The sequence below is a fragment of the Actinosynnema sp. NPDC049800 genome (assembly GCF_040656635.1).
GTDB lineage: Bacteria > Actinomycetota > Actinomycetes > Mycobacteriales > Pseudonocardiaceae > Actinosynnema.
The window spans coordinates 1-57,671 of the sequence record NZ_JBFAMT010000056.1 but is presented as its reverse complement, the minus strand read 5'-3'; the positions used below and the strand labels follow the sequence as shown (position 1 = coordinate 57,671).

Sequence of the window (57,671 nt, the reverse complement as noted above, 5' to 3'; positions counted from 1 at the left end):
CGTCTTCGGGCCGACGTGCACCAGCACGTGCGCCCGGCGCAGGTGCTCGTCCACCACGGGCTCGGCCGCGCCGACCTCGGCGAGCACGCGGGTCAGCTCGGGCAGGTCCGCGTGGTCGGCGACGACGATCTCCAGGCGTTCGCTGCCGACGCGGGCCTTCAGCTCGTCGGACGTGCCCCGCTCCACCACCCGACCCCGGTCGATCACCACGATCGAGTCGGCCAGGTGGTCGGCCTCCTCCAGGTACTGGGTCGTGAGCAGCACGGACGCGCCGTCGTCCACGAGCCGCCGCACCATCTCCCAGGTGTCCAGGCGCGACCGCGGGTCCAGGCCCGTGGTCGGCTCGTCCAGCACCACCACCGGTGGCCGGGCGACGAGCGCGCCCGCCAGGTCGAGCCGCCGCCGCATGCCGCCCGAGTAGGTGCGCAGCAGCCGGGACGCGGCCTGCTCCAGCCGGAACAGCGCCAGCAGCTCCCGGGCCCGCGCCCGCGCCGCGGCGGCCTTGTAGCCGTACAGCCTGCCGACCAGGTACAGGTTCTCGTACCCGGTCAGGCTCTCGTCCACGGCCGCGTACTGCCCGGACAGGCCGATGCTGCGGCGCACGTCGGCCGACTGCGAGACCACGTCGAAGCCGGCCACGCGGATGTCGCCCGCGTCCGGCCGCAGCAACGTCGTCAGCACCCGCACCATCGTGGTCTTGCCGGCGCCGTTGGGGCCCAACAACCCCAGCACCGTCCCGGTGGGCACGGTCAGGTCCACGCCGTCGAGGGCGCGGTGCGCCTTGTACGACTTGACGACGCCTCGCGCCTCGACGGCTGCGGTCACCGCTCCTCCTCCGTGTGGTCGTCCGCCCCGACCGGCGCCCTGGGCGGGAACAGCGTCACGCGCACCGGCCAGCCGACGAGCCAGATCGCGGTGACGGCGGCGAGCTGGATCTCGAAGTTCCACAGCTCGACCGTGCTCGGCCCGCCGATCAGGAACATCACCAGCGTCAACGCCGACGAGATGGCCAGCGCCGCGAGGCAGCGCAGCCACATCGCCCACTCGTGGTGCTGCCGCGCCCGGCCGTGCCGGGGCGGGCGCGCCGGTGGCGGGCCGCCGGCGAAGCGGTGCGCGAACCACGCGTCCGCCCGCCGCACCAGGTGAGGGCCGAACGCCACGCTGATGCCCAGGTAGGCCGCGGCCAGGCTGTGCGTCATGCCCGGCGTGCCGCCCGTGCGCAGGTCGACGGCGCACGCCACCACCAGCACCAGGTCGACCACCGGCACGCCCAGCAGCAGCACGCCGCCGAGGCGGGGCATCCGCAGCGCGTACCGGGCGAGCAGCCCCGAGGCCAGCACGACCCAGAAGGCGATCTCGCACGCCACGATCAGGTACAGCACGAACGGGTCCTGCCCCGCCTGTGCTCGAAGCCCTTGAGCCGGCACCGGGAACCCCATCCCCCGTGATCACGAGCCCGCCGACGGGGACGGCGCCGTGACGGGGACACCGGGCCGGTCCCCGATCACGTGCGCGCCGCCGTCGACGTGGACGATCTCGCCGGTCGTCGCGGGGAACCAGTCCGACAGCAGGGCCACGCACGCGCGGGCGACGGGCGTGAACTCCTGGTCGTCCCAGCCCAGCGGCGACTTGCCGTGCCACCGCAGGCCTTCACGGCGGGCGGCCTCGTCCCCGCCCGGCCCGATCGCGACGGCCGCGGTGGTGCGCAGCGGACCGGCGGCGACGAGGTTGACGCGGATGCCGTCGCGGCCGAGGTAGGACGCCAGGTACCGGGCGCAGGACTCCAGCGCCGCCTTCGCCACGCCCATCCAGTCGTACTCGGCGTAGGCGTGCGAGGCGTCGAAGTCCAGGCCCACCACCGAACTGCCCGGCCGCAGCATCGGCCGCACGGCACGCACGAGCGCCTGCAACGAGTAGGCGGAGACGTGGAACGCGGGCGCGACGTCGTCCCACCGCGCGGTGAGGAAGTTGCCGCCGAGCGCTTCGGCCGGCGCGTAGGCGACGGAGTGCAGCACGCCGTCGATCCGGTCCGCGTGCGCGGCGATCCGGGTCGGCAGGGACGCGAGGTGCTCGGCGTCGGTGACGTCCAGCTCCACCACCGGCGCGGGTGACGGCAGGCGTTGCGCGAGCCGTTCCACCAGCCGCACCCGGCCGTAGGCGGTGAGGACGACGTTCGCGCCTTCCTCCTGCGCCAGGCGTGCCACGTGGTAGGCGATGGAGTTCGGCGTGAGCACGCCCGTGACGAGCAGGGTCTTGCCCTTCAGCAGGTCCACGGCTCAGCTCTCCAGCACGTAGCCGTCACCGGGGCGGTGGCCCCGGGAGCGGCGGAGGTCGGCGAAGACGAACGTGCGCTGCAGCCAGCGGTCCGCGCCGTCGTAGCGCGGGGTGAACGCCGACCGGCCGTGCACGGTGACCCGGTTGTCCACGATCGCCAGGTCGCCCGCGGTCAGCCGCAGCGCGTTGAACGAGTTGTCGAACAGCTCGCCCAGCTCGGCCATCGCCGCGACCGCGCGTTCGGTGACGGGCCGGGTGGCCGCCTGGTCGATGCACAGGTCCGGGTCGTCCGCGTCGCCGTGCAGCACGGCTCGCGGCGGCACCTCGCCGGACGTCGCGCCGAACGAGGGCGGCGGCGCGGTGACGAACTCCGCCGACGACAGCGCCGAGCGGGCCTGCTCGCCCAGCTTCGGCAGCACCTGGCGCGAGCACACCAGCCGCAGCTCGGCGATCCGCTCGTGGTCCGGCCGCACGCACCCCAGCAGCACGAAGTCGGGCCGGTGCTGGTGGAAGGCGTTCTCGGTGTGGAACGTCAGGTGCGCCGACCCGACGTTGCCCTGCACCTCCTCCTTGCCCGGCACCGGCACCACGTTCTGCACCAGCGCGCCGGACTTCTCCGCCCGGAACGCGCCCGGGTCGCCGAGGCCGTGCGCCACGAGCACGAGCACGGCGGCGGACACCGTCGCCTCGCGCACCACGGAGCCCTCGGCCTTCGGCGTCGGCGGGAGGTTGTCCTCGTCCACGGGCAGGTTGCGCAGCAGCAGCGCGCCGCCCGCGCCCGAGTCGCGGCGGAACTCCTTGAGCGCGTGCCGCAGCGTCGCGGGCGCGTCCTCCCACGCCCGCCGTGCGGCGGCCACCCACTCGGGGCTGTCGAGCCGCCCGCCGGCCACGTCCAGCAGGTCGCGGGCGATCCGGTCGAGCCACTCGTGCTCGACGGCGTCCAGCGTGGCGGTGGTCAGCGTGTCTTCGTTGGCCAACAACATGTCCCTCACCCTCAGTGGGTCGTCACCGGGCGGACCCGCCCGAGCTGTGCGGAGATCGCCCCGAGCAGGGCGGTCGGGTCGTGCCGGAAGTAGAAGTGGCCGCCGTCGAACGCGCGGTGCTCGCGCAGCTCGCCGGACGCGGCGAGGTCGCGCCACGCCTCGCCGCCGTCCGCGTCGACGTCCGGGTCGGCGTCGCCGCGGTAGACCACGAGCGGCGTGGCCACGGGCGGTGGCGCGGCGGGCGCGTACCGCTCGATGAGCCGGTAGTCGGCGCGGATCATCGGCAGCAGCAGGTCGCGCAGGTCGGGGCTGCCCAGCGCGGCGGCGTCGGCGCCGGACACGCGGGTGATCTCGGCGACGAGCGCGTCGTCGTCCCGGGTGTGCAGGTCGCCGGGCGTGCGGCGGTGCGGCGCGGTGAACCCGGAGGCCACGAGCAGGGCCGGCGGGTGGCCGCGCTCCTCGCACCGCCGGGTCACCTCGTAGGCGATGGCCGCGCCCATGCTGTGCCCGAACAGCACGACGGACCGGTCGGACAGCGGCGCGAGGACGTCGGCGAGCACGTCGGCCATCACCTCCATGTCGTCGACCGGCTCGTCGACGAGGCGTTCCTCCCGGCCGGGGTACTGCACGACGCGCACCTCGACCGACGCGGGCAGCCGCCCGCCCCAGTCGCGGTAGTAGCTCGCCGATCCGCCCGCGTGCGGCAGGCACACGAGGGTCGTCGCGGCCGACGGCCGGGGTGTGCGCGTGCGCAGCCAGCGGTCGGCGGTGGTCGTGGCCGCCATGCGCGCCTCCTTGTCGTAGACGGGTCTGCTCAGGCGCCCATGGCGTCGACGAGGCTCTTGGGGCGCATGTCGGTCCAGTTCGCCTCGACGTGGTCCAGGCAGTCCTGGCGGGACGCCTCGCCGAACACCACGCGCCAGCCGTCGGGCACGGGGATGAAGTGCGGCCAGAGGGAGTGCTGGTTCTCGTCGTTGACCAGCACGAAGTAGGTGCCGTTCTCGTCCTCGAACGGGTTGGTGCTCATCGCGGGTCTCCTTCGGGTCGCGGCGTCGTCAGGGCGGCGTCGACCGCCGTGGCGACCTCGTCGAGGACGTCTCGACGAGTCATCTCTTCGTGGGGTGCGGGCACGTCGTGCACGCGGATGGCGCCGGTGACGTGCGGCGCCCACCGGTCCGGGTCGCGTTCCGGGTGGTCGGCGGCGTCGGTGGCGCGGAAGAACAGCAGGTCGCCGTCGAAGCGGCGCGGGGTGTGGGCGGACAGGGCGCGGCCGTTGGCCAGGTAGGTGGTCAGGACGGCGCGGGCGAGGTCGTCGGTGGTCTGCTCGTAGCCGCCGAGTTCGGTGCGCACCGCGGCGACGGCCCGGGCGTGGCCCTCGGGGGTGGTGAGGTCTTCGGGGCTCAGGCCGGTGCCGGCGAACGCGTCGGCGAAGACCTCTTCGGTGCTCAGCGGTGTGGCGTCGGCGCGGGGGTAGGAGTCGAGGACGGCGAGCAGGTCGACGGTCTCGCCGGCTTCCTGGAGGCGGACCGCGACCTCGTGCGCGAGGTGGCCGCCCATGGACCAGCCCAGCAGGCGGTACGGGCCGTGCGGCGCGACGGTGCGGATGTGGTCCACGAAGCGGGCCGCTTGGTCGCCGAGGGACGGAGGATCGCCGAGGGGGCGGTGGTCGCTCGGTTCGAGGGAACGAGACCGGCTGCCGAGCGAGCGGTCGTCGGGCGGGTTCTGGCGGGCCGTTGCCGGGAAGTCCGCCTGGAGGCCGTAGAGCGGCACGTCCGGGTCGAGCGCGCCGAGCAGCCCGGTGTAGCACCAGCTCAGGCCGGAGGCCGGGTGCAGGCAGAACAGCGGCGGCGCGGTGCCGCCCGGCCGCAGCGGCAGGACCGGGCCCAGGGCGTCCACACCGGTCGCGGCCGGGTCGCCGTCGAGGCGGCGGGCGAGCTCAGCCGGGCTGGGCGCCTCGAACAGCGTCCGCACGGTCACGTCGGCGTCGAACCGCGACCGCACCCGGTCGGCCAGCGTCACGGCCAGCAGCGAGTGGCCGCCCGCCGCGAAGAACCCGCGATCCGGGTCGAAGGCGTTCACCCGCAGCACCTCGGCGAACATGCGGCACAGCAGGTCCTCGGTGAGGTTGCGCGGCGCACGGCCGGCGGTCGCGACCGCCGTGGGCACGGGCAGGGCGCGGCGGTCCAGCTTGCCGTTGGCGTTGAGCGGCAACGACTCCAGCGCGGTGAACGTGCCGGGCACCAGGTGCGCGGGCAGCTCGGCGGCCACGTGGTCGCGCACCGCGTCCGGGTCCGGCGAAGCACCGGGCTCGGGCACGAAGTACGCCGCCAGCCGCTGGTCACCGGGCACGTCCTCGCGCACCGCGACGGCCGCGTGCGCCACCCCGGCGCACCGCGCCACGGCGGCCTCCACCTCGCCCAGCTCCACCCGGACGCCCCGGATCTTCACCTGGTCGTCGACACGGCCCAGGTACACGAGCACGCCGTCGTCGTCCCACCGCGCCAGGTCGCCGGTGCGGTACAGGCGCGAGCCGGGCGGGCCGAACGGGTCGGCGACGAACCGCGTCGCGGTCACGCCCGGGCGGCCGAGGTAGCCGCGGGCCAGCTGCACGCCCGCCAGGTACAGCTCGCCCGGCGCGCCGGGCGGCACGGGTGCGAGCCGGGCGTCCAGCACGTACGCGCGGGTGTTCCACACCGGCCTGCCGATGGGCACGCGCGGGTCGTCCGCGTCGCACTGCCACGACGTGACGTCGACCGACGCCTCGGTGGGGCCGTACAGGTTGTGCAGTTCGGCGGAGTACGCCGCCAGGAACCGGTCCCGGGTCGCGGGCAGGAGCGCTTCGCCGCTGCACACCACCCGGCGCAGGGTCGGGCAGGGCGCGGGCTCCACCAGGAACGAGTCCAACATGGACGGCACGAAGTGGACGGTCGTCACCCCGTGGTCGTTGATCGCCCGCGCGAGGTACGCGGGATCGCGCTGGCCGTCCGGCTTGGCGACCACGATCGCCGCACCGGTGATCAACGGCCAGAAGAACTCCCACACCGACACGTCGAACGTGTACGGCGTCTTGAGCAGCACCCGGTCGTCGGCGTCGAGGCCGTAGCGGTCCTGCATCCACCGCAGGCGGTTCACGATGCCCCGGTGCGGCACGCCGACGCCCTTGGGCGTGCCCGTGGAGCCGGAGGTGTGGATGACGTACGCCAGGTCGTCCGGCCGCGCCCGGCTCACCGCCACCTCCCGCACGTCCGCGCCGCGCACCTCCACCACCGGCAGGCCGTCGAACGCCGCCGGGTCGTCGGTCACCACGCACACCGGCCGGGCCTCGGCCAGCAGCACGGCGCGCCGCCGGGACGGCAGGTCGGTGTCCAGCGGCAGGTAGGCCGCACCGGACTTCAGCACGGCCAGCAGCGCCACGACCAGGTCGGCCGAGCGCGGCAGCGACACGGCCACCAGCGCGTCCGGCCCGGCGCCCGCGGCGGCGAGGCGGCGGGCCAGGCGGTCGGCGGACGCGTGCAGCCCGGCGTAGTCCAGCACCCGGTCGTGGTCGATGACGGCCGTGGCGTGCGGCGAGGACGCCCCTTGCCGGTCCAGCAGGTCGGTGAGCGTGACGTCCTCGACGGGCGACGCGGTGGCGTTCCACTCGTGCAGCACGCGGTCGCGGTCGGCGTCGTCCAGCGGCGTGATCGCGCTCAGCGGCCGGTCCGGGTGCTCGACCAGGTCTGCCAGGACGCGCAGCAGCCAGTCCAGCAGGCGGCGGGCGACGGCCGCGTCCACCAGGTCGGGCCGGTGGTCCAGCCGGAACGCCAGGTCCTCCCCCGGCACGCCGATCAGCGTCACGGGGTAGTGCGTGGCGTCGCGGGCCTCCACGTCGATCAGGAACGCGCCGCCGGCCAGCTCGGTGTTGTCCTCGTCGCCGGCCGGGTAGTTCTCGAACACCAAAGTCGTGTCGAACAGCGGCCCGCGCCCCACCCGGCCCTGCAGGTCGGCGAGGTTGACGTGCTGGTGCTCCAGCAGGCCGGTCTGCTGCGACTGGAGCGCGTCGAGCAGGTCCGCGGCGGTGTCGTCGGGCGACCAGCTCACCCGCACCGGCAAGGTGTTGATGAACAGGCCGATCATGCGCTCCACGCCCGGCAGCTCGGGCGGGCGGCCGGACACCGTGCCGCCGAACACCACGTCGGTGCGACCGGTGTGCACGCCGAGCGTGAGGCCCCACGCGGCCTGCACGACGGTGTTGACCGTCCAGCCGCGCTCACGGGCCAGCTCGCCGAGCCGCCCGGTCAGCTCCACGCCCAGCTTCGCCTTCAGCCGCGCGGGCGGCGCCTGCTCCCCCGGCCGTCCCGCCCCGCCGACCAGCGTCGGCTCGGAGACCCCGTGCAGCACCTCGTCCCACGCCTTGCGGGACACCTCGTGGTCGCGGGCGTCGAGCCACGCCAGGTAGTCGCGGTAGGGCGCGACGGGCGCCATGCCCTTCTCGTCGCCGTGCCGGTCGTACAGCTCGAACAGCTCGTCCAGCAGCACGGGCATCGACCAGCCGTCGACCGCGATGTGGTGCAGGGTGAGGGCGAGCCGGAAGTCCTTGAACGGCATCCGGAACAGCACGCACCGCAGCGGCACGTCCTCGTGCAGCGCGAAGCGGCGCAGCCGTTCGGCGTCGTAGCGCTCCTCGAACCGCGCTTCCGCCTCGGCGACGGACAGCTTCGAGCAGTCCACCACCTCCCACGGCACGTCGACGTGGTCGAGCACGACCTGCACGGGCTGGTCGAGCCCTTCGTGCACGAACACCGACCGCAGCCCGGCGTGCCGCCGCACCAACGCCCGCACGGCGTCGTGCAGCGCGTCCACGCCGAGTTCGCCGTAGAGGTCCACGGCCACCTGGACGGTGTAGAAGTCGAGGCCGTCGGTGTCGTGCAGGGCGTGGAACAGCAGGCCCTGCTGCAACGGGGCCAGCGGGAGGATGTCCTCGATGCGCGGTGCGGCGCTCATGCTCGGCCCGCCTTCCTCATCATGGCCTCCAAGTGGTCGATGTTCTTCTGCGACAAGGGCACCAGCGCCACGTCGGAGGGCGTGAGGCCGCCGGCGCGCGGGTCGCGGGCGTGGGCGGCGAGCGCGGCCAGGGCGTCGCGCCACAGCCCGCCGAGCGCGACCACGTCCGGTTCGTCGAGCAGGGCGGCGGGCCACGACAGGGCGGCGACGAGACGCGGCCCGCCCGCGCCGTCCTCGGTGAAGGCGTTGACCTCCAGCACGTGGGCGAACGGCAGCCCGTCGTCGCCCACCGCGCCACCCGCGTCGGACGACGGCGTCCAGTCGCGGCCGGTCGCGCCGACGCTCGTGCGGCCCAGGTAGTTGAACCCGATCTGCGGCGCCGGGCAGGCGGCGAGCTTGCCCGCGGTGTCCGGGTTGAGGTGGCGCAGCAGGCCGTAGCCGAGGCCGTGGTCGGGCACCGCGCGCAGCCCTTCCTTGACCTGCTTGAGCGCCGCGCCCACGGGCTCGCCGGCGGCGAGCACGTCGTCCCACCTCAGCGGCGGCACGTCCACCCGCACCGGGTAGAGGTTGGTGAACCAGCCGACCGTGCGGGACAGGTCCAACCCCGGCGCCACGGCGTCCTCGTGCCTGCCGTGGCCCTCGCGGTCCACCAGCAGCGCGTCGGGCAGCCGTTCGCCGCGCCGGGCCAGCCACTCGCGCACGGCCAGGCCGAAGCCGGTGAGCAGCACGTCGTCCACGCTGACGCGGAACGCGGCGGGCACGGTCGTCAGCAAGGCCGTGGTGACGTCCGGGTCGACCTCGACCACCGCGGTCCGCGCCGTGGCGAGGGTGTCGCGGCGCGGGTCGAGCGGGCGTGCGGCGAGGGCGGGTTGGGCGGTGTCGGCGGTGGCGAGCCAGTGCGGCAGCTGCTCCGCCCACCGCGGTTGCGTCGCCGCCTCGGCGAGGCGGGTGGCCCAGCGCCGCCACGACGTCCGCACCGGCGGCAGCTCGGGCGGGACGCCCAGGCGGGCGGCGGTCGCGGCGGAGGCGAGGTCGGGCAGCAGGACCCGCCACGACACGCCGTCCACGACCAGGTGGTGCGCCAGGACGAGCAGCCGGCCGGGCGCGTCGGGCCCGGCGTCGAACCAGACCAGGCGCAGCATCACCGCGTCGTCGGGTCGCAGGGCGCGGCGGGCGGTCTCGGTGTGCTCGGCGACCACCGCCGCCAGGTCGCCCTCGGCGAGTCCGGCGACGTCGACGCGGGCGACGTGCTCCTCGGCCCTCACCGCGCCGTGCGGCAGGACTTCCAGCGCCCAGCCGTCGTCGTCGCGGTGCAGCCGGGTGCGCAGCGCGTCGTGGTGGTCGAGCACGACGGCCAGGGCGTCCACCAGGTGCCCGGTGGTGGTCCCGGCGGGTGTGGCGACCACGTGCGACTGGTTGAACCCGTCGATCGGGCCGCCGCCGGCGCGCAGCCACTCCACGATCGGCAGCAGCGGCACCTCGCCCACGCCGTCGCGGTCGGCCACGTCGTCCTGCTCGGTCAGCGGCACGGCGACGTCGGCGAGGCGTCGGACGGTCTTCAGCTCGAACACGTCGCGCGGGGTGAACACCCAGCCGGCCGTGCGGGCGCGGCTGACCAGCTGGATCGACATGATGCTGTCGCCGCCCAGATCGAAGAACCCGTCGTCCACGCCGACCCGCTCCACCCCGAGCACGTCGGCGAAGACCATGGCCAGGGCCTCTTCCACGGCCGTCCGGGGCACGGTCACCGGCGCGGCTTCCCGGTGCGGGGCGGGCAGCGCGCGGCGGTCGACCTTGCCGTTGACGGTCAGCGGCAGCTCGGGCAGCACCACGAACGCCGACGGCACCGAGTAGTCCGGCAGGGCGGCGACGGCCGCGGCACGCGCTCGCGCCACGTCCACGTCGTCGCCGACGAGGTAGGCGACGAGCCGGCGTTCACCGGGCCGGTCCTCGCGGAGCACGACCGCCGCGCCCGTGACGCCCGCCCGGCCGGTCAGCGCGGCCTCGACCTCGCCCGGCTCGATCCGGAAGCCGCGCAGCTTCACCTGGCCGTCGGTGCGGCCGACGAACTCCAGCCTGCCGTCGCGCGACCAGCGGGCCAGGTCGCCCGTGCGGTACATGCGGTCGCCGGGCGCGCCGTGCGGGTCGGGCAGGAACCGCTCGGCGGTGAGCCCCGGTCGGGCCAGGTAGCCGCGGGCCAGCTTGCCGCCGGCCACGTACAGCTCGCCCGTCACGCCCGGCGGCACGGGCTGGAGGCGGCCGTCCAGCACGCGCAGCGCGGTCCCGGCCATCGGGGCGCCGATGGGCAACGGGCTCGCGGCCACGTCGCCGGGCAGCACGGCGTGGCGCGAGGCGAACGTGGTGGTCTCGGTGGGGCCGTAGCCGTTGACCAGCACCAGGTCCGGGCACGCCCGGCGCACGGTGGCCACGGCGTGCTCGGACACCACGTCACCGCCGGTCCACACCTCGCGCAGGCCCGCCAACGTCTCCGGCGCCTCCTCCGCGACCACCCGGAACAGGCCCGAGGTGAGCCACAGCGCGGTCACGCCGTGCCGGCGGATCGCGGCGGCCAGACCGGCGATGTCCACGTCGTCCGGCGAGTCCACGACGGCGGCGCCGCCGTTGAGCAGCGGCACCCACATCTCGTACGTGCTCGCGTCGAACGCGTAGGAGGAGTGGACGAGGACGCGGTGGTGCGCGCCCGTGGTGAAGATCGAGTCGGTGGCCAGCTCCACCACGTTGGCGTGGGTGACGGCCGCGCCCTTCGGCACGCCCGTGGAGCCGGACGTGTGGATGACGTACGCCAACTGGTCCGGGTGCGGTGTCGGCAGCCCGGTGTCGGGTGCGGGCGGCAGCCCGGCCGTGAAGTCCACGACGTGCGCCGGCACGGCCAGGCCCGCGGGCAGGTCGGCGCGGTCGGTGAGCAGGACCGCCGCGGCGGTGTCGGCGAGGATCAGGTTGTGCCGCTCGACGGGGTTGCCGTCGTGCAGCGGCACGTAGGCGCCGCCCGCGTAGAGCGTGGCGAGGGTGGCGACGGTCCGCTCGGCGGTGCGGCGGGCGAGCACGGCCACCCGCGTCTCGGCCCGCACCCCGATCCCGACCAGGTGGTGGGCGAGCGCGCGGGCGCGGGCGTCCACCTCGGCGTAGGTCAGCTCGCGGTCGCCGTCGACCAGGGCCACCGCGTCCGGGGCCTTCGCGACCTGGGCGCGGAAGCGGCCGACGACCGTGTTGCGGGCCCGGTGGGAGGGGTTGCGGCCCCACACGTCCAGCACGATGCCGCGTTCACCCTCGCCCAGGACCGGCAGTGCGCTCACCGGGGTGGCGGCGTCGGCGGCGACGGTCCTCAGCACGCGCGTCAGGCGTGCGCCGAGGGCTTCGGCGGTGGGGCGGTCGAACAGGTCGGCGGCGAACTGGATGGTGCCCTCCAGGCCCGCCGGCGCGCCGTCGCGGTGGGTCTCGCCCAGGTCGAACGACAGGTCGAACTTCGCCGGGCCCTCGCCGAGGTCCACCAGGTCCAGGCTCAGGCCGGGCAGCTCCAGGTCCGGCTCGGGCGCGTTCTGGAGCACGAGCATCACCTGGAACAGCGGGTGCCGCGCGACGGACCGCTCGGGGTTGAGCGCGTCCACGAGCCGGTCGAACGGCAGGTCCTGGTGCGCGAACGCGGCCAGGTCGGTCTGCCGGACCCGGCCGAGCAGCTCCTCGAACGCGGGGTCGCCGGACGTGTCGGTCCGCAGCACGAGCGTGTTGACGAAGAATCCGACCAGGTCTTCCAGCGCGGCGTCCGTGCGGCCCGCGACGGCCGTGCCGAGGACCACGTCCTCACCGGCGCCCAGCCGGGTCAGCAGCGCCGAGATCGCCGCCTGGAGCACCATGAACAGGCTCGTGCCGGTTCGGCGGGCCAGGGTCAGCAGGTCGGCGTGCAGGTCGGCGTCCACGTGCCACCGGACGAGTCCGCCGCGGTGGGAGGCGACGGCGGGCCGCCTCCGGTCGGTCGGCAGCTCCAGCGCGTCGGGGATGCCGTCGAGCTGCCGCCGCCAGAACTCCAGCTGCGCCGTGCCCGTCGAGTCCGGGTCGCCGTCCGCGCCCAGCACGTCGGCCTGCCACAGCGCGTAGTCCGCGTACTGGACCGGCGGTTCCGGCAGGTCGGGGGCGCGTCCGGCGAGGCGGGCGCGGTAGGCGTGGCCGAGGTCGCGGGTCAGCGGCGTGAACGACCAGCCGTCGCCCGCGATGTGGTGCAGCACCAGCAGCAGCACGTGCTCGGAGGGCGACAGCTCGAACAGCCACGCCTTGAGCGGCAGTTCGCGGGCCAGGTCGAACGTGCACGCCGCCGCCTCGTCCAGGCGTTCGCGCAGCACGCTCGCGTCGGTGGTGCGCACGCTGAACGCCCGGGTCAGCGCCTCGTCGGCCTCGGCGGCGGGCACCACGAGCTGGCGCGGCGTGCCGTCGGAGTCGGGGAAGACGGTGCGCAGCGACTCGTGGCGGGCCAGCACGTCGCCGAGCGCGGCGCGCAGCGCGGTCACGTCCAGGTCGCCGGAGAGCCGCAGCGCGATCGGGATGTTGTACATCCCGTTGGCGTCCTCCAACCGGTCGAGGAACCACAGGCGGCGCTGGGCGAACGACAGCGGCACCACGTCGGGCCGCTCGGCGCGGGTGACGCCCTCGCGGGCGGCGCCGGCGGCGGTGGCGCGGGCGGCCAGCAGCGCGGGCGTCGGGGCTTCGAACACCGCGCGCAGCGGCAGTTCCACGCCCATCGCCGCACGCACCTGGCTCACCAGGCGCGTGGCGAGCAGCGAGTGGCCGCCGAGGTCGAAGAACCCGTCGTCCACGCCGACCCGGTCCAGGCCGAGCACGTCCGCGAACACCGCGCACAGCACCTCTTCGGCGGGTGTGCGCGGCGCGGCGTCGCCGATCGCGGCGGCGTCCGGCGCGGGCAGGGCCCGGCGGTCGAGCTTGCCGTTGGCGTTCAAGGGGAACGCGTCGAGCACGACGAGCGCGGCGGGCACCATGTAGGCGGGCAGGGTCGCGCGCACGGTGTCGAGCACGGCGGCCGGGTCGAGGGCGCGGGCGGGCACGACGTACCCGACGAGCCGCTTGTCCCCCGGCCGGTCCTCGCGGACCACGACGGCGGCGCGGTCCACGTCGGCGTGCCGGGCGAGCGCGGACTCGACCTCGCCGAGCTCGATCCGGAAGCCGCGCAGCTTCACCTGGTCGTCGGAGCGGCCGAGGTACTCCAACTGGCCGGCCGCGCCCCAGCGCACGAGGTCGCCGGTGCGGTAGAGCCGCCCGCCGCGGCCGAACGGGTCGGCCACGAACCGCTCCGCGGTGAGCGCGGCGCGCCCGACGTAGCCCCGGGCCAGGCTCTCGCCCGCCAGGTACAGCTCACCGGGGGTGCCGGGCGGCACGGGCCGCATGGCCGCGTCCAGCACGTAGGCGCGGGTGTTCCACAGTGGACGGCCGGTGGGCGCGGGGCCGTCGAGCGGGTCGGGCGCCGTGGAACCCCACTGGAGGGTGTAGACGGTGGCCTCGGTGGGTCCGTAGATGTTGTCGATCCGGGCGGCCGGGAGGGCGGCGCGCACGTCGTTGTAGACGCTCGCGGGCAGGCCTTCGCCGGCCAGCACGACGGCCCGCGCGTCCAGCTCCACCCCGGCCGCGAGGACCTGGGCGAACACCGAGGGCACGCCGCTGACGAGGCCGCCCGTCCAGCCGCCGCGCTCCACGAGGGTGGTCAGGTTCTCCACGACCTCGACCCGACCGCCCACCGTGAGCGGGGTGAACAGCTCGAAGACGGACACGTCGAAGTTCAACGAGGTGGACAGCAGCACCGAGGACAGCTCGTCGGCGGTGAAGTGGTCGGCGGCCCAGCCGACGAGGTTCGCCATGCCGTGCCGCGTCACGGCGACGCCCTTGGGACGGCCGGTGGAGCCGGAGGTGTGGATCACGTAGGCGAGCGACCCGCCGTGCACGGCCGGGGTCGGTGGCGCGACGGGCCGGGTGAGGCGTTCGGCGACGGCCGGGTCGTCGAGCAGGACGAGCCGGTCGGCGGCGGCGGTGGTGAGGCGGGGAGCCGTGGTGCGGTCGGCGACCACGCACACCGGTCGGGTGTCGTCCAGCACGAACGCCACCCGCTCGGCCGGGTGGCCGGGGTCCAGCGGCACGTACGCGCCGCCCGCCTTCAGCACCGCAAGCAGCGAGACCACCGCTTCGGACGTGCGGGGCAACGAGACCGCGACCACGGTCTCCGGCCGCACGCCGCGGGCCACGAGCAGGGCGGCGAGCCGGTCGGCGCGGGCGTCCAGCTCGGCGTACGTGAGCACGCGGTCGGGGCCGACGACGGCGATCGCGTCCGGCGTGCGGCCCGCCTGCCGGGCGACGAGCCGCTCCACGAACACCTCGGGCACGGGCCGCGCGGTGTCGTTCCACGTGTGCAGCACGCGTTCGCGTTCGGCGGGATCCAGGACGTCCACCTCGCCGAGCCGGATCGCCGGGTCGGCGACGACGGTCTCCAGCAGCCGCACGAGCCGCCGCACGAGCACCCGGGCGGTCGACGCGTCGAACAGGTCGAGGGCGTGTTCGAGGTCGCCTTCCACACCGGCCGGCCGCCCCGCGTGGTCGTGGGTCTCGCGCAGGTCGAGCAGCAGGTCGAACTTCGCCGCGCCGCCGGGCACGTCTTCGAGGTCGATGGCGAGGTCCGGCAGGTCCAGGTCGGCCTCGGGGGTGTTCTGCAGCACGAGCATCACCTGGAACAGCGGGTGGCGCGCCAGCGACCGGCGGGGGTTGAGCACCTCCACCAACCGCTCGAACGGCACGTCCTGGTGCGCCAACGCGGCCAGGTCGGTCTGCCGCACCCGTTCCAGCAGTTCCTTGAACGTCGGGTCGCCGGAGGTGTCGGTGCGCAGCACCAGCGTGTTGACGAAGAACCCGACCAGGTCGTCCAACGCCTCGTCGGAACGCCCGGCCACCGCCGTGCCCAACGGGATGTCGGTGCCCGCGCCCAACCGGGTCAACAACGCCGCCACGGCCGCCTGGAGCACCATGAACACCGTCGTGCGGGTCTGCCGCGCCAGCGCCACGAGCCTGGTGTGCGTGTCGGCGTCCAGCCGCAACGGCACCCGCCCGCCCCGGTAGGACGCCACCGCCGGGCGCGGCCGGTCCGCCGGCAGCTCCAGCACCTCGGGCAGCCCGGCCAGCTGGGCGCGCCAGAACTCGACCTGCGCGGCGAGCGCGCTGCCCTCCTCCTCGTCGGACCCGAGAACGCGCCGCTGCCACAGCGTGTAGTCCGCGTACTGCAACGGCAGCGGCGGCAGGTCCGGCGCCGTGCCGGCCAGCCGCGCGCGGTAGGCCGTGCCGAGGTCGCGCAGCAGGGGCGTCAACGACCAGCCGTCGCCCGCGATGTGGTGCACCAGGAACAGCACCACGTGCTCGTCGGGCGCGAGCTCGAACAGCCACACCCGGCACGGCGGCTCGGCGGCCAGGTCGAACCGGTGGCCCAGGGCGTCGGCGATGGCGGCGGGCAGGTCGTCCTCGTCCACCTCGACGTGCGCCACCGGCAGGTCGGGCGCGTCGAGCACGTGCTGGCGCGGTTCGCCGTCGACCTCGGGGAACGTGGTGCGCAACGACTCGTGCTGGGCCACGACGTCGCGGAACGCCGCCGTGAGCGCGTCCCGGTCCAGCCGCCCGGTCAGGCGCAGCGGCAGCGGCACGTTGTACATGCCCGCCGCCTCCTCCAGGCGGTCGAGGAACCACAGGCGCCGCTGGGCGTACGACAGGGGCAGCACGTCCGGGCGGGGCAACACCTCCACGTCGTGGCGGGTGCCGCGGGCGCGTTCGGCCAGCGCCGCCAGCGCGGCGGGCGTGGGCGCTTCGAACACCGAGCGGATGGACAGCTCGACGTCCAGCACCGACCGGACCCGGCTGACCAGGCGGGTGGCGAGCAGGGAGTGACCGCCGAGGTCGAAGAAGCTGTCCTCCACGCCGACCGACGGCAGGTTGAGGACCGTGGCGAACACGCCGACCAGCACTTCCTCGGTGAAGTTGCGCGGGGCACGGCCGGTCGCGGCGGTGCCGCCGACCACGTCCGGCGCGGGCAGGCCGCGGCGGTCCAGCTTGCCGTTGGTGGTCAGCGGCAGCGCGTCGAGCCGGACGAACGCCGACGGCACCATGTAGTCCGGCACGGCGGCGGTGACGTGCGCGTGCAGCGCGACCGGGTCGAAGTCGTGGCCCTCGGCGGGCACGACGTAGGCGACGAGCCGCTGGTCGCCGGGCTGGTCCTCGCGCACGACCACGCCGACCGGCCCGGTCGAGGGGTGCCGGGACAGCACGGACTCGATCTCGCCCAGCTCGACGCGGTAGCCGCGGATCTTCACCTGGTCGTCGGCGCGGCCGGCGAACAGCAGGTCGCCGTGCTCGCCCCACCGGGCCAGGTCGCCGGTGCGGTACATGCGCGAGCCGGCCGGGCCGTACGGGTTGGCGACGAACCGGCCGGAGGTGAGACCGGGCCGGGCCACGTAGCCGCGGGCCAGGTTCTCGCCCGCGATGTAGAGCTCGCCGACGACGCCGGGCGGCACCGGGCGCAACGCGTCGTCCAGCACGTACGCCTGCGTGTTCCACAGTGGACGGCCGAGCGACAGCACCTCGGCCGGGATCTCGTCGCCCGGCTCGACCACGAGCGACGTGCAGCCGACCGTGGTCTCGGTGGGGCCGTACTCGTTGACCACGCGGGCGCCGGGGTGGCGCTTGCGCCACACGTCGAGCTGCGCGCCGGGCAGCGGCTCGCCGCCCAGGACGAGTTCGGCGGTCGGCGAGTAGGCGTCCGGCAGCACGTCGAGCACGGACAGGTGGCTGGGCGTGCCCTTGAGGTACGCGAAACCGGCCGCGGTGGGGCTCGCCGGGTCGATGCCCCCGTCGGCCAGGTCGCCCAGGTGCACGGCGCCGCCGGAGATCAGCGGCGCGTACAGGCCGGTGACGGTGAGGTCGAACGTGACGGGCGAGTGCAGGAACGCGCCGGACCGCACGGACGGGTAGGCGTCGACCGACCACTGGAGGTAGTTCACCGCGGCGCGGTGCTCGACCAACGTCCCCTTGGGACGCCCGGTGGAGCCGGAGGTGTAGATGACGTACGCGGCGTGCTCCAGCCGCAGCGGCGCGCGTCGGTCGGCGTCGGTCAGCGGTTCGGCGGAGCGGGTGGCGTGGTCCAGCTCGTCGAGGACCGACGTCGGCACGTCGAGCGCGGCGAGGCGGGGCGCGAGGGTCGCGTCGGTGACCAGCCGCACGGGCCGGGTCTCGCCGAGCATGTCGGCGAGCCGTTCGGCGGGCTGGTCGGGGTCGAGCGGCAGGTAGCCCGCGCCGGTCTTGAGCACCGCGAGCAGCGTCGTGACCAGGCGCGTGCCGCGCGGGAGCGCCACCGCCACCAGGGTTTCCGGCCCGGCGCCCTGCTCGACCAGCAGGCGGGCGAGGCGGTTGGCGTCGGCGTGCAGCTCGGCGTAGGTGCGCTGCTCGGTCCCGTGCACCACGGCGGTCTCGTCCGGGGTCTCGGCGGCCTGCCGGTCGAGCAGCGCGGTCAGGTGCAGCGGCTCCACGGGGTGGTCGGTGTCGTTCCAGTCGACCAGGATGCGGTCCCGCTCGTCCGCGTCGAGCAGGTCGACGGCGTTCACCGCCCGGTCGGGGTCGGCGGCGATGGCGCGCAGCACCAGCCGCAGCCACTCGCCCATCCGCGCCACGGTCGCCCGGCCGAGCACGTCGGGCCGGTAGTCCAGGCGGAACGCCAGCCGCTCGCCGGGCAGGCCGACGAGGCTGATCGGGTAGTGCGTGGCGTCGCGGGCCTGGAAGTCGGTGATCCGCACGCCGCCGCCCAGCACGGGCGCGGTGTCGACGTCGACCGGGTAGTTCTCGAACACCATCGTGGTGTCGAACAGCTCGCCGTGGCCGGTGCGGCGCTGCACGTCGGCCAGGCCCACGTGCTGGTGCGCGATCAGCCCGGCCTGCCGGTCCTGCACGGCCGTCAGCAGGTCGCCCAGCGACTGGCCGGCGGTCCACGACACCCGCACCGGCAGCGTGTTGATGAACAGGCCGAGCATCGTCTCCACGCCCGGCAGCTCGGCGGGCCGGCCGGACACCGTGCCGCCGAACACGACGTCGCGGCGGCCGAGGTAGCGGCCGAGCACCACGCCCCACGCGCCCTGGGCGAGGGTGTTCATCGTCCAGCCGCGGGCGCGGGAGGTGCGGGTGAGGGCGTCGGTCAGCTCGTCGTCCAGCTCGACCAGCACGCCGTCGGGCACCACGGAGGCGTTGTCCGCGGCCGACCCGACGAGCGTCGGCCCGTCGAGGCCCGCCAGCACCTCGTCGTAGGCGGACAGCGCGCCGTCCACGTCCTGGCGCTTGAGCCAGCCCAGGTAGTCGCGGTAGGGGGTGACGCGGGGCATCGCGGAGTCGTCGCCCGCGTGCTCGTAGAGGGTGAACAGCTCGTCCAGGAACACTGGGGTGGACCAGCCGTCCATCAGGATGTGGTGCATGGTCAGCAGCAGCCGGTGCACCCGGCCGGGCAGCACGACCAGCACGAACCGCAGCAGCGGCGCGCGGGCCATGTCGAAGCGGCGGGCGCGTTCCTCGTCGACCAGGTCGGTGTAGTCCGCCTCCGGGTCGGCGGCGGCGGTCAGGTCGACCTCGCGCCACGGCGCGCGCACCTCGCGGCGCACCACCTGCACGGGCCGGTCCAGGCCCTTGTGCCGGAACCCGACGCGCAGGTTCGCGTGCCGGCGCAGCAACGCGTCGGCGGCGGCGCGGAGCGCGGGCACGTCCACCGGGCCGGTCAGCTCGGTGGCCATCTGCACGGTGTAGACGTCCAGGCCGTCGCGGTCGTACAGGGCGTGGAAGAGGAACCCCTCCTGCAACGACGACAGCGGCAGGACGTCCTCGACTGCGGACTTCTTGCTCATCGGTCCAAGTCCTCGCTCTCGTCGTCTTCGTCGTCTTCCAGCAGGTCCAGCTCGTCCTGGCTGAGCGGGACCAGGTCGACGTCGGACGGGGTGAGCCCGCCCGCCGCCGTGCCCCGGACGTGCTCGACCAGCCCGCGCAGCGCCTCCCGCCACGCCGTGCCGAGGTCGGCGGCCTCGGTGTCGGCGAGCAGGTCGGCGGGCCAGGCGAGGGTGGCGGCCAGGCGTGGGCCGTCCGGTGTGTCCTCGGTGACGGCCGTGACCTCGATCGCGTGCACGAACGGCAGGTCGTCGTGGCCGACGGGCGCGGTGAAACCGGGCGCGGGCAGCCACAGCCGGTCGCCGCCGGGCGCGGCGGTGTCGACGCGGCCCAGGTAGTTGAACGCGATCTGCGGCGCGCCCAGGCCCGCGAGCTTGCCCGCCGTGTCGTCGTTGAGGTGGCGCAGCAGGCCGTAGCCGACGCCCTTCTCCGGCAGCTCGCGCAGCTGTTCCTTGACCCGCTTCAGCGCGGTGCCCGCGGCGGGTCCGCCGGCGAGCAGCTCGGGCCAGCCGACCCGGCCGGGGTCCAGCCGCACCGGGTGCACGCTGGTGAACCAGCCGACCGTGCGGGACAGCTCCACGTCCGGCACGACGTCCTCGCGGCCGTGGCCCTCGACCTGGAGCAGCACGGAGGTCTCCGCGCCGCGGCCGCGCCGTTCCCGCCACCGGCCGACGGCCAGCGCGAGCGCGGTGAGCAGCACGTCGTCCACGCCCGCGTGGAACGCGGCGGGCACCTCCGTGAGCAGCGGCGCGGTGTCCGCCACGGTGAGGACGACTTCGCTGGTGCGCGCGGTGCCGACGGTGTCGCGCGCCGGGTCGAGGGGGCGTGCGCCGAGCAGCGGGTCCGGGCCGTCGAGGACGGCGGTCCAGTACGGGAGCTGGTCGGCGCGGGCCGGGTCGTGCGCGGCGTCGTGCAGCAGGTGCGACCAGCGCCGCCACGACGTCCACACGGGTTCGAGCACGGGGTCGCGGCCGGCGGCGAGGGCGTGCCACGCCTGGGCGAGGTCGGGCAGCAGGATGCGCCACGACACGCCGTCCACCGCGAGGTGGTGCACGACCAGCAGCAGGTCGCCGGGGTGCGCCGGGCCCGCGTCGAACCACACCGCCTGCACGAGCACGCCCCGTGCCGGGTCGAGGCGCCGCCACGCGGTGTCGGCCTCGGTGCGGACGGCCGCGGCACGCGCGGTGTCGTCCAGCCCGGTCACGTCCACGCGGCGGGTGAGGTCGGCGGCGCGGACCGTGCCGCGGTCGGCGATCTCGTAGACCCACTCGCCCTCCGCGTCGCGGTCGAGGCGGGCGCGCAGGGCGTCGTGGTGGTCCAGCAGCGCGTCGAGCGCGCCCAGCAGCCGGTCCCGGCCCAGTTCCGCCGGCACGGCGACGAGCTGGGCCTGGTTGAAGCCGTCGAGCGTGCCGCCGCTGTCGAGGAACCAGCGCACGACCGGCGTGAGCACGGCCGGGCCGCTGCCGGTCGGGTCGGCCACGAGGCGGGCGTCGGCGGGCTCGACGGCCACCCGGGCGAGTTCGGCCGCGGTCTTGCGCTCGAACACGTCGCGCGGGGTGAACACCAGGCCCGCCCGGCGGGCGCGGCTGACGAGCTGGATGGAGCCGATGCTGTCGCCGCCGAGGTCGAAGAAGCTGTCGTCCACGCCGACGTCGGGCAGGCCGAGCACGTCGGCGAACACCGCGCACAGCGCCTCTTCACGTGCGGTGCGCGTGCCCTCCGGTCGGGGTGTCGGATCGGGGGCGGCGGGCGCGGGCAGCTCGGCGTGGTCGAGCTTGCCGTTGCGGCTCAACGGGAGTTCGTCCAGCACCACCACCGCGGACGGCACCATGTAGTCGGGCAGTTCGGCGCGCAGGGCGGACCTCAGGGCCGCCGGGTCCAGCCGCGTGCCCGGTGTCGCGGTGACGTAGGCGACGAGCCGGGGCGTGCCGCCGTGGTCCGGGCGCAGCAGGACGGCGCACGTGTCGACGCCGTCGTGGCGGCGCAGCGCGGCTTCCACCTCGCCGGGTTCGACCCGGAAGCCGCGCACCTTCACCTGGCCGTCGACGCGGCCGAGGAACTCCACGTGCCCGTCGGGCAGGCGGCGGGCGAGGTCGCCGGTGCGGTACATGCGCGTGCCGGCGCCGGTGAAGGGGTCCGCGACGAACCGGTGGGCGGTGAGGGCGGGTCGGTCGAGGTAGCCGCGGGCGACGTTCGGGCCGGACAGGTACAGCTCGCCGGGCACGCCCACGGGCACGGGCCGCAGCCAGGCGTCGAGGACGTGCGCCCGGGTGTTGAGCACCGGCGTGCCGATGACGGGGGCGGGGTGGTCGGCCAGGTCGGCGATCATCGAGTCCACTGTGGACTCGGTGGGGCCGTAGAGGTTGAGCGCCACCAGTCCGGGCGTGGCGCGCAGCGTCTGCCAGAGGTGGGAGGGCACCGCCTCGCCGCCGAGCAGCACGACGGAGGGGTGTCGCTCTTCGCCGTCCAGCAGGCCGTGGGCGATGAGGTGGTCTGCATAGGACGGTGTGGTCTCGATGACGTCGATGCGCTCGTGGCGGAGGTGGGCCACGAGGGCGTCCGGGTCGCGGCGGGCGTCGTCGCCGATGACGTGCAGCTCGTGGCCGGCGAGCATCCACAGCACCGGGTCCCATGACGCGTCGAACGCCACCGGCGCCGTCAACGCCGCCCGCAACCGATCACGGCCGAGGCGGTTCGCGATGGGGGCGAAGACGTGCTCTTGGTGGTGGCGCAGGAGGTTTGCGAGCGACCCGTGCTCGACCACAACCCCCTTGGGCCGACCGGTCGACCCGGAGGTGTAGATGACGTACGCGGCATCACGCGCCGTCAACGGCCGGGTCCGGTCGGCATCGGTGGGCGCCGCGTCAGTGCGGTCCGTGTCACCGGAGGCGATGTCGATACGGGCCGCGTCGCCAAGAATCGCATCCCTGCCAATCCCATCGCCACCAACCAGATCAGCGCGCACGGCATCCATGCGAACCGCATCGGCGCGGACCGACTCGACACCGGCCACGTCGGCGCCGACCGCCTCGGCGCGGACCGACTCGGCGCGGGCCGCGGCGGTGTGGGCCGCGGCGGTGGAAATTGCAGGTTTGCGGATTGAACCGACATCAGGCGCGTCGGCGCGGGCCGATGCAGTGATGACCGCCTCGGTGCGGGCCCTGTCGTGGTGGGAAATGGCGGTGGGAATTGCAGGGTTGCGGTTTGAACCGGGGTGGGGCGTATCGGTGTGCGGGGATGCGGTGCCGACTGTGGTGGTGGGTGGGGTGTCCAGGATGATCCTGGCCGGTTCGGGCGGCAGGGTGGCGGCCGTCACCGTGTCCGTGATGATCAGGACCGGGCGGGCGTCGGAGAGGGTGGTGCGCCGCCGTTCCTCCGGGTGGTCCGGGTCGAGCGGCAGGTACACGGCGCCCGCCTTCAGCACGGCCAGCAGCGCAACGACCGTGTCGACCGAGCGCGGCAGCACCACGGCCACCAAGTCGCCGACCGCCGTCCCCCGGCGGAGCAGGGTGTGTGCGAGCCGGTTGGCCCGGAGTTCCACCTCGGCCGCCGTCAGCCGAACCTCACCGGCCACCAACGCCTGCCGATCACCGTGCACCGCGGCGAACCGCTCGAACACGGCGAGCACCGTCTGATCAGGCACCGAACCGACCGGTCCGGCGGCACCCCGGGCCAGGTGGTCCGCCTCCCCGGGCGCGAGCAGGTCCAGCTCACCGACCCGCCGCGACGGCTCGGCCGTGGCCTGGTCCAGGACGCGGGCGAACCAGCCCGCCACCCGGATCGCCGTGTCCTCGTCGAACAGGTCCCGGCTGTACTCCAGCTCCCCGCTCAACCCCGCGGGCTCACCGTCGGACTGCCGCTCGGCCAACGTGAACGACAGGTCGAACTTGGCGGGCCCGGCCGGCAGGTCCACCACCTCCGGCGTGACGCCCGGCAGGTCCAGGTCCGGGTCGGCGTTGTTCTGCAGCACGAGCAACACCTGGAACAACGGGTGCCGAGCCAGCGACCGCCGCGGCGCCAGCTCCTCGACCAACCGGTCGAACGGCACGTCCTGGTTGGCGAACGCGGCCAGGTCGACGTCGCGCACCCGCTCGACCAGCTCGGCGAACGACGGCTCACCCGACGTGTCCACCCGCAGCACGAGCGTGTTCACGAAGAACCCGACCAGGTCGTCCAACGCCTCGTCACGCCGACCGGCCACGGGCGTGCCGACCGGGATGTCGACGCCCGCACCCAACCGGGTCAGCAACGCGGCCAGCGCGGCGTGCAGCACCATGAACGGGCTCGCGCCGTGCGCAGCGGCCAATCGCGCCACACGGGCGTGCACGCCCGCATCCAGCCGCAACGGCACGGAGCCGCCCTCGTGCTCCGGCCGACCGGCACGGGGCCGGTCCGCCGGCAGGTCCACCGTGTCGGGCAGGTCGGCCAGCCGGGCGCGCCAGTGGTCGAGCTGGGCGCGCAACGGGCTGTGCTCGTCGTCGTCGGAACCGAGCACGTCGTGCTGCCACAACGTGTAGTCCGCGTACTGCACGGGCAACGGCGTGAACTCCGGCGCGACGCCGGCGTGCCGGGCGCGGTAGGCGACGCCGAGGTCGCGCAGCAGCGGCGCGAGGGACCAGCCGTCGGCGGCCACGTGGTGCAGCAGCAGGAGCAGCACGTGGTGGTCGGCGGCGAGCCGGTACAGCCGGACGGCCACGGGCAGGTCGTCGGCCAGGGCGAACTTGTGCCGCACGGCGTCGGCCAGCTCGCCGGTCAACGCCTCCTCGGTGGTCTCGACCCGCCTGGTCGCGGCGCTGAGCAGCGCGACCGCCGCCGCCGGGTCCAGCACCGCCTGCCGCGGCGCGCCGTCGACCTCGGGGAACACGGTCCGCAGCACCTCGTGCCGCACCACGACGTCGGCCACCGCCGCGAGCAGCGCCGAGTCGTCCAACGCCCCGGTCAGCCGCACGGCCAGCGGCACGGTGTACATGCCGCCCGCCTCGTCCAGCCGGTCGAGGAACCACAGGCGCTGCTGGGCGGCGGACAACGGCACCACGTCGGGCCGGGGCCGGGGCGTCACGCGGGCACGGGCGGGCGCGGCGTCGTGCAGGGCGCGGGCCAGCCCGGCGGGCGTCGGGTGCTCGAACACCGCGCGGATCGGCGCCTCCACGCCCAGCACCGCACGGACCCGGCCGATCAGCCGCATGGCGAGCAGCGAGTGGCCGCCGAGGTCGAAGAACCCGTCGTCCACGCCGACCGACTCCACCCCGAGCACGTCGGCGAACAGCCCGCACAGCGCCTTCTCCACGCCGTGCGCCGCGCGGGACGGCGACGGGGCGGCGGTGGCGGGCGCGGGCAGGGCGTGCCGGTCGACCTTGCCGTTGGCGTTGAGCGGCAACGAGTCCAGCTCCACCACCACCGACGGCACCATGTACGCGGGCAGCACGTCGCCGACGTGGGCGCGCAACGCCGCCTGGTCCACGACCACGCCCTCGCCGGGCACGACGTACGCGACGAGCCGACGTTCACCGCGGTGGTCGGCACGCACGGCGACGACCGCGTGCGCCACGTCCGGGTGCCGCGCCAGCACGGCCTCGACCTCGCCGGGCTCGATGCGGAAGCCCCGCAGCTTCACCTGGTCGTCGGCCCGCCCGTGGAACGCCAGCCGTCCGTCGGGCAGCCGCCGCACCAGGTCGCCGGTGCGGTACATGCGCTCGCCGGGCGGCCCGTACGGGTCGGGCACGAACCGCTCGGCGGTCAGCCCGGCCCGGCCCAGGTAGCCGCGCGCGAGCCCGGTGCCCGCCACGTACAGCTCGCCCACCGCGCCGGGCGGGGTGAGCCCGAGGTCGGCGTCGAGGACGTGCACGCGCGTGTTGTCCATCGGCAGACCGATGGGCATGGCCTCCGGGTCGGGTTCGCCGGGCCGCAGGGCGAAGCGGGTGGCGAACGTCGTGGTCTCGGTGGGGCCGTAGCCGTCGACGACGGTCAGGTCCGGGCAGTGCGCGCGGACGCGGGCCGCCGCGGCGGCGGGCACGACGTCACCGCCGGTCCACACCTCCCGCACGCCCGCCAGGCACGTCGGCGCCTCCTCCGCGACCAGCCGGAACAGCCCGGCGGTCAGCCACAGCGCGGTGACGCGGTGGTCGGCGACGACCCGGCCGAGCGTGACGATGTCCAGCACGCCCGGCGGCGCGACGACGACCGTGCCGCCGGACAGCAGCGGGGCCCACAGCTCATAGGTGGCGGCGTCGAAGGCGTGCGACGAGTGCAGCAGCACGCGGGCGTGCGCGGGCGTGGTGAACAGCCGGTCGGTGGCCAGTTCCACGACGTTCGCGTGCGTGACGGCGACGCCCTTGGGCACACCCGTGGAACCGGACGTGTGCATCACGTACGCGAGCTGGTCGGGGTGCGCACGCCGGTTCAGCGGTCCCGCGGCGGGCGGCTGCTCGTCGGTGCGCACGACGTGCACGGGCGCGGTCAGCCCCTCGGGCAGCGCCGGCCGGTCGGTGACCAGGACGGGCGCGTCGAGGTCCGCGAGCACGAAGTCCAGGCGCTCCACCGGGTACGACTCGTGCAGCGGCACGTAGTAGCCGCCCGCCTTGAGCACCGCGAGGATCACGACCACCAGCGCGGGCGACCGGTCCATCAGCAGCGCGACCGGCGTTTCGGCGGCGACGCCCGCGGCGGCGAGCCGGTGCGCCCACCGGTCGGCCTCCGCGTCGAGCTGCCGGTAGGTCAAGGAGCCCTCGTCGGACACCACGGCGGGCGCGTCGGGCGTGGCGGCGGCCCGCGCCTCGAACCGGGCGACCAGGGACGTGCCGTCGACGGGCCGGGCGGTGTCGTTCCAGGTGACGAGTTCGGCGTGCCGTTCGTCGGCGGTGAGCAGGTCGAGGCGTCCCAGCGGGGTGGCGGGGTCGGCGGCGACGGCCGCGAGGAGCGTGACCAGCCGGGTCACCAGGTGCCGCGCGGTGGCCTCGTCGAACAGGTCGAGCGCGTACTCCAGGGCGCCGGCGACACCGGTGACCGCGCCGCTGTCGTCACGCGTCTCGTACAGGTCGAACCACAGGTCGAACTTGGCCACGGCCGTGCGCAGGTCGGCCACGGCGACGTCCAGGCCCGGCAGCTCGACGTCCGGGTCGGGCGTGTTCTGGAGGACCAGCATCACCTGGAACAGCGGGTGCCGCGCCAACGACCGGCGCGGGTTCAGCTCCTCCACCAGCCGCTCGAACGGCACGTCCTGGTGCGCCAACGCGGCCAGGTCGGTCTGCCGCACCCGTTCCAGCAACTCGCGGAAAGTCGGGTCGCCGGACGTGTCCGTGCGCAGCACCAGCGTGTTGACGAAGAACCCGACCAGGTCGTCCAGCACCTCGTCGGAACGCCCCGCCACCGCCGTCCCCAGCGGGACGTCGGTCCCCGCGCCCAACCTCGTCAACAACGCCGCCACGGCCGCGTGCAGCACCATGAACACGCTCGTGCGCGTCTCCCGCGCGATGTCGGCCAGCCGACCGTACAGCTCGCCGTCCACGGTCAGCGGCACGCGGGCGCCCCGGTGCGACGGCACGTCCGGGCGCGGACGGTCGGCGGGCAGCTCCAGCACGTCGGGCAGGCCGGCGAGCCGGTCGCGCCAGAACCGGACCTGGCGGCTGAGCGCGCCGTCCGGGTCGTCCTCGTCGCCGAGCGCGTCCCGCTGCCACAGCGCGTAGTCCGCGTACTGCAACGGCAACGGCGTGAACTCCGGGGCGACGCCCGCGTGCCGGGCGCGGTAGGCCGTGCCGAGGTCGCGCAGCAGCGGTGCCAGCGACCAGCCGTCGGCGGCGATGTGGTGCACGACCAGCAGCAGCACGTGCTCGTCGGACCCGGGTCGATCGCCGCCGGTCTCGAACAGCCACAACCGCCACGGCAGGCCGTGCGCGAGGTCGAAGCGGTGGCCGGTGGCGGCGGTCATCTCCGCCGCCGGGTCGGCGACGGCCACCGCCTCCACGTGGTCGGGCAGCAGGCGCAGGGCGTCGGCCGCGTCGAGCACGTGCTGGACGGGCTCGCCGCCGACCTCGGGGTAACGGGTGCGCAGCGGCTCGTGGCGGGCGACGACGTCACCGAGGGCGGCCAGCAGCGCGGCCCGGTCGAGCGGTCCGGTCAGGCGCAGCGGCAGCGGCACGTTGTAGGTGCCGCCGGTCTCGTCCAGGCCGTGCAGGAACCACAGCCGGCGCTGGGCGGACGACAGCGGCACGAGGTCCGGGCGCGGCCGTGCGGCGGGACGGGAGCGGGCGACGGCGGCCCCGTCCACGACGAGCGCGAGCCCGGCCGGGGTCGGGTGGTCGAACACCGAGCGCAGGGACAGCTCCACGCCGAGCGCGGCCCGCACCTTGCTGATCAGCCGGGTGGCGAGCAGCGAGTGCCCGCCGAGGTCGAAGAACCCCTCGTCCACGCCGACCCGCTCGACGCCGAGCACGTCGGCGAACACGGCGACCAGCAGTTCTTCCAGCGGCGTGCGGGGCGCGCGGCCGGCGGCGCCCGCGTCGGGCGCGGGCAACGCGTGCCGGTCGAGCTTCCCGTTGGGCGTCAACGGCAACGCGTCCAGCCCGACGAACGCCGACGGCACCATGTACCCCGGCAACCGGGACTCCGCGGTCGCCCGAAGCGCCGTCACGTCCACGTCGGCGGGCGTCACGTACGCGACCAGCCGCTTGTCCCCGGGCCGGTCCTCGCGCACGACGACCGCGACCGCGTCGACGGCGTCGGTGAGCGCGGCCTCGACCTCGCCCAGCTCGATGCGGTGGCCCCGGACCTTCACCTGGTGGTCGCGGCGCTCCAGGAACACCAGCGACCCGTCGGCGCGGCGCACCACGTAGTCGCCGGTGCGGTACATGCGGCGGCCGGGACGCGGCGTGAACGGGTCGGGCACGAACACCACGCCCGTGCGGCCCGGGTCGCCGAGGTAGCCCCGGCCGACGCCCTCGCCGCCGACGTAGAGCTCGCCGGGCGTGCCGACCGGCACCGGCCGCAGCCGGTCGTCCAGCACGTACAGGCGGGTGTTGCGCAGCGCGCTGCCGATCGGCACGCCGTCGGCCACGTCGGCGGGCGAGGTGATGAAGGCGTGCGTGACGTCATCGGCGCACTCGGTGGGTCCGTAGGCGTTCATCAGCGGGATGCCGGGGAACGCGTCGAGCCAGCGGGCGCACAGGTCGGCGGGCAGCGCCTCGCCCGTGGCCACGAGCAGGCGCAGCGAGGCCAGCCCGGGCCGGCCGCCGTCGGCGTCCCACAGGTCCAGCGCGGCGCGCAGCAGCGACGGCACGACCTCCAGCACGGCCACGCGTTCGGCGTCGGTCCGGTCGAACAGGCCGCGCGGGTCGGCGGCGAGCTCCCGGGTGACGACCCGCGCCGTGCCGCCGGCCACGAGCGGCGCGAGCATCTGCCAGATGGAGATGTCGAACGTCAGCGGCGCGTTCTGCACCACGGTGTCCACTTCGGACAGCGCGCAGTCCTCGACCTTGGCCAGCAGGTGGTTCACCATGCCCCGGTGGGTGACCATGGCGCCCTTGGGCTTGCCGGTCGACCCTGACGTGAACAGCACGTACGCGAGGTCGTCCCCCGCGCCGACGGGCTCGGGCCAGTCGTCGGCGATCTCGTCGGTGACGAGCACCAGCTCGGCACCCAGGTCGCCGGCGAAGGAGGCGACGGCCGGCGAGGCGAGCACGAGCCGTGCGCCGCTGTCGGCGACGAGCGCGCGGCCGCGGGCGATCGGCGCGTCGGAGTCCACCGGCACGTAGGCCGCGCCCGCGCCGAGCACCGCCAGCACGGACACCACGAAGTCGCGGCCCGGGGCGGTGGGCAGCGCGACGACGTCACCGCGCCCGACCCCCGCGTCCCACAACCGGCGGGTCAGCGCCGCGGCGCGCCCGGCCAGTTCGGCGTAGGTGGTCGGCCCCTCGTCGTCCACCACGGCCACCGAGTCGGGGGTGCGGCGGGCGTGATCCCGAACCCGGCGCACCACGCCGTCCTCGTCGTCCAACGGGGCGTCGGTGCGGTTCCAGCCGTCCAGCGCCTGGTCGCGCTCGGCGGCGTCGAGCAGGTCGAACGACGCCAGCGGCGCGTCCGGGTCGGCCAGCAGCCGGTCGAGCAGCCGCAGCAGCCGGTCCAGGTGCCCGGCCACCTCGTCGGCGGTGTAGAGGAACTCGTTGCCGTCCAGGTCGATCCGCACGGGGTTGCCGTCGGACCGGTCGTAGGCGGTGATCTCGACGTCGTCGATCACGCCGTTGGACAGGTTGTGCGCGGTGACCGGGTGTCCGCCGAAGGTCACGTTGTAGTCGAACGGCATGATGTTGACCACGACGTTCGCCAGCTGGCCCGCGCCGCGCACCAGGCCGAGGTCGCGGAGCACGTCCTCCTGCCGGTACCGCTGGTGCTTGAGCGTGGTGCGGGCCTCGACGGTGGTGCGGCGCAGCACGTCGACGAACGTCACCGCCGGGTCGAGGTCCACGAACAGCGCGAGGATGTTGCTGACCATGCCGGGCGTGTCGCGCAGCAGCTTGCTCTTGCGCGCCATCACGGGGAAGCCGACGGGCGTGGTGCGGGCGCCCGTGACCAGGTGCAGGTAGACGGCGGTGGCGGCGGTCAGCGCCATCGGCCAGGTGGACGCGTTGGCCCGGGTGAGCTCCTTCATCCGGTCCATCAACGCCGGGTCGACGTGCGCGGTGGCGCGGGCGGGACGGGCGCTGGCGGGCGCGGTGCCCGAGGTGAGGCCGACCGGCGCGGGCCGGTCGGCGAGGCGGGTCCGCCAGTGCTCCTGGTCGCGGCGGTAGGCGTCCGAGGCCCGGTACGCCGCGTCGTCGTCCAGGTACTGCTGGAGGGTGGCGAACGCGCTGGGCGGCGGCTCCTCCCCCGCCACGAGCGCCGAGTAGACCGTGGCGAGGCGGTCGGTGAAGATGCGCCCGCTCACCCCGTCCGCGATCACGTGGTGGTTGCGCTGGTAGTACAGGTACCGCTCGTCCTCGACCTTGAACAGCGCGTCCACCGACAGCGGGCCCTTTTCCAGGTCCATGGGCCGGTAGAGGTCGTCGTCCATCCACGCCACCGCGTCGCCCACCGGGTCGGCGCGGTCGGTGTGGTCGAAGAAGTGCAGGTGCGGGTCCGGAGCGAGGAACTGCCACACGCCGTCGGCGTCCTCGGCGAACCGGACCTGGACGGTCTCGGCCTCCAGCACGGTGCGGCGCAGCGCCTCCTCGAACAGCGCCACGTCCACCGCGCCGTGGATCTCCAGGTACTCCGACATGACGAACACGTTGTCGGGGTTCAACCGCTGGCCGTACCAGATCCCCAGCTGCCCCGGGGAGAGCGGCCACCGCCGCCTGTCCTCGCTCATGTCCCTGGTCCTCCCTAGCCCTCGTCCCGTGGTCCCGGCCCGGGATTCCCTAGCCCTGCCACCGGCGCAGCACGACCACGGCGTTGTGCCCGCCGAAGCCGAAGGAATTGCTCATGACCACGTCCACGTCGTGCGCCTGCGCCTCGTGGGCGACGAAGTTGACCGCGCGGTCGATCGGCCGGTGGCAGTTGATCGTCGGCGGCACCAGCCCGCGGTTGATCGCCATCGCGCCGACGATCGCCTCCACCGCGCCCGCCGCGCCGATCATGTGGCCGGTCATGGACTTCGTGGAGCTGATCGGGACGCGCTCGGCGTGCTCGCCGAACACCGCGCGGATCGAGTCCAGTTCGGACTGGTCGTTGAACACGGTGCTGGTGCCGTGCGCGTTGACATAGCCGACGTCCTCGGGCGCGAGGCCCGCGTCGGCCAGCGCGCCGCGCATGGCGGCCCGCGCTCCCCGGCCCTCGGGGTGCGGCGCGGTCCAGTGGTGGGCGTCGGACGTGGCGGCGTAACCGGCCACCTCGGCGAGGATCGTCGCACCGCGCGCGAGCGCGTGCTCCTCGGACTCCAGCACGACGATCCCGGACCCGGAGGCCATCACGAACCCGTCGCGGTCCTCGTCGAACGGCCGGCACGCCTCGGTGGGCGCGTCGGTGCGGGTGGACAGCGCCTTGGCGTTGCCGCTGCCCGCCAGGTCCACGCGGGTGAGGATGTTCTCCGCGCCGCCCGCGATCACCGCGTCGACCACGCCGTAGCGCACCCAGCGGGCCGCATCGCCGATGGCGTCGGTGCCGGTCGCGCACGCGCTGCTCACCGCCCGGGTCGGGCCGGTGACGCCGAACGCCAGGCTGATCTCGCCCGCCGCGCTGTCGATGGCGCCGGTGATGGGCGCGAACGGGCTGACCGCGCGCGGCCCCTTGGCGTTGAGCGCCACCACGTGCTCGCCGAGGGACTGCATCGGCCCGTAGCCGCTGCCGATGAGCGCGCCGACGCGGTGCGCGTTGTCCTCGGTGATCTCCAGCTTGGCCGTGCCGACGGCCTCCGACGCGGCGGCGAACGCGTACCGCGCGTAGGGGTCCATGCGGCGGAGCTGCTTGTGGTTGAGGTACTTCTTCGGCTCGAAGCCCTTGACCTCGCCCGCCAGGTCGGTCGGCAGGTCGGAGGCGTCGACGACGGTCACGTTCCCGATGCCGCTGCGCCCGGCGACCAGCGCGTCCCACGTCTCGTCGGCGGTGAGGCCGACCGGGGACACCACGCCCCAGCCGGTGATGACGACCCGCCTGCCGTGTCGTTCAGCCATGTGCTGCTCCTCGCTCCAGTCAGGGGGTCAGTCGGCGACCGGGAAGGCGCCGCCGAGTTCGTGGTCGGCGAACAACGCGTCTTCCAGGCGTGCGGGGACGTTGAGGACGACGACTTCGCCCTCCCGCGAGCGCCGCCACGCGTCGGCGACGTCGGCGCGCAACGACTCCTTGGTGACGGTCACCTGGTGCACGCCGCGCAGTTGCGGCGCGCGGGCCGTGACGGCGTCCGGGTCCACGAACGCCGTGCCCGCCAGGCCCTCGTTGTGCGGGCCGAGCTGGGAGTGCAGCCAGCCGTAGCCGCCGTTGCGCAGCACCACGTACAGCAGCCCGGAGCCGAGGGCCGCGGCCGTCGGCAGGTCGGCGTCGAACAGGCCGAACGCGCCGTCCCCGACGAACGCCACCACCGGCCGGTCGCCCGCCGCGGCCTTCACGCCGATCGCCGCCGCCGCGCCGAACCCGAGGCTGGTCTGCTCGGACGGCACGACCGAGCCCGCGCCGTGCGCGCACTCGAACCGGGGGAAGCTGTAGGACCACATGTCCTGCAAGCCGTTCTCCTGCACCAGGACGCGGTCGGCGGGCAGCTCGGCGTCGAGCGCGGCCAGCACCTCCACGACGTGCGGCCCGGGTTTCGCGGCGAGGTCGGCCAGCTCGCGGCGGTGGTCGGCGCGCAGCCCGTGGTGCACCTCGTCCACGCGCTTGGACCACTCGGCGGGCGCGCCGTCCACGACCTGCTCCAGCCAGGCCGCGCACACGTCCGCGCCGTCGCCGAGCACGACCGGTCCGGCGTACTGGGTGGCCACGCCCGCCGCGTCCACGTTGACCTGCACCACGGGCACGGTCGTGCCGAGGGCGGCCGGCCAGCCGTAGGTCGCGGTCTCCTCCAGCCTGCTGCCGAGCACGACCACGCAGTCGGTGTCGTCCCACAGCGCCTTGGCGCGGTCCGGCGCGTACAGGCCGGCGAGCCCGATGAACCGCACCGACGACTCGTCCACCACGCCGCGCCCGCTGGCCGTGCACGCCAGGGCCGCGCCGACGCGTTCGGCGAACCGCTCCACCACGCCGTCCGCGTTGCGGTGCCGCATCCCGCCGCCCACCAGCACGATCGGGCGTTGCGCGTGGCGCAGCGCGTCCAGCGCCGCCGAGTCGCCGGACACCGTGACCGACGTGGGGCGCTCGACGGGCGGCGCGGGCGGCGGCACGGGCACGTCCACCCTCAGCAGGTGGTCGGGCAGCTCCACGTACACCGGACCGGGCGCGCCGGAGGTGGCGACCAGGACGGCCCGGCGCACGGCGGGCGCGAGCCGTGCGGGGTGGTCGACCCTGGTCGCGGACTTCACCAGGGGCGCGACCACGGCCTGCTGGTCCAGCTCCTGGAACGCGCCGCTGCCCCGCCGTTCGGCCGCCGTGCCGCCGGAGAGCAGCAGCACGGGCGCGCCGGACGACGCCGCCTCCAGCAGGCCCGTCACGGTGTTGGTCACCGCCGGGCCCTTGCCGACGAGCGCGACGCCGAGCGCGCCGGACCGCAAGGCGTAACCCGTGGCCATGAACACCGCGTTGCGCTGGTCCCGGCACACGACCAGCCGGACACCGGCGGCGTGCAGCGCGCCGAGGGCGTCCAGGTCGTCGTCGGGCAGACCGAACACGACCTCGACACCGGCTTCGGCGAGCAACCGGGCCACGGCGTGCCAGGCGCCCCGGACGTGGTGGCCCGCGGGGTTCTCGCCGGAGGCGTCCTCGCCCGGAACGTCCTGTGCGGACGGCGGTTCCATCTCGATCACACCCATCTGTTCGGCGGCCGTCAGGCCGTGCGGCCGGTGGCGTCGGACGCGGCCAAGCGGTCGGACCCGAGGTGGTCCGCGACCGCCTTCGAGATCAGCAGCGGCTCGGCGTGGCGCTTGCGGCCGTAGGCGGCGTAGTTGGCGCGGATGCCCGTGCCGCCGAACGGCGCGTTGCCGTCCTCGATGTCGATCACGGTCTCGTTCACGCTGACCGTGTGCCGCCGGCGCAGCAGCTCGACGGTGTCGGGCAGGTCGCCGTAGACCGTGGCGGCCATGGCCCGTTCCTGGAAGTACTGGTGGTCGAGCATCGGGTGCAGCCAGTCCGTCGAGGTGAACGGCACCACGTTGAAGATCGGCGCGAACAGCTCGGGCGGCGTGATCCTGGTGTCGGCCGGTCGGATCAGCACGGTGGGGCTGAGGTGGTCGTCCACGAAGTTGACCTCGCCGCCCGCCGCGAGGTGCTCGCGACCCGACCGCAGGTAGTCCAGCGAGGCGTCGAACGCGTCGAGGTAGAACATGTGGCTGTAGTCGGCGTTCGGGTCGTCGAACCGGCCGTAGCGCAGGTTGTCCACCCGGCGGCACAGCAGGTTGCAGAACTGGGCGCTGATCGAGGTGTGCACGAACACCACGTCCGGGCCGAAGCAGTCCTGGCCGGAGTTCAGCATCCGCACGCGCAGCAGGCCGTCGACGGCCTTGGGGATGTCGGCGTCCGCGCCCACCACGAACGGGTTCACACCCTGGCCGAAGTAGAGGAACAGCTGGTCGCGGCGCAGCCCGGCGCGGATCTTCTCGGCGTTGTTGAACGTGCCGGTGAACACGAGCACGTCCGAGCGCGCGCCCTCGCCCTCCAGGAACTCCCGCTGGTCGCTGTCGTCGAGCACGATCGGCAGGTGGTGCACCCCGGACAGCAGCTCGTGCAGCTTGAGCAGCTGGTCGGCGATGCGCCGCGACGGCCGGAACACGACGCGTTCGCTGTAGAGGCTGGGGATCGCCAGGTACAGCACGTAGCTGTAGAGCGGGATGTTCGACGGCATCAGCACGCCGATCTGGCCGATCGCGGGCGGCCGGTACCGGGCGATCTCGGCCGCGGCGCCCTCCAGGGCGGCGATCGAGGCGTCGATCTCGCCGTACGCGGTCTTGTAGCTCATCACCTGCGTGAGCAGGGACATCACCTCGGTGCGGCGTTCGCGCAGCAGCTGGGCGAGATCGGTGAGCCGGGCCAGCCGGTCGGGGAACGGGATGGCCGACGGGTCGGCGTCGCCGTGCACGCGGGGGAAGACGCCCTTGACGCCTTCGAGCGCCACCGTCGAGGCGGCGATGTCGCGCAGCGCCTGGAGGTCGACCTTGCCGTTGCCGTTGAGCGGCAGCTCCTTGAGCACGACCACGCGGTTGGGCTGCTCGTGCGCGGCGACGAACCGGGACACCGCGCGCTTCCAGTGCGCCACGGGCTGCTCGGCCGGGTCGGTGATCACGAACACGAGCTGGGTCCCGCGCTGCTCGTCCTCGACCGGGATCACGCGCACGGGCGCGCCGCACGCGCCGGCCTTCTCGGCGATGGCGTCCGGGTAGAGCGTGTGGCCGAAGCGGTGCACGGCGGACTTGCGGCCCAGCACCCGCAGCTGCCCGGCGGGCGTGAGGTAGCCGATGTCGCGGGTGTGGAACTCCTGCCGCTCCACCTCGCGGACGCGTCCGCCGGGTTCGAGCAGGCCGACCATGATGTCGGGGGTGCGGACCACGACCTCGCCGATCTCGCCCGCCGGCACCGGGTTCCCCAGCGGGTCGCGCACCTCCACCGCGACGCCGTCCAACGGCGTGCCGCAGTAGGTCGGGTCCTCGGTCGAGGACAGCGCGACGTTGCCGGCCTCGCTGCTGCCGTAGCCGTCCAGCAGCGTGGCGTCGAAGCGGGTCTCGAAGCGGGTGCGCAGCTCGTCGCGCAGCGGTTCGCCGCCGACGCACCACATGCGCACCGAACCCAGGTCGCGGGTGTCGCGGCGGGCGACGACGCGCAGCATCGTGTCGTAGGTGGCGGGCACGGCGTCCACGACCGTCACGCGCTGCCGGGCGATCACGTCCAACGCCTGGTCGACGCGCCTGCTCGGCGCGATGACGAGCGTGGCGCGGGCGTTCCACCACAGCAGCAGCATGGACAGCCCGTACTGGTGGGTGAAGGGCAGCAGCGGCAGCAGCACGTCGGACTCGACGTAGCCCATGCGCGCCTGGGTGCGCTCGACGTTGCGCAGCACGGAGGCGCCGGAGCGCACGACGCCCTTGGGTTTGCCGGAACTGCCGGAACTCCAGACCACGAGCGCGTCACGCCGGCGGCCCCACTTGGCGAAGGTCAGCTCGGGGACCTCGGCCACCGGCACGTCGCGGGCGGTCTTCACCAGGCCGCGCAGGTCGAGCAGGCCGGCCGCGATGCGGTCGAACGCGGGGTCGGCCTGGTCGGCGTCGGTGACGAACCAGCGGGCGCCGGAGTCGACCACGTGCTCGGCGGACTGCGCGGGTGGCAGGCCCGGGTCGACCAGGCCGACCGAGACGCCCAGCTCCATCAGCGCGAACAGGAGCACCACGAAGTCGTCGGAGTTGCGCGCCGACAGCACGACCCGGTCGCCGTCGCCGACCCCGCGCTCGCGCAGCACGCCGATGAGCGCGTGGCAGCGTTCGGCGACGTGGGCCAGGGGTGTTTCCCCGCCGTGTTCGTTCACAAGCATGGCTCTGCCCTCGTTCCTCGTTCATCGGACACCCACCGGGGCGTTGACGCGGAATGGACCCGGTCCGGCGGCACGCGAAAACCCCGTGCGGGACCGCATTCGTCAATACCGCCCGGACAGGCGTGGGCGGCTCACGAACCAGAACGTGAGCCGAGGCTTTCGGACACATTTCACCCGCGACCGCACGCGGGGTGCCGGAATTCGCGCGGGGGCGCTAGGAGAAGGGCCGCGCCGCACGTGGCCCACGTGTCGGGCGCGACACGTGCCACGGGCGCAACCGCTGGGCACGACTCGGCGTGACGCCCGGTGGCGCGGTGTCGACCGCGCCACCCGAGTTACCGCCGGTAGTGCCCGCCTCACGTTTGTCCGCCCCGCGCGCCGCGTTCCCGAATAACCCGGGAACGGCGGCGAACGGGCCCCTGGGACAGGAGATCGTATTCACTGCCGTTGTCCTCGATGGAAGTTCGCGCGCGGCCGGCGGACCACGCGTCACAGTACTGCGCACGCCGTTCCAGTACTGGAGGGCGTGCCGACACCTCCCTGATCTGCGCGGATCCCGGAGGTGGCTGATCGTCGGTCGGGCTCGTCAATCTCCAACAGGTATCGAGTCGTTCCCGTTCCTCAGCACCGACCACCTTGGCAACGAGGTCGGTCGATCACAATCAGCCGATCGGCGCAGCACGCTGACAAATCCGTCTCAAAACCTGAACGAGAACGCTGTTCACATTGTTCGGCGCGGCAAGCTAGCGACCCCTTGATCGGGTGTCAAATCGAGCCAAAGGACCCGGTGAACGCCCATGAACTTCCGGCACGTTCCAGTACCGCCGTAACATGGAGATATAGATGACGTATAGACGGTGGGACCGGTGGGCAGCCGGACGATCTTCACGTTAACTCGACCGACAGGTTGTCCACAGAGTGCGGTGGACCGACGCGCGCACCGATCGAGACGGCACACCGGATCCGCCCGGCCACCGACCTGCGCACCTCCGAAGCGCGGAGGCCGAAAAGGACGGCCGGCTCCGTGTCCCCGCAGCACTTCGGTTGACGCGGCGCTCCGGCGCGCGCCAGACTTGCCCGGTTTGACCGGTCAAATGAGACCCCGCCACCGTCCTCGCCGCCACGAGGTGACTGCCGATGACCGACCTGCCGCCGTCGTCCGTTGTGGACCTCCACATCGGACGCACCCCACGGTTGCTCCACCGCACCAAGCACTCGGGATCGCGTGTGTAGCGACCGGACCGTGCCCACCTCACCGGAAGAACGAGCTGCCGCCGCTTCCTGCCGCTCGACGGGGGTCCGGGCCGACCAGCCGGCTTTCCTCGGCCGCATTCGCGGTGGAACACCTGCCCGGTGGCCACGCCGACAGGGCCGGCCAGACCCGGGAATGCGGAGAGGCGGGCCCGGGAATGCAGAGAGGCGGTGGGCCGCATCGCGCACCCACCGCCTCCGCGGTCCAGGGTCGCCCCTGGGTCGAACCTCAGCCCTTGACGGGCGGCACGGTGCCGGTACCGGTGTCGCCTTCGGCGGCAGTGCCGGCGGTGCCCGAGTCGGTGCCGGCGTCGGCGCTGGTGCCGGCCTCGCGGTCGGCGGTTGTGCCGGTGCCGGCGGTCCCGGCTTCGGCCGGGACTTCGTCGGCGGCAGTGCCGGTGCCGGCGGTGTCGGTCCCGGCAGCGGCGGCGGTATCAGTGTCGGCGGTGCCGCCGGCGGTCGTGCCGGCGTCGGCGGCAGCGGTGCCAGTCTCGGTGTCGGTGGTGGCACTGGCGGTCGTGCCCGGGTCGCCGTCAGTGGGCGCGGTGGGTTCCGGGCGCTCCACGCCGACCGACCACGGGCCCGCCAGAGCCGCGAACGCCGCCACGGCCGTCACCATCGGCGCGGCCACCGCGGCCACCACGCCGGCCGTCACCGGGATGTCCAGCACCGGCTCGCCCTTGCCGTTGCGCACGACCACCCGGCGCGTGTTGCCCTCGTGCACGAGCTGCCTGATCTTGTCCGTCAACGCCTCGACACCCGGCGCCTGACGATCACCCTGCTCCGTCATGTCTACCCCCTTCGCCGACCATCCTCCCGCGTGCCGGTCGTCCAGATCCAGTCGCGTCGCTTGAACGGCCCTCACCACGGTGTCCGGGCAACCGGCGTCGTGTCCGAAGTGGACACCGCCACCCGCCGCACAGGAAGCGCCGGGCGTCGCCGGCGATGTCACCGCACGCCCGGCGCGCGGAGAGGACCGCGGCTTCGTGGAGCTAATTGCCGGTCGCCGTGGAGCTATCTTTTCGGTACCGTGGCTCCATGGGAACTCCCGGTGCACGGCGCCAGGCGCGTGGCGAGGTCGAACGGCTGCCGAGCGGGTCGTTGCGGGTGCGGGTGTACGCCGGGGTCGACCCCGGATCGGGCAAGCGGCGCTACCTGACCGAGACGGTGCCCGCCGGTCCGGCGGCCGACCGCGAGGCGGAGGCGGTCCGGACCCGGCTGCTCGACGAGGTGGACGCGATGCGGAACCCGCAGGCCAAGGAGCGGCCCCGGGCGAACGCGCGTCCGCGCGGGCGCCGGCGTGGCGAGTTGACCGTCGCGGCGGTCGCCCGACTGGCCGGCGTGTCCGCGCCGACGGTGTCGAAGGTGCTCAACGGGCGTCCGGGCGTGGCGGCGACGACCCGGCGGCGGGTGGAGGCGGCGCTGCGCGAGCACGGCTACCGTCGACCGGAGGCGGTCGTGCGGGCGCCGAACGTGGAGGTCGTCTTCTTCGGCATGCAGAGCTACCTGGCGGTCGAGGTCATGCACGGCGTGGAGCGGGTCGCGGGCGCGCACCGGCTGGCCGTGGGCTTCACCGACGCCGCGCGCCAGTCGGCGACCGGCCGGTCCTGGGCGCACGACCTGCTGTCGCGGCAGCCGTTGGGCGTGGTCGTCGTGCACCTCGGCTTCACCAGCGAGCAGCACGGCCTGCTGGCCACGAGCGGCATCCCGCTGGTGGCGCTGGACCCGACCGGCGAGCCGGAGCACTCGGTGCCGTCGGTCGGCGCGGCCAACTGGAGCGGCGGCATCGCGGCGGCCAGGCACCTGCTCTCCCTCGGCCACCGGCGCATCGCCGTCATCGCCGGCCCGCCCGAGCGGATGTGCGCGCGGGCCAGGCTCGGCGGCATCCGGGCGGCGATGGCCGAGCACGGGATGCCGCTGGACGAGCGGTTGGTGCGCATCGGGCAGTGGTTCGCCTTCGAGGAGGGGTTCATCCACGCCCGCGAGCTGCTGCGGCTGCCCGACCCGCCCACCGCCGTGCTGTGCGGCAACGACCTCCAGGCGCTCGGCGTCTACGAGGCGGCCCGGCAGGCGGGCCTGCGCGTGCCCGAGGACCTCAGCGTGGTCGGCTTCGACGACATACCGGCCGTGCGCTGGTGCGGGCCGCCGATGACCACCGTGCGGCAGCCGATGGTCGAGATGGGCGCCGCCGCCGCCGAGCTGGTGCTGACCCTGGCCGCGGGCCGGACGCCCGACCAGGCCCGGGTCGAGCTGGCCACCACCCTCATCGTCCGCGACAGCACCGCGCCGCCGAAGTGAGTCCACATGGCGAAATCGTGCTGCGCCGAACGAGTGAAGTGCCGAAGCGTTTCCACAGTTGATCGAAAGCTTTCGACCTGCGGACACGTCCGCTCGTCCGGCGTTCGCGCGCGTTCGCCCTGGTTGCCCTCCCCCGCTCCGCGTCCCTAACTTCCGCAACGGGCGGGAGCGACTCGGAGGGACGACGATGTTCCAGAGGATGTTCCAACGGCGACGGCTGCCCGCCGTCGCCGCGGCACCGGTCGTGGTGGTGGGCGCGGCGCCGGTCGCCTCGGCGGCCACCGCCGTCACGGTGAACGCCGCGACCACCTACCAGCGCATCGACGGCTTCGGCTTCTCCCAGGCGTTCGGCCAGGTGGCCGCGTTCCGCAACGCGGACGGCTCGCCTGCCGTCGTGGCGCTGAACACCACCTGCTCGGCCGTCTCCGTGCCCGTCACGGGCATGAGCACGCAGGCCGTGCCGCACCTCACCAACGGCTCGAACAACACCGCGGCGCAGACCCCGATCACCACCAGCGGCGGCGCGCTCACCTCCACCATCCCCGCTCGTTCCCCGGTCACCTACGAGGTCCGCTCATGAGCCGCTCACCAGTCGTGTCCGCGATCCTCGGCCTGGTCGTCGTCGCGGCGGTGGCGCCGGCGGTCGTGATGACCGCCCGCGCGCCGGACGCGTCGGCCGCCGCCGAAGGCGACTACGTCTCGTTCGCCCCGGTGGACGGCGGGTTCGCGCTCGCCGCGAACGGCCGGGCCGCGCCGCTGTTCGTGAGCGGTGGCGACTTCCCGGGCGTGTTGCGGGTGGTGGACGACCTGCGCACCGACGTGGAGCGCGTCACCGGCGTGCGGCCGACCGTCTCCACGGGCACGCCGACGTCCGGTGAAGCGGTGCTGGTCGGCACGCTCGGCCGCAGCGCGCTGATCGACGGGTTGGTGTCCGCCGGGAAGCTCGACGTCGCCCGGATCCGGGGCAAGTGGGAGACGTCGCTGCAACAGGTGGTCGAGAACCCCGTGGCGGGGGTGAGCCGGGCGCTGGTGATCGCGGGCAGCGACCAGCGGGGCACGATCTTCGGCGTCTACGACGTGTCGCGGCGGATCGGGGTGTCGCCGTGGCACTACTTCGACGACGTGCCGGCCCGCAAGCACAGCGCGTTGTACGTACGGCCGGGCAGCCACTCGCAGGGCACGCCGGCGGTGAAGTACCGGGGCGTGTTCATCAACGACGAGAACCCCTCCACCGGTCGGTGGGCACGGGCGACGTTCGGCCCCGGCCTCGCGCCCGGCCAGCCCGGCGGGCTGAACCGCCTGTACTACGAGAAGGTCTTCGAGGCCATGTTGCGGCTCAAGGCCAACTACCTCTGGCCGGCGGTGTGGGGCCGGGCGTTCGCCGAGGACGATCCCGCCAACCACGCCACCGCCACCCGGTACGGCGTCGTGATGGGCACCTCGCACGAAGCGCCGATGATGCGCGGCATCGAGGAGTGGAAGCGCAACCCGACCCGCTACGGCGGCAACGGCGAGTGGAGCTTCGTGCGCAACGCCACCGCCGTGCAGAACTACTGGGCCGACGGCGTCAAGCGCATGGAGCGGGAGAAGTTCGAGGGCGTCGTGACCCTGGGCATGCGCGGTGAGGGCGACACCAGCCTGCCGGACGGCGACGGCGTCGAACTCATGCGGAGCATCATCGCGAGCCAACGCCAGATCCTCGACCGCGAGAGCAGCACGCCGCTCGACCGGATCCCGCAGGTCTTCACGCTCTACAAGGAGGTCCAGCGCTACTGGGACCGCGGCCTGCGCCCGCCCGACGACGTCACGGTGGTGTTCGCGGACGACAACTGGGGCAACATGCGCAAGGTCCCGGACCCCGCGCTCGCGCCCCGAGCGGGCGGGTACGGCCTGTACTACCACTTCGACTACGTCGGCGGCGGGCGCAACTACAAGTGGGTCGACACGATCAACCTGGCCAACACCCGTGAACAGCTCGACCTGTCGTACCAGAGCGGCATCGACCGGCTGTGGGTGGTCAACGTCGGAGACCTGAAGAACGAGGAGGCGCCCACCCAGTTCTTCCTCGACTACGCCTGGAACCCCGCCGCCATCCCCGCCGACGGCATCGCCGAGTGGACCCGCCAGTACGCCGCCCAGAACTTCGGCGAGCAGGCCGCGCCCGCGATCGCCGACGTCCTGCACACCTACGGGCAGTTGCAGGCGCGCCGCAAGCCCGAAGCGACCAACCGGCGTTACACCAGGGACACGGCCGGCGCGATCACCACCGACGACGCGATGACCCCGTACAGCATCGAGAACTACGGCGAGCTGGACCGCGTCACGGCGGAGTGGCAAGCGCTGGCCGCGAAGGCCCAGGCGGTGGGCCGCACGCTGCCCGCGACCGACCAGGACGCCTACCACCAGCTCGTGCTCTACCCGGCGAAGGCCACCGCCAACCTGTACGCGCTGCGCAAGGCGCAGTTCCTCAACCGCTGGTACGCCTCACAAGGCCGGGTGGCCACCAACGACCTCGCCGCGACCGCCGAGGCGCGCCTGGCCGACGACGTGGCGATGTCCAACCACTACAACACCACCCTCGGCGGCGGGAAGTGGACCGGCTGGCAGACCCAGACCAAGTTCGGCTACGGCGACAAGGCCCGCTACGGCAACAACGCGAGCTGGCAGGAACCGCCGGAGCCCGACCAGATCTACCCGGCGGTGCAGCGCATCACCGTGCCGTCCGCGGCGTCGATGGGCGTGGCGATCGACGGTTCGCTGAGCTGGTGGCCCAACGCCACCGGGCAGCCGGTGCTGCCGGAGTTCAGCCCCTACCAGACCCAGCCCGCCCAGCACGTCGAGGTGTTCAACCGGGGCACGAGCCCGTTCACCTACCGGATCACGCCGTCCGTGCCGTGGCTGACCGCGACCCCGGCCAGTGGCACCGTCACCAAGCAGACCCGCGCCACGCTCACGGTCGACTGGTCCCGGGCGCCCGCCGGGAGGACGACGGTCCCGATCGCCGTCACCGGCGCGGGCCGCACCGTCACCGTGCAGGCGGTGGTGAACAAGCCCGACGCGCCGCCGGAGGGGTTCGTGGAGGCGAACGGCTACGTCTCCATCGAGGCCGACCACTACACCAAGGCCGTCGACGGCAACGGCGTCTCGTGGTCGCACCTGCCCGACATCGGCCGCACCGGGTCGGGCATGCGGCCGAGCCCGGTGACCGCCGCCGACCAGACACCGGGAGGCGACGGTGCACGCCTGGAGTACCAGGTCAACCTGACGACGACCGGACCGGTCACGGTGTGGGCGTACCTGTCGCCGCGCAACAACGTCCGCCCCGGCGCCGGCGTCGAGTACGCGATGTCGATCGACGACCAGGCGCCGAAGACGGTGAACACCACGACCGCCACGGGGTCGGACGACACGGCCATGAACAAGGGCTGGGAGCTGAACGCCCTGGAGGCCGTCAACCGCACGTCGACCACGTTCACCGTCGCGTCCCCCGGCGTGCACACCCTGAAGTTCTGGGCCGTCGACCCCACCGCCGTGCTCCAGAAGCTGGTGGTCGACACCGGGGGCCTGAAGTACAGCTACCTCGGCCCACCGGAGAGCCACCGGGTCACACCCGGCGATCCGACGACGACCACCACACCGACCAGCACCACCACCACCACGACCACGACCAGTCCGGCCGGGTGCACCGCGTCCGCGTCCCTGAACTCGTGGAACGGCGGCTTCACCGCCACCGTGGAGGTCACCGCCGGGTCGTCGGACATCGACGGCTGGACCGTGACGCTCACCCTCCCCCCGGGGGCAACGGTCACCAACGCCTGGAACGCCCAGCGCGACGGCGACACCGGCACCGTCCGGTGGACCAACGCGAGCTACAACGGCCGCGTGGCCGCCGGCCAGTCCACCGAGTTCGGCTTCCAGGGCACGGGCGTCGGCACCGGTGTCGCCCCGACCTGCACGACCCGCTGATCACGCCCCGCCCGGTCGGTGGGGACCCCCTGCGGTTCCCGCCGACCGGCCGCGCGAAGGAGGATCATGAGCAGGACTTCGTCGATCACCGGCCTGGCCGCCGCGGCGGCCCTCGTGGTGGCGTCGCAGGCGATCGGCGCGGAGCCGTCGTCCACCGCGACCGAACGCTGGGTGCACACGTGGGCGTCGATGCCCCAGTTGACCGAGTCGTCCAACATGCCACCCGCGCCGTTCACCCAGAACGGCGTGGTGCTGGCCAACGCCACCCTGCGCCAGACCGTGCACGTCTCCGTCGGCGGCAACCAGCTCAGGCTGCGGTTCTCCAACGCCTTCGGCGGCGCGCCACTGCCCATCACCGCCGTCACCGTCGCCGTGCCCCGCGGCGGTCTGGCCGGCGTCAACGCCGTCGAACCCGGCACGTCGCGCCCCGTCACCTTCCACGGCAAGGCGTCAACGACCATCCAGAAGGGCGCCCAGGCGGTCTCCGATCCGATCTCCTTTCCCCTCGCGGCCCAGGCGAACCTGACCGTCACGACGTACCTGGCACAGGGACAGGCCTCCACCGGCATCACCTCGCACCCCGGCTCGCGCACCACCTCGCACCTGCTGGCCGGCAACCACGTCGACGCGGACGCGATGTCCGGCTCCACGCCCACCGACCACTGGTACTTCCTCAGCGGCGTCGAGGTCCTGTCCGGTCCGAGCACGGCCTCCCTGGTCGTGCTCGGCGACTCGTTGACCGACGGCCGGGGTTCCACCACCAACGGCAACAACCGCTGGCCCGACCAGCTCCTGGCCAGGCTCCAGGCCCAGCCGGACACGGCGGACGTCGCGGTGGTCAACCAGGGTGCGGGCGGCAACAGCGTGCTGCGGGGCGGCCTGGGACCGACCGCGCTGTCCCGCCTGGACCGCGACGTGCTGGCCCAGAGCGGGATCGAGTGGCTGGTGGTCTTCGAGGGCGTCAACGACATCGGCGGCTCCCCCGCCACCGACGCAGGCCGGCGCCAGATCGCCGCCGAGCTGATCGACGCCTACGACCAGATCATCCTCCAGTCCCAGGCCCAGGGCATCCGCGTCTTCGGCGCGACGCTCCTGCCGTTCGGGGGCAACGGCTACGACGACGCCGCGGGCCACCACGAGCAGGCCAGGCAGTCGGTCAACACCTGGATCCGCACCAGCGGCCGGTTCGACGCCGTGATCGACTTCGACCAGGCGGTCCGCGACCCCGCCCAGCCGCGCAGGCTCAAGGCCGCCTACGACAGCGGCGACCACCTGCACCTCAACCCCGCCGGCTACCGGGCGTTGGCGGACGCGGTGCCGGCGCACCTGCTCATCACCGCATAGGGCCGACAGGTCTGGGTGTTCCCTGTGAGTGCGCCGCGGCGGTGGTCCGCGGCGCACGGCCGGGTCCGCCGGATTCCCAGGGTTCTCCCAGGAGCGCCCAGGGATCGGCCAGGCAGGCGCGCCAGGCTCGGCCCCATGACGATGATCGAGGTAAAGGGCCTGACCAAGCGGTACGGGCCCGACACCGTGGTGGACGACCTGTCGTTCACCGTCGAGGCCGGGCAGGTGACCGGGTTCCTCGGGCCCAACGGCGCGGGCAAGTCCACGACCATGAAGGTGATCCTGGGGTTGGCGGCGCCCACGAGCGGTTCCGCCACCGTCGCCGGGCGCCGCTACCGCGACCTGCCCGTGCCGCTGACCGAGGTCGGCGCGCTGCTCGACGCGGGCGCCGTGCACGGCGCCCGCAAGGCGTACGACCACCTGCTGGCCCTGGCCGTGAGCAACGGCCTGCCCCGGCGGCGGGTCGACGAGGTGCTCGCCCGGACCGGGCTCGAAGGCGTGGCGGGCAAGCGGGCGGGCGGGTTCTCGCTCGGCATGCGGCAACGGCTCGGCATCGCGGCGGCGCTGCTGGGCGACCCGCGCGTGCTGATCTTCGACGAGCCGGTGAACGGGCTCGACCCCGAGGGCATCCGCTGGATCCGGGACTTCATGCGGTCCCTGGCCCGCGAGGGGCGCGCGGTGCTGGTCTCCAGCCACCTCATGAGCGAGATGGCGCAGACCGCCGACCACCTGGTCGTCATCGGCCGCGGCCGGCTCATCGCCGACACGGGCGTGGCCGAGTTCCTGCGCGGCAGCGGCGAGGGCGCCGTGCTCGTCCGCACGCCCGAGCCGGCCGAGTTCGCGCTGCGGCTGACCGCGTCCGGCGCGACCGTGCGGGAAGGTCCCGAGTCGTCGCTGGTCGTGGCCGGCCTGACGAGCGAGGAGATCGGCAAGCTCGCCGCCTACCACCGCGTCGTGCTCACCGAGCTGACACCGCAACGGCCCTCGCTCGAGGACGCCTTCATGGAGCTGACCAGGGACAGCGTCGAGTACCAGGGGGCGGCGGCGTGAGCGGCCTGGTGACCCAAGTGCGGTTCGGCCACGCCCTGCACGCGGAGTGGGTGAAGCTCCGCGGCCTGCGTTCCACCTGGTACACCCTGGCCTGCCTGTTCGGGGTCGGGCTCGGCATCACGTTCCTGTCGATGGGCACGGCGGGCGCGGAGTACGCGGGCTCCTCCGCCGCGGAGCGACTGGCTTGGGACCCGACGAACCTCAGCCTGACCACCTACATCGTCGCCCAGCTGATCATCGGCGTGCTCGGCATCCTGGTCGTCACCTCCGAGTACGCGACCGGCCTGCTGCGCACGTCGCTGGCCGCCACCCCGCGCCGCCACCGGCTGCTGGCGGCCAAGGTGGCGGTGGCCACCGCCGTCGCCGCGGTGGCGGGCGAGGCGCTGATGTTCGCCGCGTTCCTGCTCGGCCAGGCGCTCCTGGCCGGGCAGGGCGTGCCGCACGCGCGGCTCGGCGACCCGGGCGTGCTGCCGGCCGTGGCGGGCGGCGGGCTCTACCTCGCGGCGATCGCGCTGCTCGCGATCGGTCTCGGGACGATCATGCGTGCCACGGCGGGCGCGCTCGCCACGCTGGTGGGGATCGTGTTCCTGGTGCCGGCGATGTCGGGGCTGTTCCCGTCGTGGCTCCAGGGCCTGTTCGACTTCTGGCCGAGCAAGGGCGCGGTCGCGGTGCTCACCACGGTGCCGGACCCCGCCTACCCGCACCCCTGGCTGAACCTGGCCGGGATGTGCCTCGGTGTCGCCGCGGTGCTGGCCGCCGCGTTCGTCGTCTTCCGGCGTCGTGACGTGTGATGGTCGCGCTGCGGGAGGTGTGCCGGGGCGTGGTGGCGGCGGTCGCGGCGCTGGCCGCCATGGCGGGAGTCGCGGCGGCCGGGCTGTTCCTGCTCGACGCCGACCGGATCGGCGCGTTCGGCGGGCTGACGGCGGCCGTGGTCTCCCTGGCCGCGGGCGGGTCGGCGGAGTTCGGCGCGGTGCCGTCGGGTGATCTGCCGTTCGCCGTGCGGGGTGGCGTCACGGTGGTGCCGCTGGGTGTCTCGCTGGTGGGCGCGGTGGTGCTGGGGTGGCTGCTGCTGCGCGGTCGGGACGGTCTGCTCGGTCGCGGTGCGGCGGCGGTCGTGGCGTTCCCGGCGGGGCTGGCGGCGGTGGCGTGGTCGGCTCGGGGAACGGTGACTCTGCCGGGCGGTGCGACGGGCGGCGGGTCCGGGGCGTCCGCCTGCGGGGTGCCGGCGGCGGGTCCGCTCGGCCGGGGCGGGTCGGTCGACGCGCTCGGTGCCGGGTTCGCGGTGCCGGTCTGGTCCGCGGCGGCGGGCGCGGCGGGCTGGGTGCTCGCGGTCGTCGCGGTGTGCTGGCTGGTCACACGGTTCCGGGTGCGCGTGCGGGGCGTGGTGTGGACGGCGGTCGCGCTCACGGTCGCGTGCCTGCTCGTCGCGTCGGTGTCCGGGGGTGCCGCGGCGACCGGTGCGGTGCTGCTCGGGCTGCCGGTGGTGGTGTTCGGCGCGGTGTCGCTCGGGCTGGGCGTGCCGTGGACCTTGACCTCGGACGGCGCGCTCTCGTGCGCCCTGGACGCGGTCGCGCCTCCCGCGCCGGGCGGGCCGCTGACGTGGGTCGCGGCGGTCGTGCTGCTGGTTCTCGGCGTCGTCGTCGCCCGGTCCGTCGGTCGCGACGGCGGGCCGCTGCGCCGTGCCGCGCGCGCCTCGACGCGGCTCGCGCCGGCGGTGGGGGCGGCGCTGGCCGGGTCGGCGCTGCTGTCACGCGTGTCGGTGGAGCTGGGCATCGGCGCGTTCGGGTTCACGCTCCCGGTCCTGGACGCGCGGTTGGCGGCGGACCCGCCGGCGGCGCTCGGGCTGGGGCTGGTGGCCGGCGCCGCGGCGGGCTTCGCGGGCAGCCTGCTCGTCGACGGTTCCCTCAGGTTGGCCTCCGTATCCTGGCCGGCGTGGAGGGACCGGGACGGGCGATGACGCTGCTGGTGGTGGACGACGAGGCCACGGTGCGCGAGCTGCTGTCCGCGACGCTGAGGTTCGCCGGCTTCCGGGTGACGTCCGCGGCGACCGGCGCCGAGGCGCTCGCCGCGGCCACCGCGGAGCCGCCCGACCTCGTGCTGCTCGACGTGATGCTGCCGGACGTGGACGGGTTCGAGGTGGTCCGGCGGCTGCGCGAGCGGCGCGCGGAGGGCCACCGCGGTCCGGTGCCCGTCCTCTTCCTCACCGCGCGGGACCGCCAGTCCGACAAGGTCACCGGGCTGTCGCTCGGCGCGGACGACTACGTGACCAAGCCGTTCGACCTGGAGGAGCTGATCGCCCGGATCCGCGCGATCCTGCGCCGCACCTCGGGCCACCAGGCCGGCGTGCTGACCGTGGGCGCGCTCGCGCTCGACGCCGAGGGCCACCAGGTGACGCGGGCGGGCCGGCCCGTCCGCGTCTCCCCCACCGAGTTCCGGCTCCTGCGCTACCTGATGGAGAACGCCGGGCGCGTGGTGTCCAAGGCGCAGATCCTCGACCGGGTGTGGCGCTACGACTTCGGCGGCGACGCGGGCATCGTCGACACCTACATCTCCTACCTGCGGCGCAAGGTCGACGTCGAGGACCCCAAGCTGATCCACACCGTGCACGGCGTCGGCTACGTGATGCGGGAGCCGACGGGGTGAGGCGCGTGCTGGGCCGGTTCTCGCTGCGGGCCAGGCTGCTGCTGCTCACCGCGGGCCTGCTGCTGGCCGGGTTGGGCCTCGTCGGCGCGGTCGTGTCCGACCAGCTGGAGCGCTACCAGCTCGCCCGGATCGACGACCAGCTGCGCTCGTTCGCCGAGATCGTCTCCGGCGTGTCGACCACCGGGCCGCCCGAGGCCGTCGACGCCACCCGCCACCCCGACCTCCTCGACCCGGCCCTCGACCTGGTCGGCACGCCATACCTGGTGTACCTGGACGCGGACGGCGAGCCCGCGGGCGGTATCCAGGCCGCCCGGCTGGCCGGCGCGACGGTGCCCTCGCCCGACGAGCTGCGCGCCGTCCCGACCGGGGGTGACGCCGTGGACCTGCTCGCCGCGGGCGACTCGGCGCGGTGGCGTGCCGTGGCCCGGCCGGTCACCGGCTGGGGCGGCACGGTGATCGCCGCTGCGCCGCTCGCCGAGGCCGACGCCACCGTCGCCCGGCTCCGCGCGACGAGCCTGGCCGGAGGCGGCGTGCTGCTCGTGCTGCTGACGGCGGTCGGCTGGTTCGCGCTCGGCCGCGGCCTGCGACCCCTGCGCCGGATCGAGCACACCGCCGCCGCCATCGCCGACGGCGACCTCACCCGGCGCGTGCCCGTCCTCGCCGCGCCGACCACGGAGGTCGGGCACCTCGCGGCCTCCCTCAACACCATGTTGGGCCAGCTCGAACAGGCCTTCGCCGACCGGGCCGCGGCGCAGGCCCGCACGCGCGCGTTCCTGTCGGACGTCAGCCACGAGCTGCGCACGCCGCTGTTCGGCATCAAGGGCTCGACGGAGCTCTACCGGATGGGCGCGCTGCCCGAGCGCGCCGACGTGGACGAGGCGATGCGCCGGATCGACCGCGAGGCCACCCGGCTCACCACCCTCACCGAGGACCTGCTGCTGCTCGCCCGGCTGGACGAGGCGCCCGAGGGCCAGCTCGACCCCGCCCCGATGGACCTGCGCACCCTCGCCAACGAAGCCCGGCACGACCTGCGCGCCCTCGACCCGTCCCGGACGGTGGAGCTGACCGGCCCCGGCGGCGCCGGACCACCCGGCCCGGCCCCGGTGCACGGCGACGAGGACCGCCTGCGCCAGGTCGTCACCAACCTGGTCGGCAACGCCGCCACCTACACCCCGCCGGGCACCACCGTCCGCATCGGCGTCGGCACGGCGGACGGCCGCGCCGTGCTGGAGGTGGCCGACGAGGGCCCCGGCCTGACCGCCGAGCAGGCGACCCGCGTCTTCGACCGCTTCTACCGCGCCGACCACTCCCGCAACCGCACGGGCGGCGCCAACGCCGGACTGGGCCTGGCCATCGCCCGCTCCCTCGCCCGCGCGCACGACGGCGACCTCGACCTCGACACGGCCCTCGGCGAAGGCGCCCGCTTCCGGCTCACCCTGCCCCTGCTCGACCACGACTGACGCGCCGGACCGCTCCGGCGCAGCAGCCTCCCGACGCGGTCGCGCGGCACGGCTTTGCGCAACGTTCCGCAACCCGGTCCGCTCGTGCGAGCGCCGCAGGCTCTCGGCGGCGGCACACCACTGCCGCGAACAGGCCAACTTCACGGTTGCGCCTGGACAGCGGCTGGTGAGCGGGGCGGTTCGGCGTCCACCCTGCTCCGACCACCATCCGCCGCCGCGTTCGCCTGGGTGAGCGCGGCCCATCCTGATCAAGGAGTGCTCGTATGTCTCGGAGCAGCGGCTTACGCAGACGCTTCACCACCTTCCTCGCCCTCACGTCCGCCGTGTTCCTCGGCGCCTCGTTGACGGCCACGCCCGCACAGGCGGCCTACGGTCCCGCGCAACCGGTGGACATCCAGCTCAGGGGTTACTCGGGCGGTTACACCACGCTGGTCGGCCGACTGGTCGGCACGGTCCGGTTCGACGACGGCAACTCCCTCTACCGGCTGGACCTGACGCTGTGCCGCCAGTCCAGCTACACGAGCACGAAGCTCACGGTCAACGTCAACGGCGCCTTCCACCAGTGGTACTCCCGCGAGGACGGCTACCGGCCGGAGGCCTGCGGCGGCGGGCACGGCCTGTCCGGCGTGGTCAACGTCGACCTGCCCTACGCCGGCGTCGTGCAGAACATCGGCCTGGTCTACGAAGGGCTCCACTTCTCGGGCTCGACCGCGACGCCGGTCTCGCGCGGCGCGTTCTACGACAACCCGTTCAACTGAGGTCGCGACCCGGGTGGCGGCCCCCGCCACCCGGTCCGCCGATGTTCGCCGCCTGTTCGCCTCGCCGCGACCATCGGCGGGTTGACGACGTCACGCCCCGGCCGGGAACCTCGGTGCCGGCCGATGATCTCCGCGACACCGGCCGCTCCGCCGCCGTGCCACTCGACACCGGATGGAGGGCATGGTCGTCGTGACCGCCCAGCTGACCGACCCGTCCCGCACCCCTTCCCGAACCAGGCGGACGACCGTGAGACTGCTGAGCGCGCTCGTGGGCGCGACTCTGCTCGCGGTGCTCGTGCCCGGCGCCGCGTGGGCCGAGCCGCCACAGGCCCTGCCCGCGAGCCACGCCGCCGCCGACGGCAAGTGGCAGCCGGCGTTCGACTACGACACCGACGGCTGCTACCCGACACCGGCGATCTCGCCGTCCGGCGCGGTGGCCACCGGGCTGAAGAACTCCGGCGCCCTCAACGGCCAGTGCCGCGACCAGTCCGACCTGGACAACACGAACTCGTACTCGCGCTCCAAGTGCAACAACAACTGGTGCGCCTACCTCTACGACCTGTACTTCGAGAAGGACCAGGCCGTGGCCGGCTGGGACTGCTGCGGCCACCGCCACGACATCGAGCACGTCGTCGTGTGGGTCAGCGGCGACCAGGCCCACTACGTGTCCACGTCCGCGCACGGCAAGTACTCGACCTACCCGCGTTCCCAGGTCGCCTGGGAGGGCACGCACCCCAAGATCGTCTACCACAAGGACGGCCTGAGCACGCACTGCTTCCGCCTCGCGGGCGCGGGCGAGCAGCCGGAGAACCACTACGGCACGTGGCAGTACCCGGACCTGGTCAGCTGGGACCACTTCCCCGCCGGCATCCGGGACATCCTGGTGAGGGCCGACTTCGGCAGCGCGAGCCTGGCCATCAAGGACGGCGCGTTCAACCACAACCTCGCGCAGGCGAAGCCGAGCGGCATCCCGTTCGACCCGAACGCCTGACCCGGCACGGGAACCCCGCCCGGGCGGGGTTCCCGTCACCCGGTGAAGTGGACGTCGTAGCGGTCCTGCTCCGACCGCAGGGCGTCGAACGTGTCCAGGCCGCGCGCGATGCGGCCCAGGTGGCGGAAGTAGCCGAACCGCTCGACACCGGGCGTGAGGACGACGAGCAGGTCGGCGTGATGGCCCGGAGCGGCGCCGAACGCGTGCGGCACGTTCGGCGGCACGATGACCAGCCCGCCGCGGTCCACTGTGGTCGTCGTCCCGTGCCGGAACTCCAGCACGCCGTCGAGCACGTAGAACAGCTCGCTGGACCGTTCGTGGAAATGGGGCTTCGCGCCGTCCGCGCCGACGTCGAGGGTCAGCCGGTTGACGCCGAACGCGCCGCCGTCGGCCAGGAGCCGGAACGCGCTGCCGCCGGTCAGGGGCACGAGCTCGGCGGTGTCGGCGGGGATGACGGTGATCGTTGACATGCCCCGAGTCAAGCGCGGGAACAACGCGCGGACCAGGAGCGGTTGACGATGGTGGGGATCACCGGACGTGATGGATCGAGGGGGCGTGGAGTTCCGGCAGTTGGAGGCCTTCCTGGCGGTCGTCGACGAAGGCGGGTTCGGGCGGGCGGCGCAGCGGCTGCACATCGTGCAGTCGGCGGTGAGCCAGCAGGTCAAGCGGCTGGAGCGGGAGCTCGGCGTGACGCTGTTCGACCGCGGTGGGCGCCTGGTGCGGCTTTCGGCGGCCGGTGAACGGCTGCTGCCCGAGGCACGGGCCGTGCTCGCGGCCGTGCGGCGCACCCGCGAGGTGGCCGCGCGGGTGGCGTCCGGCGCGGAGGGCGTGGTGCGGCTGGGCACGGTCAACGGCGCCGGCGAACGCCTCTACCGCGCGTTGGCCAGGCTGGACGCCGCGGGGCTGCGGGTGCGGCTGGACCAGTCGCCACCGGCCCGGCGGCTGGCGGCCGTGCGGGACGGGGAGCTGGACGCGGCCCTGGTGCGGGCGGCGACCGACGCGCCGGGGCTGACGGTCGTGCCGGTGTGGACCGATCCGCTGCACGTGGCGCTGCCGGCCGCCCTCGCCGACCGCCGGGGGTCGCACCTCGGCGATCTCGCCGACCTGCCGCTGCGACTGGCTCCCCGCGAGCACAACCCGCCGTTCCACGACCTGATCACGACGGCGCTGCGGGCGTCGGGCCGCGTGCCGCCTGCCGGGCCGCCGTTCACCACGCTCCAGCGGACCCTGGCGGACATCGCATCGGGACCGCCGTCGTGGACGGTGCTCTACCGGGTCACGGACCTGCCGCCCGCGCCGGGCATCGCGTTCCGGCAGCTCGCCGACCCGGTCCTCACCACCTCGCTCGTCCTGCCCGCCACGCCCTCGCCGGTGCGACGCCACCTGCTCGCCGCGTTCGGGCGATGACGGGTCAGTCGTACTTGTCCTGGTTGAGGAAACGCGCGAAACCGCGCCACGAGTTCGGGCCCATCACCCCGTCGATCGGGCCCGTGTAGCCCCACCGTGCCGCCAACCGCTGCACGGCCGCCCACGTCTGCGCACCGGGCACGCCATCAATCGGACCCGCGTAGCCGTACGCGCGCATCGCCCGCTGCAACGCCGCGTACGTGCTCGTGCCCGGCACGCCGTCGATCGGTCCGGTGTACCCCTGCTCCAGGCGCAACCAGTTCTGCGCCCGCTGCCACAGAACGGTGCCGGGGACGCCGTCCTGCTCGGTGGTCGTCTTGGGCAGCCCGGCGCCGCTGCCGAGGTAGAGCAACGGGTTGATGCGCGTGCCGCCCGGGTCGATCATGTGCCAGTGCAGGTGCGGTCCGGTGGACGAGCCCGATCCCGGCGCGCCGACCGCGCCGCCGGACAGCCCCACCACACCGCCCATGCCGACCCGCGTGCCGTTGGCCAGCAGGAACTGCGAGAGGTGCAGGTACTGGGTGCGGTAGCCGTTGTCGTGCCGGATGGTGACGGTGTGGCCGCCCGTGCCGTTGTCCGGGGTGTTGGTCACCACGCCGCCGCCGGCCGCGGGCAGCCGGGTGCCGACGGCCATGCCGTAGTCGATGCCGCCGAGCGAACCGCGGTTGAGGTGGTCCTGCCAGGTGCCGGTGATCCGGTAGCCGGTGAAGGGGTGGTAGAAGCCCGGGACCGCGGCCTCGGCCACGCCCGCGCCGAACGCGGTGACGACACCGGCCGCCACCGTCCCGCGCAGCAGGGCACGTCTGCCGATCCAGTCGTTGGTCATCGTCCGAACGTAGGGACGGCGGTGGCGCGCTGACAACGTGCGTTCGGCCGACGGCCATTCGGGTGGGCGGCACGCCCGCGGCGGAGGTCCGACCACGGGACCGAACGGGTCAAACGCCGCCGAGCCGCCGGCCGGGCACCACCGAGCCGGGCGGCACGTTCACCGCCTCGACCCGGGTCTCCTCGGCCGACAGCGTGAACCGGCTGAAGCAGCCGGTGTCCCAGCGCAGTCGCCGCACGCCCTCCAGGTCCGCCCCGAGCGCCCGTCCGACCAGCCACGAGTGCGGCCCGGCGTGGCCGACCACGAGCACGCGCTTGCCTCCGTAGAGCGCGGGCAGGTCGTCGAAGAACGCGAACGCACGGGCCGCATCGGGCGCGACCTCCACCAGGTCGCCGTTCAGGACCGGTTCCCGCAGGGCCTCGGAACGCTCGACCGTCACGTCCAGTCCCGCGGTCGCGAGCCGGGCCGTGTCCCAGGCCACCGCGAAGTCCGAGCTGAACACGACGTCCGGCGCGAACCTCCGCACCGCCGCGCCCGCCGCCCACGCCTCCGCCCGACCGTGCGCGGACAGCCCCGTCCCGAACGGGTCCGGGTGGCCCTCGCGCGGGTGGTCGGGCTCGCCGTGGCGGAGGAAGAGCAGGTCGACCTCGTGCCCGCCGACCTCGACCGAGGGCCCCTCGGTCCGTTCGAGCTCGATGATGTCGAGCACGTCGTCGCAGACTTCCTCGGGCAGCTTCCCCCGGATCTCCAGGGGCACGCCGACCGGCCGGAAAGCCGAGTGCAGCTGGTGGATCCGGGCCTCGTCCATCCGCTGGAGCGGGTCGCGGAGCAGGTTGCGGTGCAGCAGGTCGGCCACGTCGGCGGTCAGCGAGATCGTGATCAGCTGGTAGCCGCGCCGTTCGAAGCGCAACGCCTGGCCGGCCAGGAAGTCGACGTCCTCGAACACGCCGTCCACCACCGGCAGGAACCCGCTGTCGCAATAGGACAGCGCGAGGTCGAGGCACGCCAGTTCGGAGGCCTCCAGGGTGAAGGCGGTGAAGTCGCGCGGGTGCGCCATGTACCTGACGGAATCGTTCGACACGCGGACCGACGGTGGCAGCGCGTCCCTGAGCAGGGCCGCCGTCGTCGTCTTCCCCGTGCCGGGAAGGCCGCGGATCAGCACGGCGAACCGCCGCCCCACCACATCACCCGTCTTCACGTCGATGGCCGTCACCAGGCGCCGAGCCTAGCGCACCGGCCGCCACCACCCGTGAGGCGACCGCACGTCGGGGGACCGTCGCCGATCCCCCGACGAGGTCCTCAGTAGACGGTCGCCTGCCGGGACGTCGACCGGATGCCGTTGGTGCCGTTGAAGATGCGGTTGCCCCAGTTGGTCAGGCCGGCGCGGTTGAAGCCGGTGACCATGTCGAGGTACTCGACGCCGCCGCCGTTGCCGCTCCACGACCAGCCGAGGTAACCGATGCGCTGCGACTGGGCCGTGGCCATGATCGCGTTCTCGTCGGGGTTGCCGTCGGAGTGGTTGTCGCCGAACTCGCCGACCACGATCGGGAGCCGGGCGTTGACGAACGCGTTGAGGTAGGAACTGACCTCCGACGCGGTGTCGTACACGCCGTACATGTGGATGGAGAAGACGGTGTTGCGCTGGGGGTCGGCGTTGAACACCGTGGACGCGTTGTCGCGCATGGTGTTCGACCAGTCCTGGCCCCAGTTCGGCGCGTCCACCATCAGGGTGTGGGTGAAGCCGTTGGACCGCAGGCGCGAGATGGCGTTGCGGGTGTCGTTGGTCCAGTTGCCGTAGTTGTTGTTGCCGTACGGCTCGTTGCCGATGTTGATGATGACGTACTTCTCCTGGCCCACGAGCGCGCTCTTGACGCCCAGCCAGTAGTCCACCGCCTTGTTCAGGTCCACCGCGCCGCCCTGCTCGCCGTAGCCGGTGGTGTCGTGCGCTTCGAGCACGCAGATCAGCCGGTTCGACCTGCACTGCGAGACGATCGTGGACACCGCCGAGGTGCTGGTCCACGTCCAGCGCGCGCCCGTGCTCAGCACGACCCGGACGCTGTTCGCGCCCAACGCCTTGATGTCCGCCAGCGCCTGCGACGTCCGGTCGGGGTACCAGGCGTGCGCGTGGTTGACCCCACGCATCACGAACTCACTGCCGTTCGCGTCGTACAACCGCCCGTTGCCGACGTAGAACCCGTTCGCGGCCGACGCCGCCGGCGTGCTGAGCAGCGGCGCGAGCAACGCCGCCACCGCCACCAAAGCCCATCGTTTGACCACGTCTACCTCACCATGTCGTCGTTGACATCGTTGACATCCGAACCGGCGGCGGACAACTCGGTCGAAGGCGAATGCAATCAGTTAACCGGTTAAGCGTCAACCCCCAAAGCACGATCGGAGGCATCCCACCACCAACCATGAATCGGTTAAGCACATTGCTACGATCACCACCCGCCACCCGAGGAGGTCGAACGTGCCGTCAACGGCCCGGGACGCACTGGTCGCACTGGCCACCCTGCTGGCCCCCGACGTCCCGGACGTCGCCGCCCGCGTGACCAACGCCCACGACGACCCCGACGGCTACCTCCACACCCACGCCGACCGCCTCGACGAACGCGGCATCGACGAGCCCGTGCCCGAGCTGGCGTGGATCGCCCTGGTCGACGCCCTCACCGACCACGACCTGCTGGCCGAGGTGGACTGGAAGGAAGCGGCCGGCGAGATCATCGCCCAACTCCGAACCCTGCGATCCAGCCCCACCGACCCCACAGCCTGGGCCTGGTTCACCGACCTGACGGACAACCAACCGGCCTACGACTTCCTCGACCGTGCGGGCACGGAACTCCGCGCCACCGGCACCACCCTCGCCGTGCTCGACATCGAGTCCGACTGCTACCCCCTCGTCCTACTCCCAAATCCCCACGCCAACACCGCGCGCGACCTCGCCACCACCGCAGGCTTCACCGCCAGCATCCTCGGCACACCAAACCCCACCGCCCCACCCCCAACCCCTTGAGCCCCCAAACCCCCTGAGCCACCAACCCCTGAGCCACCAACCCGCATGCCCACCCTTACTCGCCGCCGGGCCGCCGTTTTATCCGGCTAACGGAAGACATGCGATTCGGGTTGTCCCCGGTTGCACTCTTCGCCCAACCGAGTGATCCACCGCCCCACCCCCACCCACAACGGACCCGCAGCGCACCCACCGAGTCCACCACACCCAGCCCTTCCACAACGGACCCGCACATCCCCACCTAGGCCCGATTTGACATGGGTTCGGGTGCCATAGGCTGGTCGAAGCCGGGCAGGCTTGGCGGACGCTTTTCCCGCCAGGCCTGCCCGGC

The 57,671-nt window shown here is 73.9% G+C and carries 30 protein-coding genes (1 of these 30 running past the window's edge); 13 read left to right on the top strand and 17 right to left on the bottom strand.

All coding sequences use genetic code 11. The annotated features are described in order from the left end of the window. From AB0I91_RS37335 to AB0I91_RS37275, 13 genes are all read right to left on the bottom strand, one after another. A protein-coding gene (locus AB0I91_RS37335) for an ATP-binding cassette domain-containing protein (RefSeq protein ID WP_498783568.1) crosses the window boundary here: on the bottom strand, nucleotides 1-825 show its 5' portion. Its footprint begins 129 nt before the window's first position; the window shows 825 of its 954 coding nt (coding positions 1-825); its start codon is at nucleotides 823-825; the stop codon falls past the left edge of the window. Beyond that, nucleotides 822-1,382 carry a hypothetical protein gene (locus AB0I91_RS37330; protein ID WP_498783566.1) on the bottom strand — a complete coding sequence of 187 codons (561 nt, stop codon included), beginning with the start codon at nucleotides 1,380-1,382 and terminating at the stop codon, nucleotides 822-824. The genes AB0I91_RS37335 and AB0I91_RS37330 overlap by 4 nt, the downstream gene beginning before the upstream one ends. 66 nt (nucleotides 1,383-1,448) lie before the next feature. Next, on the bottom strand, nucleotides 1,449-2,273 hold the full coding sequence (gene fabI / locus AB0I91_RS37325) for an enoyl-ACP reductase FabI (RefSeq protein ID WP_499641074.1): 825 nt from the start codon (nucleotides 2,271-2,273) through the stop codon (nucleotides 1,449-1,451). A 3-nt stretch (nucleotides 2,274-2,276) separates the two neighbouring features. Beyond that, entirely contained in the window at nucleotides 2,277-3,257 is a 981-nt protein-coding gene (locus AB0I91_RS37320; protein WP_498783563.1) for a TauD/TfdA family dioxygenase, read from the bottom strand. Nucleotides 3,258-3,268: 11 nt separating this feature from the next. After that, nucleotides 3,269-4,042, bottom strand: coding sequence for a thioesterase II family protein (locus AB0I91_RS37315; protein ID WP_499641072.1), 774 nt, complete (start codon nucleotides 4,040-4,042; stop codon nucleotides 3,269-3,271). 29 nt (nucleotides 4,043-4,071) lie between these two features. Then, nucleotides 4,072-4,284, bottom strand: a complete 213-nt coding sequence (locus AB0I91_RS37310; protein ID WP_498783558.1) for an MbtH family protein — start codon at nucleotides 4,282-4,284, stop codon at nucleotides 4,072-4,074. Continuing rightward, on the bottom strand, nucleotides 4,281-8,240 hold the full coding sequence (locus AB0I91_RS37305; RefSeq protein WP_499641070.1) for an amino acid adenylation domain-containing protein: 3,960 nt from the start codon (nucleotides 8,238-8,240) through the stop codon (nucleotides 4,281-4,283). The genes AB0I91_RS37310 and AB0I91_RS37305 overlap by 4 nt, the downstream gene beginning before the upstream one ends. After that, nucleotides 8,237-19,171, bottom strand: a complete 10,935-nt coding sequence (locus AB0I91_RS37300; RefSeq protein ID WP_499641068.1) for a non-ribosomal peptide synthetase — start codon at nucleotides 19,169-19,171, stop codon at nucleotides 8,237-8,239. The genes AB0I91_RS37305 and AB0I91_RS37300 overlap by 4 nt, the downstream gene beginning before the upstream one ends. Then, a complete protein-coding gene (locus tag AB0I91_RS37295) occupies nucleotides 19,168-30,546 on the bottom strand; it encodes an amino acid adenylation domain-containing protein (protein WP_499641066.1) in 11,379 nt (3,792 codons plus the stop codon). The genes AB0I91_RS37300 and AB0I91_RS37295 overlap by 4 nt, the downstream gene beginning before the upstream one ends. Before the next feature lie 49 nt (nucleotides 30,547-30,595). Then, the gene (gene fabF, locus AB0I91_RS37290; RefSeq protein WP_499641064.1) at nucleotides 30,596-31,846 is read right to left on the bottom strand and encodes a beta-ketoacyl-ACP synthase II; all 1,251 of its coding nucleotides are present in this window, start codon (nucleotides 31,844-31,846) and stop codon (nucleotides 30,596-30,598) included. A 27-nt stretch (nucleotides 31,847-31,873) separates the two neighbouring features. Continuing rightward, on the bottom strand, nucleotides 31,874-33,616 hold the full coding sequence (locus AB0I91_RS37285; protein WP_498783579.1) for a thiamine pyrophosphate-binding protein: 1,743 nt from the start codon (nucleotides 33,614-33,616) through the stop codon (nucleotides 31,874-31,876). Between the two features lie 29 nt (nucleotides 33,617-33,645). Further along, nucleotides 33,646-36,336 (bottom strand): aldehyde dehydrogenase family protein, encoded by a 2,691-nt coding sequence (locus AB0I91_RS37280; RefSeq protein ID WP_498783550.1) that lies wholly within the window; start codon nucleotides 36,334-36,336, stop codon nucleotides 33,646-33,648. 1,480 nt (nucleotides 36,337-37,816) lie between these two features. After that, a complete protein-coding gene (locus AB0I91_RS37275; RefSeq protein ID WP_499641062.1) occupies nucleotides 37,817-38,539 on the bottom strand; it encodes a DUF4342 domain-containing protein in 723 nt (240 codons plus the stop codon). An 86-nt stretch (nucleotides 38,540-38,625) separates the two neighbouring features. Here AB0I91_RS37275 and AB0I91_RS37270 point away from each other — a divergent pair, with 86 nt between their 5' ends. From AB0I91_RS37270 to AB0I91_RS37220, 11 genes are all read left to right on the top strand, one after another. After that, complete coding sequence (locus tag AB0I91_RS37270; protein WP_498783546.1) at nucleotides 38,626-39,885, top strand: LacI family DNA-binding transcriptional regulator; 1,260 nt, start codon at nucleotides 38,626-38,628, stop codon at nucleotides 39,883-39,885. Between the two features lie 199 nt (nucleotides 39,886-40,084). Next, on the top strand, nucleotides 40,085-40,465 hold the full coding sequence (locus AB0I91_RS37265) for a glycoside hydrolase family 30 beta sandwich domain-containing protein (protein ID WP_499641060.1): 381 nt from the start codon (nucleotides 40,085-40,087) through the stop codon (nucleotides 40,463-40,465). After that, entirely contained in the window at nucleotides 40,462-43,851 is a 3,390-nt protein-coding gene (locus AB0I91_RS37260; protein ID WP_499641058.1) for a glycosyl hydrolase 115 family protein, read from the top strand. Before AB0I91_RS37265 ends, AB0I91_RS37260 begins: the two co-directional genes overlap by 4 nt. Nucleotides 43,852-43,917: 66 nt before the next feature. Next, on the top strand, nucleotides 43,918-45,195 hold the full coding sequence (locus tag AB0I91_RS37255; protein ID WP_499641056.1) for an SGNH/GDSL hydrolase family protein: 1,278 nt from the start codon (nucleotides 43,918-43,920) through the stop codon (nucleotides 45,193-45,195). A 141-nt stretch (nucleotides 45,196-45,336) separates the two neighbouring features. Then, on the top strand, nucleotides 45,337-46,245 hold the full coding sequence (locus tag AB0I91_RS37250; RefSeq protein ID WP_498783577.1) for an ABC transporter ATP-binding protein: 909 nt from the start codon (nucleotides 45,337-45,339) through the stop codon (nucleotides 46,243-46,245). After that, entirely contained in the window at nucleotides 46,242-47,036 is a 795-nt protein-coding gene (locus tag AB0I91_RS37245) for an ABC transporter permease (RefSeq protein WP_499641054.1), read from the top strand. The genes AB0I91_RS37250 and AB0I91_RS37245 overlap by 4 nt, the downstream gene beginning before the upstream one ends. Then, a complete protein-coding gene (locus AB0I91_RS37240) occupies nucleotides 47,036-48,202 on the top strand; it encodes a streptophobe family protein (protein WP_499641052.1) in 1,167 nt (388 codons plus the stop codon). Before AB0I91_RS37245 ends, AB0I91_RS37240 begins: the two co-directional genes overlap by 1 nt. Then, nucleotides 48,199-48,888 (top strand): response regulator transcription factor, encoded by a 690-nt coding sequence (locus tag AB0I91_RS37235; RefSeq protein ID WP_498783574.1) that lies wholly within the window; start codon nucleotides 48,199-48,201, stop codon nucleotides 48,886-48,888. Before AB0I91_RS37240 ends, AB0I91_RS37235 begins: the two co-directional genes overlap by 4 nt. Next, nucleotides 48,885-50,348: a HAMP domain-containing sensor histidine kinase gene (locus tag AB0I91_RS37230; RefSeq protein ID WP_499641050.1), complete on the top strand. Its 1,464-nt coding sequence runs from the start codon at nucleotides 48,885-48,887 to the stop codon at nucleotides 50,346-50,348. Before AB0I91_RS37235 ends, AB0I91_RS37230 begins: the two co-directional genes overlap by 4 nt. Nucleotides 50,349-50,611: 263 nt before the next feature. Further along, a complete protein-coding gene (locus tag AB0I91_RS37225) occupies nucleotides 50,612-51,106 on the top strand; it encodes a hypothetical protein (RefSeq protein ID WP_498783533.1) in 495 nt (164 codons plus the stop codon). A 181-nt stretch (nucleotides 51,107-51,287) separates the two neighbouring features. Then, nucleotides 51,288-52,097 carry an NPP1 family protein gene (locus AB0I91_RS37220; RefSeq protein WP_499616014.1) on the top strand — a complete coding sequence of 270 codons (810 nt, stop codon included), beginning with the start codon at nucleotides 51,288-51,290 and terminating at the stop codon, nucleotides 52,095-52,097. A 35-nt stretch (nucleotides 52,098-52,132) separates the two neighbouring features. Here AB0I91_RS37220 and AB0I91_RS37215 read toward each other — a convergent pair whose 3' ends face one another. Continuing rightward, on the bottom strand, nucleotides 52,133-52,567 hold the full coding sequence (locus AB0I91_RS37215; protein ID WP_498783529.1) for a cupin domain-containing protein: 435 nt from the start codon (nucleotides 52,565-52,567) through the stop codon (nucleotides 52,133-52,135). Between the two features lie 70 nt (nucleotides 52,568-52,637). On the opposite strand from AB0I91_RS37215, the gene AB0I91_RS37210 reads away from it, so the two are divergent. Beyond that, entirely contained in the window at nucleotides 52,638-53,504 is an 867-nt protein-coding gene (locus AB0I91_RS37210; protein ID WP_499641076.1) for a LysR family transcriptional regulator, read from the top strand. A gap of 4 nt (nucleotides 53,505-53,508) precedes the next feature. On the opposite strand, the gene AB0I91_RS37205 is transcribed toward AB0I91_RS37210, so the two are convergent. From AB0I91_RS37205 to AB0I91_RS37195, 3 genes are all read right to left on the bottom strand, one after another. Continuing rightward, nucleotides 53,509-54,330 (bottom strand): peptidoglycan DD-metalloendopeptidase family protein, encoded by an 822-nt coding sequence (locus tag AB0I91_RS37205; protein WP_498783527.1) that lies wholly within the window; start codon nucleotides 54,328-54,330, stop codon nucleotides 53,509-53,511. Nucleotides 54,331-54,439: 109 nt separating this feature from the next. Continuing rightward, on the bottom strand, nucleotides 54,440-55,543 hold the full coding sequence (locus AB0I91_RS37200; protein WP_499641048.1) for a histidine phosphatase family protein: 1,104 nt from the start codon (nucleotides 55,541-55,543) through the stop codon (nucleotides 54,440-54,442). A gap of 86 nt (nucleotides 55,544-55,629) precedes the next feature. Further along, a complete protein-coding gene (locus tag AB0I91_RS37195) occupies nucleotides 55,630-56,607 on the bottom strand; it encodes a cellulase family glycosylhydrolase (protein ID WP_499641046.1) in 978 nt (325 codons plus the stop codon). A 193-nt stretch (nucleotides 56,608-56,800) separates the two neighbouring features. On the opposite strand from AB0I91_RS37195, the gene AB0I91_RS37190 reads away from it, so the two are divergent. Then, nucleotides 56,801-57,343 carry a DUF6630 family protein gene (locus tag AB0I91_RS37190; RefSeq protein WP_499641044.1) on the top strand — a complete coding sequence of 181 codons (543 nt, stop codon included), beginning with the start codon at nucleotides 56,801-56,803 and terminating at the stop codon, nucleotides 57,341-57,343. Nucleotides 57,344-57,671 lie beyond the last annotated feature (328 nt).

What these genes read in the sequence shown, in the direction of transcription:
- AB0I91_RS37320 (WP_498783563.1), bottom strand. Translation starts at nt 3,257, where the DNA reads ATGTTGTTGGCCAACGAAGACACGCTGACCACCGCCACGCTGGACGCC.
- AB0I91_RS37315 (WP_499641072.1), bottom strand. Translation starts at nt 4,042, where the DNA reads ATGGCGGCCACGACCACCGCCGACCGCTGGCTGCGCACGCGCACACCC.
- AB0I91_RS37310 (WP_498783558.1), bottom strand. Translation starts at nt 4,284, where the DNA reads ATGAGCACCAACCCGTTCGAGGACGAGAACGGCACCTACTTCGTGCTG.
- AB0I91_RS37305 (WP_499641070.1), bottom strand. Translation starts at nt 8,240, where the DNA reads ATGAGCGCCGCACCGCGCATCGAGGACATCCTCCCGCTGGCCCCGTTG.
- AB0I91_RS37300 (WP_499641068.1), bottom strand. Translation starts at nt 19,171, where the DNA reads ATGAGCAAGAAGTCCGCAGTCGAGGACGTCCTGCCGCTGTCGTCGTTG.
- AB0I91_RS37295 (WP_499641066.1), bottom strand. Translation starts at nt 30,546, where the DNA reads ATGAGCGAGGACAGGCGGCGGTGGCCGCTCTCCCCGGGGCAGCTGGGG.
- fabF (WP_499641064.1), bottom strand. Translation starts at nt 31,846, where the DNA reads ATGGCTGAACGACACGGCAGGCGGGTCGTCATCACCGGCTGGGGCGTG.
- AB0I91_RS37285 (WP_498783579.1), bottom strand. Translation starts at nt 33,616, where the DNA reads ATGGAACCGCCGTCCGCACAGGACGTTCCGGGCGAGGACGCCTCCGGC.
- AB0I91_RS37280 (WP_498783550.1), bottom strand. Translation starts at nt 36,336, where the DNA reads ATGCTTGTGAACGAACACGGCGGGGAAACACCCCTGGCCCACGTCGCC.
- AB0I91_RS37270 (WP_498783546.1), top strand. Translation starts at nt 38,626, where the DNA reads ATGGGAACTCCCGGTGCACGGCGCCAGGCGCGTGGCGAGGTCGAACGG.
- AB0I91_RS37265 (WP_499641060.1), top strand. Translation starts at nt 40,085, where the DNA reads ATGTTCCAACGGCGACGGCTGCCCGCCGTCGCCGCGGCACCGGTCGTG.
- AB0I91_RS37260 (WP_499641058.1), top strand. Translation starts at nt 40,462, where the DNA reads ATGAGCCGCTCACCAGTCGTGTCCGCGATCCTCGGCCTGGTCGTCGTC.
- AB0I91_RS37255 (WP_499641056.1), top strand. Translation starts at nt 43,918, where the DNA reads ATGAGCAGGACTTCGTCGATCACCGGCCTGGCCGCCGCGGCGGCCCTC.
- AB0I91_RS37250 (WP_498783577.1), top strand. Translation starts at nt 45,337, where the DNA reads ATGATCGAGGTAAAGGGCCTGACCAAGCGGTACGGGCCCGACACCGTG.
- AB0I91_RS37240 (WP_499641052.1), top strand. Translation starts at nt 47,036, where the DNA reads ATGGTCGCGCTGCGGGAGGTGTGCCGGGGCGTGGTGGCGGCGGTCGCG.
- AB0I91_RS37235 (WP_498783574.1), top strand. Translation starts at nt 48,199, where the DNA reads ATGACGCTGCTGGTGGTGGACGACGAGGCCACGGTGCGCGAGCTGCTG.
- AB0I91_RS37225 (WP_498783533.1), top strand. Translation starts at nt 50,612, where the DNA reads ATGTCTCGGAGCAGCGGCTTACGCAGACGCTTCACCACCTTCCTCGCC.
- AB0I91_RS37220 (WP_499616014.1), top strand. Translation starts at nt 51,288, where the DNA reads ATGGTCGTCGTGACCGCCCAGCTGACCGACCCGTCCCGCACCCCTTCC.
- AB0I91_RS37215 (WP_498783529.1), bottom strand. Translation starts at nt 52,567, where the DNA reads ATGTCAACGATCACCGTCATCCCCGCCGACACCGCCGAGCTCGTGCCC.
- AB0I91_RS37210 (WP_499641076.1), top strand. Translation starts at nt 52,638, where the DNA reads ATGGATCGAGGGGGCGTGGAGTTCCGGCAGTTGGAGGCCTTCCTGGCG.
- AB0I91_RS37205 (WP_498783527.1), bottom strand. Translation starts at nt 54,330, where the DNA reads ATGACCAACGACTGGATCGGCAGACGTGCCCTGCTGCGCGGGACGGTG.